Origin of the sequence: Agrococcus sp. BE272 (assembly GCF_031457935.1) — a bacterium.
Lineage (GTDB): Bacteria > Actinomycetota > Actinomycetes > Actinomycetales > Microbacteriaceae > Agrococcus > Agrococcus sediminis.
The window spans coordinates 56,050-113,454 of sequence record NZ_JAVDXL010000003.1; the positions used below are offsets into that span (position 1 = coordinate 56,050).

General features: G+C 74.0%; 49 protein-coding genes (1 of these 49 only partly in view). 17 read left to right on the forward strand and 32 right to left on the reverse strand.

Annotation, left to right across the window (positions count from 1 at the left end):
• Window positions 1-24 precede the first annotated feature (24 nt).
• Window positions 25-249, reverse strand: a complete 225-nt coding sequence (locus J2X49_RS11135; RefSeq protein WP_128189269.1) for a DUF3499 family protein — start codon at window positions 247-249, stop codon at window positions 25-27.
• A gap of 56 nt (window positions 250-305) precedes the next feature.
• Here J2X49_RS11135 and J2X49_RS11140 point away from each other — a divergent pair, with 56 nt between their 5' ends.
• Window positions 306-728 carry a hypothetical protein gene (locus J2X49_RS11140; RefSeq protein WP_310126235.1) on the forward strand — a complete coding sequence of 141 codons (423 nt, stop codon included), beginning with the start codon at window positions 306-308 and terminating at the stop codon, window positions 726-728.
• A gap of 327 nt (window positions 729-1,055) precedes the next feature.
• Here J2X49_RS11140 and J2X49_RS11145 read toward each other — a convergent pair whose 3' ends face one another.
• From J2X49_RS11145 to manA, 5 genes are all read right to left on the reverse strand, one after another.
• Window positions 1,056-2,642 (reverse strand): DUF5719 family protein, encoded by a 1,587-nt coding sequence (locus J2X49_RS11145; protein WP_310126237.1) that lies wholly within the window; start codon window positions 2,640-2,642, stop codon window positions 1,056-1,058.
• The gene (locus J2X49_RS11150) at window positions 2,639-5,413 is read right to left on the reverse strand and encodes a glycosyltransferase (RefSeq protein WP_310126240.1); all 2,775 of its coding nucleotides are present in this window, start codon (window positions 5,411-5,413) and stop codon (window positions 2,639-2,641) included. Before J2X49_RS11150 ends, J2X49_RS11145 begins: the two co-directional genes overlap by 4 nt.
• 77 nt (window positions 5,414-5,490) lie before the next feature.
• Window positions 5,491-6,768 (reverse strand): O-antigen ligase family protein, encoded by a 1,278-nt coding sequence (locus J2X49_RS11155; protein ID WP_310126242.1) that lies wholly within the window; start codon window positions 6,766-6,768, stop codon window positions 5,491-5,493.
• A 59-nt stretch (window positions 6,769-6,827) separates the two neighbouring features.
• On the reverse strand, window positions 6,828-7,085 hold the full coding sequence (locus J2X49_RS11160) for a WhiB family transcriptional regulator (protein WP_310126549.1): 258 nt from the start codon (window positions 7,083-7,085) through the stop codon (window positions 6,828-6,830).
• A gap of 222 nt (window positions 7,086-7,307) precedes the next feature.
• Window positions 7,308-8,426, reverse strand: a complete 1,119-nt coding sequence (gene manA, locus J2X49_RS11165) for a mannose-6-phosphate isomerase, class I (protein WP_310126244.1) — start codon at window positions 8,424-8,426, stop codon at window positions 7,308-7,310.
• A 115-nt stretch (window positions 8,427-8,541) separates the two neighbouring features.
• Between manA and J2X49_RS11170 the strand changes: the two genes are divergently transcribed.
• Complete coding sequence (locus J2X49_RS11170) at window positions 8,542-9,720, forward strand: acyl-CoA dehydrogenase family protein (RefSeq protein WP_146357779.1); 1,179 nt, start codon at window positions 8,542-8,544, stop codon at window positions 9,718-9,720.
• On the opposite strand, the gene J2X49_RS11175 is transcribed toward J2X49_RS11170, so the two are convergent.
• On the reverse strand, window positions 9,695-10,465 hold the full coding sequence (locus tag J2X49_RS11175) for a polyprenol monophosphomannose synthase (protein ID WP_310126249.1): 771 nt from the start codon (window positions 10,463-10,465) through the stop codon (window positions 9,695-9,697). The genes J2X49_RS11170 and J2X49_RS11175 overlap by 26 nt on opposite strands.
• A gap of 121 nt (window positions 10,466-10,586) precedes the next feature.
• On the opposite strand from J2X49_RS11175, the gene J2X49_RS11180 reads away from it, so the two are divergent.
• A complete protein-coding gene (locus tag J2X49_RS11180; protein ID WP_310126252.1) occupies window positions 10,587-11,582 on the forward strand; it encodes an acyltransferase in 996 nt (331 codons plus the stop codon).
• Window positions 11,583-11,646: 64 nt separating this feature from the next.
• On the forward strand, window positions 11,647-12,498 hold the full coding sequence (locus J2X49_RS11185) for an NAD(P)-dependent oxidoreductase (RefSeq protein WP_310126254.1): 852 nt from the start codon (window positions 11,647-11,649) through the stop codon (window positions 12,496-12,498).
• 63 nt (window positions 12,499-12,561) lie between these two features.
• On the opposite strand, the gene J2X49_RS11190 is transcribed toward J2X49_RS11185, so the two are convergent.
• The 9 genes from J2X49_RS11190 to J2X49_RS11230 all read right to left on the reverse strand — a co-directional run bounded on the left by J2X49_RS11190 (window position 12,562) and on the right by J2X49_RS11230 (window position 25,377).
• Window positions 12,562-15,366, reverse strand: coding sequence for a hypothetical protein (locus tag J2X49_RS11190; protein ID WP_310126257.1), 2,805 nt, complete (start codon window positions 15,364-15,366; stop codon window positions 12,562-12,564).
• An 86-nt stretch (window positions 15,367-15,452) separates the two neighbouring features.
• A complete protein-coding gene (locus J2X49_RS11195) occupies window positions 15,453-16,649 on the reverse strand; it encodes an ABC transporter ATP-binding protein (RefSeq protein WP_128189105.1) in 1,197 nt (398 codons plus the stop codon).
• Window positions 16,649-17,503, reverse strand: coding sequence for an ABC transporter permease (locus tag J2X49_RS11200; protein WP_240671293.1), 855 nt, complete (start codon window positions 17,501-17,503; stop codon window positions 16,649-16,651). The genes J2X49_RS11195 and J2X49_RS11200 overlap by 1 nt, the downstream gene beginning before the upstream one ends.
• Window positions 17,504-17,573: 70 nt before the next feature.
• Complete coding sequence (locus tag J2X49_RS11205; protein ID WP_310126263.1) at window positions 17,574-18,776, reverse strand: alginate O-acetyltransferase AlgX-related protein; 1,203 nt, start codon at window positions 18,774-18,776, stop codon at window positions 17,574-17,576.
• The gene (locus tag J2X49_RS11210) at window positions 18,773-20,005 is read right to left on the reverse strand and encodes an acyltransferase (RefSeq protein WP_310126266.1); all 1,233 of its coding nucleotides are present in this window, start codon (window positions 20,003-20,005) and stop codon (window positions 18,773-18,775) included. Before J2X49_RS11210 ends, J2X49_RS11205 begins: the two co-directional genes overlap by 4 nt.
• Entirely contained in the window at window positions 20,006-21,853 is a 1,848-nt protein-coding gene (locus J2X49_RS11215; RefSeq protein ID WP_310126268.1) for a rhamnan synthesis F family protein, read from the reverse strand. It lies immediately after the preceding gene.
• A 62-nt stretch (window positions 21,854-21,915) separates the two neighbouring features.
• Window positions 21,916-22,995, reverse strand: coding sequence for a glycosyltransferase family 2 protein (locus J2X49_RS11220; RefSeq protein WP_128189108.1), 1,080 nt, complete (start codon window positions 22,993-22,995; stop codon window positions 21,916-21,918).
• Window position 22,996: 1 nt separating this feature from the next.
• Complete coding sequence (gene rfbA, locus J2X49_RS11225; RefSeq protein ID WP_128189109.1) at window positions 22,997-23,869, reverse strand: glucose-1-phosphate thymidylyltransferase RfbA; 873 nt, start codon at window positions 23,867-23,869, stop codon at window positions 22,997-22,999.
• 71 nt (window positions 23,870-23,940) lie between these two features.
• Complete coding sequence (locus J2X49_RS11230) at window positions 23,941-25,377, reverse strand: hypothetical protein (protein WP_246992039.1); 1,437 nt, start codon at window positions 25,375-25,377, stop codon at window positions 23,941-23,943.
• A 109-nt stretch (window positions 25,378-25,486) separates the two neighbouring features.
• On the opposite strand from J2X49_RS11230, the gene J2X49_RS11235 reads away from it, so the two are divergent.
• The 3 genes from J2X49_RS11235 to J2X49_RS11245 are packed head-to-tail and all read left to right on the forward strand — an operon-like array spanning window position 25,487 to window position 28,723.
• Entirely contained in the window at window positions 25,487-26,731 is a 1,245-nt protein-coding gene (locus tag J2X49_RS11235; RefSeq protein ID WP_310126276.1) for a CAP domain-containing protein, read from the forward strand.
• 34 nt (window positions 26,732-26,765) lie between these two features.
• Entirely contained in the window at window positions 26,766-27,761 is a 996-nt protein-coding gene (locus tag J2X49_RS11240) for a glycosyltransferase family 2 protein (RefSeq protein ID WP_246992044.1), read from the forward strand.
• Complete coding sequence (locus J2X49_RS11245) at window positions 27,758-28,723, forward strand: hypothetical protein (protein WP_310126280.1); 966 nt, start codon at window positions 27,758-27,760, stop codon at window positions 28,721-28,723. Before J2X49_RS11240 ends, J2X49_RS11245 begins: the two co-directional genes overlap by 4 nt.
• On the opposite strand, the gene J2X49_RS11250 is transcribed toward J2X49_RS11245, so the two are convergent.
• Entirely contained in the window at window positions 28,652-29,728 is a 1,077-nt protein-coding gene (locus J2X49_RS11250; RefSeq protein ID WP_310126283.1) for a glycosyltransferase, read from the reverse strand. The two genes, J2X49_RS11245 and J2X49_RS11250, sit on opposite strands and share 72 nt — an antisense overlap.
• Before the next feature lie 115 nt (window positions 29,729-29,843).
• Between J2X49_RS11250 and J2X49_RS11255 the strand changes: the two genes are divergently transcribed.
• On the forward strand, window positions 29,844-30,806 hold the full coding sequence (locus J2X49_RS11255) for a glycosyltransferase (RefSeq protein WP_164877083.1): 963 nt from the start codon (window positions 29,844-29,846) through the stop codon (window positions 30,804-30,806).
• A gap of 4 nt (window positions 30,807-30,810) precedes the next feature.
• Here J2X49_RS11255 and J2X49_RS11260 read toward each other — a convergent pair whose 3' ends face one another.
• Window positions 30,811-31,770, reverse strand: a complete 960-nt coding sequence (locus J2X49_RS11260; RefSeq protein WP_310126286.1) for a hypothetical protein — start codon at window positions 31,768-31,770, stop codon at window positions 30,811-30,813.
• 83 nt (window positions 31,771-31,853) lie between these two features.
• Here J2X49_RS11260 and J2X49_RS11265 point away from each other — a divergent pair, with 83 nt between their 5' ends.
• Window positions 31,854-32,837 carry a dTDP-glucose 4,6-dehydratase gene (locus J2X49_RS11265; RefSeq protein WP_310126288.1) on the forward strand — a complete coding sequence of 328 codons (984 nt, stop codon included), beginning with the start codon at window positions 31,854-31,856 and terminating at the stop codon, window positions 32,835-32,837.
• Window positions 32,834-33,976: a glycosyltransferase gene (locus J2X49_RS11270; RefSeq protein ID WP_310126291.1), complete on the forward strand. Its 1,143-nt coding sequence runs from the start codon at window positions 32,834-32,836 to the stop codon at window positions 33,974-33,976. Before J2X49_RS11265 ends, J2X49_RS11270 begins: the two co-directional genes overlap by 4 nt.
• A gap of 24 nt (window positions 33,977-34,000) precedes the next feature.
• Here J2X49_RS11270 and J2X49_RS11275 read toward each other — a convergent pair whose 3' ends face one another.
• The 6 genes from J2X49_RS11275 to J2X49_RS11300 are packed head-to-tail and all read right to left on the reverse strand — an operon-like array spanning window position 34,001 to window position 39,606.
• On the reverse strand, window positions 34,001-35,368 hold the full coding sequence (locus J2X49_RS11275) for an LCP family protein (protein WP_310126296.1): 1,368 nt from the start codon (window positions 35,366-35,368) through the stop codon (window positions 34,001-34,003).
• On the reverse strand, window positions 35,365-35,868 hold the full coding sequence (gene purE, locus J2X49_RS11280) for a 5-(carboxyamino)imidazole ribonucleotide mutase (protein WP_310126299.1): 504 nt from the start codon (window positions 35,866-35,868) through the stop codon (window positions 35,365-35,367). The genes J2X49_RS11275 and purE overlap by 4 nt, the downstream gene beginning before the upstream one ends.
• Before the next feature lie 40 nt (window positions 35,869-35,908).
• Window positions 35,909-37,030, reverse strand: a complete 1,122-nt coding sequence (locus J2X49_RS11285; RefSeq protein ID WP_310126302.1) for a 5-(carboxyamino)imidazole ribonucleotide synthase — start codon at window positions 37,028-37,030, stop codon at window positions 35,909-35,911.
• Window positions 37,027-38,340: a UDP-glucose/GDP-mannose dehydrogenase family protein gene (locus tag J2X49_RS11290; protein WP_310126305.1), complete on the reverse strand. Its 1,314-nt coding sequence runs from the start codon at window positions 38,338-38,340 to the stop codon at window positions 37,027-37,029. Before J2X49_RS11290 ends, J2X49_RS11285 begins: the two co-directional genes overlap by 4 nt.
• A 40-nt stretch (window positions 38,341-38,380) precedes the next feature.
• On the reverse strand, window positions 38,381-38,863 hold the full coding sequence (locus J2X49_RS11295; protein WP_164877084.1) for a PH domain-containing protein: 483 nt from the start codon (window positions 38,861-38,863) through the stop codon (window positions 38,381-38,383).
• Window positions 38,864-38,880: 17 nt separating this feature from the next.
• Window positions 38,881-39,606 (reverse strand): biotin--[acetyl-CoA-carboxylase] ligase, encoded by a 726-nt coding sequence (locus tag J2X49_RS11300; RefSeq protein ID WP_310126310.1) that lies wholly within the window; start codon window positions 39,604-39,606, stop codon window positions 38,881-38,883.
• 126 nt (window positions 39,607-39,732) lie between these two features.
• Here J2X49_RS11300 and J2X49_RS11305 point away from each other — a divergent pair, with 126 nt between their 5' ends.
• From J2X49_RS11305 to J2X49_RS11315, 3 genes are read left to right on the forward strand one after another with little or no spacing between them, the layout of a single operon-like run.
• Entirely contained in the window at window positions 39,733-41,349 is a 1,617-nt protein-coding gene (locus tag J2X49_RS11305; RefSeq protein ID WP_310126313.1) for an acyl-CoA carboxylase subunit beta, read from the forward strand.
• Entirely contained in the window at window positions 41,346-41,561 is a 216-nt protein-coding gene (locus J2X49_RS11310; RefSeq protein ID WP_310126315.1) for an acyl-CoA carboxylase epsilon subunit, read from the forward strand. Before J2X49_RS11305 ends, J2X49_RS11310 begins: the two co-directional genes overlap by 4 nt.
• Before the next feature lie 23 nt (window positions 41,562-41,584).
• Entirely contained in the window at window positions 41,585-42,547 is a 963-nt protein-coding gene (locus J2X49_RS11315; RefSeq protein ID WP_310126318.1) for a DNA topoisomerase IB, read from the forward strand.
• Here the strand turns inward: J2X49_RS11315 and J2X49_RS11320 are convergent.
• A complete protein-coding gene (locus J2X49_RS11320) occupies window positions 42,544-44,598 on the reverse strand; it encodes an acyltransferase family protein (RefSeq protein ID WP_310126321.1) in 2,055 nt (684 codons plus the stop codon). The two genes, J2X49_RS11315 and J2X49_RS11320, sit on opposite strands and share 4 nt — an antisense overlap.
• A gap of 89 nt (window positions 44,599-44,687) precedes the next feature.
• Here J2X49_RS11320 and J2X49_RS11325 point away from each other — a divergent pair, with 89 nt between their 5' ends.
• Window positions 44,688-45,827: an FAD-dependent monooxygenase gene (locus J2X49_RS11325; RefSeq protein ID WP_310126324.1), complete on the forward strand. Its 1,140-nt coding sequence runs from the start codon at window positions 44,688-44,690 to the stop codon at window positions 45,825-45,827.
• 190 nt (window positions 45,828-46,017) lie between these two features.
• Here the strand turns inward: J2X49_RS11325 and J2X49_RS11330 are convergent, their stop codons facing one another.
• Complete coding sequence (locus J2X49_RS11330; protein WP_310126327.1) at window positions 46,018-47,268, reverse strand: TRAM domain-containing protein; 1,251 nt, start codon at window positions 47,266-47,268, stop codon at window positions 46,018-46,020.
• A 31-nt stretch (window positions 47,269-47,299) separates the two neighbouring features.
• Window positions 47,300-48,259: an L-lactate dehydrogenase gene (locus J2X49_RS11335; protein WP_310126329.1), complete on the reverse strand. Its 960-nt coding sequence runs from the start codon at window positions 48,257-48,259 to the stop codon at window positions 47,300-47,302.
• A gap of 73 nt (window positions 48,260-48,332) precedes the next feature.
• Here J2X49_RS11335 and J2X49_RS11340 point away from each other — a divergent pair, with 73 nt between their 5' ends.
• Together J2X49_RS11340 and J2X49_RS11345 are read left to right on the forward strand one after the other, a co-directional pair.
• Window positions 48,333-48,992, forward strand: coding sequence for a nucleoside triphosphate pyrophosphatase (locus J2X49_RS11340; RefSeq protein ID WP_310126332.1), 660 nt, complete (start codon window positions 48,333-48,335; stop codon window positions 48,990-48,992).
• Window positions 48,989-49,732: a hypothetical protein gene (locus J2X49_RS11345; RefSeq protein ID WP_310126337.1), complete on the forward strand. Its 744-nt coding sequence runs from the start codon at window positions 48,989-48,991 to the stop codon at window positions 49,730-49,732. The genes J2X49_RS11340 and J2X49_RS11345 overlap by 4 nt, the downstream gene beginning before the upstream one ends.
• A 19-nt stretch (window positions 49,733-49,751) precedes the next feature.
• Here J2X49_RS11345 and J2X49_RS11350 read toward each other — a convergent pair whose 3' ends face one another.
• The 3 genes from J2X49_RS11350 to J2X49_RS11360 are packed head-to-tail and all read right to left on the reverse strand — an operon-like array spanning window position 49,752 to window position 54,098.
• On the reverse strand, window positions 49,752-51,776 hold the full coding sequence (locus tag J2X49_RS11350) for an ABC transporter ATP-binding protein (protein WP_310126341.1): 2,025 nt from the start codon (window positions 51,774-51,776) through the stop codon (window positions 49,752-49,754).
• A gap of 1 nt (window position 51,777) precedes the next feature.
• Complete coding sequence (locus J2X49_RS11355; RefSeq protein ID WP_310126344.1) at window positions 51,778-53,502, reverse strand: ABC transporter ATP-binding protein; 1,725 nt, start codon at window positions 53,500-53,502, stop codon at window positions 51,778-51,780.
• Between the two features lie 2 nt (window positions 53,503-53,504).
• Window positions 53,505-54,098, reverse strand: a complete 594-nt coding sequence (locus J2X49_RS11360; protein WP_225792847.1) for a TetR/AcrR family transcriptional regulator — start codon at window positions 54,096-54,098, stop codon at window positions 53,505-53,507.
• Window positions 54,099-54,250: 152 nt separating this feature from the next.
• Between J2X49_RS11360 and J2X49_RS11365 the strand changes: the two genes are divergently transcribed.
• On the forward strand, window positions 54,251-56,017 hold the full coding sequence (locus J2X49_RS11365; protein ID WP_310126352.1) for a biotin carboxylase N-terminal domain-containing protein: 1,767 nt from the start codon (window positions 54,251-54,253) through the stop codon (window positions 56,015-56,017).
• On the opposite strand, the gene J2X49_RS11370 is transcribed toward J2X49_RS11365, so the two are convergent.
• Together J2X49_RS11370 and J2X49_RS11375 are read right to left on the reverse strand one after the other, a co-directional pair.
• Window positions 55,998-57,212, reverse strand: a complete 1,215-nt coding sequence (locus tag J2X49_RS11370) for a DUF6596 domain-containing protein (RefSeq protein WP_310126355.1) — start codon at window positions 57,210-57,212, stop codon at window positions 55,998-56,000. The two genes, J2X49_RS11365 and J2X49_RS11370, sit on opposite strands and share 20 nt — an antisense overlap.
• 29 nt (window positions 57,213-57,241) lie before the next feature.
• Window positions 57,242-57,405, reverse strand: the end of a protein-coding gene (locus tag J2X49_RS11375) for a YciI family protein (protein WP_128190619.1). The gene runs 217 nt beyond the window's last position; 164 of the gene's 381 nt are visible here — the last part of the coding sequence; its start codon lies off the right edge, out of view; the stop codon is at window positions 57,242-57,244.

Here is a 57,405-nt window from a genome sequence, read left to right on the forward strand (position 1 = left end):
GTTCCCTCTTCGCTCTGGTGGCCCCTACCGGGGCGCTCTGCCGGGCTCGTGCCGCACGACGCGCCACCCGGCGGGGCCGGCGGCGCGCTCCGCGTGCGGGTCGCACAGGTCGTAGCTGCCCTCGATCGCACCCCGCCGGCTGGCGGGCTGCAGCGGTCCGACGACGAGCAGCTGCTCGCCGTAGTCGACCGTGACGGTGCGGTCGGCGTACCTGCGGCACCCGGGCCGAGAGCACGTCCTGACGTCCATCCGGTCAAGGGTAGTGCCGCCGCGGGCCGCGGCCGGCCGACACGTAGGATGAGGCCATGCCCGCGCGCCAGCACTCCCGCGGTTCGCGCCACGGCCGCGACATGCGGTCGTCGATCGCCGGCCCCGTGCTGCCCTTCCTGTCGTCGCGCGAGACCCGGTTCGAGGACATCGCGGCCGACGCCGCCGACTACGTGCAGGCGCTGTGGCCGGCAGAGCTCGGCGACGTGCTCTTCCAGTGGGCCGACATGCCGCCGCGCTCGCTCGCCGATCGCGTCGACGAGGTGCCTGAGTGGGCCGTCGACGCGCGGCGCCGCACGATCACGATCTACCGGCTGCCGCTGCAGCGGCTGCCGCGCGTGCACATCGACGACGCCTGGCACCGGCAGGTCGCCATCGAGGGAGCGGTCTTCCGCGCCGCCGCCGAGCTCATCGGCCGCGACCCGTGGGAGGTCGCCCCCGACCGCTGGCGGCATCATTGAGCCCGGAGCACGCAATGCCGCGCAGCGGCGTTGCGCGCGGAGGGCTCAAGGTCGCGCGCTGGAGCTGAAGGCGGAGGCCCTTTCGGGCCTCCGCGCGACGCCAGCGCCGACGGCCGTCTCGGCCGTCGGTCCAGCGGCCGGATGCCGCGTACCGAGACCCGGAGTCGCAGCACGCAATGCCGCGCAGCGGCGTTGCGCGCGGAGGGCTCAAGGTCGCGCGCTGGAGCTGAAGGCGGAGGCCCTTTCGGGCCTCCGCGCGACGCCAGCGCCGACGGCCGTCTCGGCCGTCGGTCCAGCGGCCGGAGGCCGCGTACCGAGACCCAGTCATCAGTGCAGGACGGTCACGCCCTCCGCCGCCGGCCCCTGCGGGCTCGCCGTGAAGCCCGCGATGGCGCTGTCGCTGCGGTAGCCGACCCCGATCACGAGGTCGTCGCCGACCACCTCGATCGCACCGCCGTCGACGGCCCGCTCGAGCACGCCCATCGCCGGCAGCCGCACGGCCTCGCCGCCGATCGTGATCTCCTGCTCGGCGTCGGAGGTGCTGACGACGTGCAGGCGGGCGCCGGGCCCGGCCGGCACGGCGATCGACGAGGCGCCCGAGCGCGGCTGGCCGCCCGCGACCCAGTCGAAGTCGAGCCCCTCGCCCGCGATCGCGACGCTCCGCGCGCCCGCGACGACCGGCGCATCTGACTCGATCCGCACCGCGAGGGTGCCGACCGGCAGCTCGTCGAGCGGGAAGTCGGTGACCCTGCCCGCCTCGAGCGACCCCTCCGACTCGATCGTCGAGCCGTCGCCCGACTGGAACACGACGCGCACCGCGCCCCCCGTCGGCGAGAGCAGACGCAGCACGGGCGTCGTGTCGTCGTAGTCGGGCTGCGTCTCGAGGCCCGACGGCTCGGCGACGACGACCCCCGGCAGCACCGCGCCCGTGAGGGCCGACACCGGGTCGACGACATCGAAGCCGCCCCGCTCGAGCCCGCGCGTGATGGTCTGCTGCAGGTGCGCCGTCACGGGGGCGCCGGTGGATGCGACGTGCACGACCGCGTCGGGGACGCCCGGGGCGATCGCGGCGAGGTCGAGCACCTCGACCTGGCCGGCGCCGACGGCGACGCCCGTCGACCCCACCGTCTCGACCGGCCCGTCGGGACCGTAGACGGTCACGTCGACGCTCGCGGCGACCTCGGAGCCGTTGGCGATCGTGAGGGTCGTCTGCCTGCCCGTGCGGGTGGAGCCGCCGACGAGCCACTGCTCGAGGCGCGTCTCGGCGCACTCGCTCGCGGCGAGGCCCCGCACCGCGTCGACGTCGACCGAGACGGACTGCGCGGCCGAGAGCGTCGAGCTCTCGCCGCGCTGCACGATGGATGCCGCGCCGGGCAGCTCGGCCTGGCGCATCGTGAGCGGCGTCTGCGCCACGTCGCCGCCGAGGCTGCCGACGGTCACGCTCGGCTCCCCGATCGCGGCGAGCGCGAGCGCGTCCTGGCCGTCGGCGGTGCCGACGCGCAGCACCGGGCCGGCGCAGACGCGCGACTGCATGGGCGACGCGGGCAGCACGTGGGTGGACGGCGCCTGCGCCTGGGCCCGCAGGTCCTCCGGCAGCGCGGTCGCGCCGAGCACCGCGCCGACGCCGAGCGCCGCGGCGGCGAGGCCCGCGAGCCCGCGGGCGCTCCAGCGCACCGCGTCGCGGCGCTCGAAGCGCCGCCGGGACTCGGCCGCGTCGTTCGCGGCCGCCTCCCGGTCGGTGAGCGCGACGTCGCTCGCGATGTCGCCCGACGGCTCGGCGTCGGCCTCGACGGCGAGCTCCGCCTCGGTGGGCTCGTGCTCGCGGGGCGGCTCCTCGTCGTCGCGGATCGGCGAGGGGTCGTCGAACTGCTGGGACTCGTCGAGCGGCTCCGGCGTCTCGTCGCGGTCGGTCACTGCCACTCCCCCGTCGTCTCGAGCCGCCTGGTGCGCACGCGCGCGCCGCGCCGCAGCGACGGCAGCGCCGCGACCACCGCGCCCGCGAGCGCGGCGAGCTGCCCGGCGAGCAGCCAGCCGGCCCAGGCGGGGCGCTCGACGGGCGGGCCGCCCGCCGCCTCCTCGCGCTGGTACAGCAGGCCCGCCTCGGTCTGCCCGATCGCCTGCAGGTCGCCGCGCGCGTCGAGCGAGCGCTGCGCGCGGTCGTGCACGGCGGCGGCGCCCTCCCGCTCCTGCTCGAGCAGCACGAAGCGGACGCCGTGCTCGTCGAGCAGCGCGGCGACGTCGGCGTCGCCGCCGGAGGCCATGTCCACCGCGGCCTGGGCGAGCTCGGCCTCGGCGGGGCCGGCCTCCTCGCGCACGAGCTCCTCGGTCGAGACGGCGTCGAGCGTGAGGCCATGGCCGCGCTCGACGTCGACGCCGATGAGTCCCTCGGCGAGCGGCCGCAGCACCATCGTGCCGACCCGCGGGTCGTCCTCGGCCGCCGCGTCGACGAACGCCGGCATGCGGCGCTCGGGCGCGGCGATCACCGTCGCGGGCAGCAGGAACGACGTCGCGATCACGGGCACCGCTGCGGCGACGGCGGCGAGGGCGACGACGCCGCCGGGCACGGCGCCGCGGCGGTCGTCGAGGTCGACGGCGACGACGGCGAGCGCGATGAGCGCGGCGAGCATGACGGATGCGCCGGTGCCGGCCCAGACGGCGACGGGCTCACCGTCGAGGGAGGTGACGGAGAGCCTCGACGCGGCGACCGCGGTGGCGTACCCGGCGAGCAGCAGCGCGAGCCACGGCCAGGCACGGGTGGGGCGCAGGACGATGCCCGCGAGCGCCGCGAGCGCGAGCGGCGCGAGCAGCGCGAGGGCGATCCACTGCGCGTCGAGCTCGGGCGCGGTCGCGGCGACGGCGCCCTCCAGGCTCGCGAGCGTGCCGTCGGGGCCGAGCAGGGCCGCCTCGACCGGGGTAAGCGGGGTCGAGGGCTTCGGCACCCCCGGGTCGGCGAGCGCGGCGAGCGGGCGGCCGTCGATCCACCGGGTGACGACGATCGGCGCGAGCAGCGCCGCGGCGGGGAGGAGCGCGGCGAGCGGCCGCAGCGGCGCCCGCCACCCGGTGCCCATCGCGATGAGCGCGAGCAGGAGCATCGCCGGCAGCAGCACCGGCGCGCCGGCGACCGCCACCGCGAGCGGGATCGCGGCGGCGCCCGCGGCGCGCCACGAGCGGTGGGCGCGCAGCAGCCCCGCGACGGCGAGCGGCAGCGCGACGTGCGCGAGCACGGCGCCGAGCCGCCCGTCGACGATCGCGACGAGGAGGATCGGCGAGAGCGCCCAGACGGCGGCGGCCACGGCGGGCGCCCACCGGGAGTCGGTCATGGCGCGCACGGCGAAGAACGCCGTGACGGAGGCGATCGCCGGCGCGAGGAACAGCACGAGCACGATCGCGGTGGAGGGCTGCCACGGCGTGAGCGAGCCGAGCAGCGCGAGCAGGATCGTGAACGGATCGGCCGGACCGACCACCTCGCCGAGCGCGTCGCGCGGGCCGGCGAGCGCGTTCGCCCACACCTCGGCGAGCGACCCCGACAGCGGGAGCAGGGCGCCGCCGGTCGCGGCGCTCGCCGCGATGAGCTGCGGCGACAGCACGACGCCCACGACGACCGCGAGCGCGGTGACCCACAGGCCCGCGCCCTCGACGAACCCGACGCGCTCGTCGGCGACGCGCTGCATCTGCTCGGGGTCGCCGAGCGACCGCCGCCGCGAGCGCACCGTGCGCCAGCTGGCGCGCAGGCCCCGCATCGACGACCAGCCGGTCGCCTTGGTGCGGGCGATCCGACGCCGCGCGCGAGCGGTCGCGGGCAGCGCGACGAGCGTCGCGAGCGTCGCCCGCCACTCGGCGAGCACGGCGGCGGGCCGCTTGGCGAGCAGGTGCGCGACGGTGCGCACGACCGCGAGCGGCAGCAGCAGGAGCCAGTGCGCGATGAGCGCGAGCGGGTTCGCGTAGGCGAGCCGGCGGTGCAGCTGCGCCCGGCGGGCGACCGCCACGCGCTGCGCGTCGCTGACGGTGCGGGCGTCGAAGTGCTCGGGCCCCCCGGCGCGGCGCACCCGCGCGCGCGGCTCGACCGCGACGCGATGGCCCGCGAGTCGCGCGCGCACGCCGAGGTCGAGGCCGGCGTCGATCGAGCGCAGCGCCGGATCGAAGCCGCCGAGCGCCTCGAACACGTCGCGCCGCACGAGCATGCCGGTCTCGGCGACGCCGAGCACGTCGGAGTCGTCGTCGTGCTGGCCCTGGTCGAGCTCGCCCTCGTGCAGCAGCATGCTGCGACCGAACGGGGTCATCGTCTGCCCGAGCTCGGCGAAGCGGTCGGGCAGGTCGGCGCGCATCACCTTCGGGCCGACGATCGCGACGCTCGGGTGCGACTCCACGTGGCCCAGCAGCGCCTGCAGCGCGCGCGGGTGCGGCGCCGCGTCGTGCGCGAGCACCCACAGCCAGTCGCCCGGCTCGGCCGATGGCAGCGCGCCCGCGCCCCGGTTCACGAGCTGCCCGTACGGCAGCCGCGCCGCAGCGACGACGCTCGCGGCGCGCGACGCCTCGAGCACGGCGCGCGTGTCGTCCTTCGATCCGCCGTCGACGGCGATCAGGCGATCGGGCGCGACCGACTGCGCCTCGATCGCGGCGAGGGTCGCGGGCAGGTACGCGGCGCCATTGCTGGCCGCGAGCACGGCGAAGACCCTCGGATGCACCCGGCAAGGCTAGGCGCGCGGGCCTCGGCGGGCCGGGGTTGGGCCCGGTGCGCCGCCGAATCGCCGCCCGGGGCGCGTCAGTGCGTGAGGATCGCCTGCGTGCGGGGCGCGCGCGGCGCGATCTGCTTGCGGAGCGGCCCGATGACGAAGATGACGAGCAGGATCATGCCGAACTCGATCCAGGGCCGCGACTCGGCGAGCCCCTGCACGAACAGCGCGACCCACAGCAGCAGCGGGATGGCGTTCAGCGCGCGCTCGCCGATCGGCGCCCGGTAGAGCGCGCCGAGGCAGTTGGCGGCGGCGCGGTACTGCAGGGCGGCCCACAGCAGCACGCCGACGAGCCCCAGCTGCATGAAGACGTCGAGCCACACGTTGTGCGCCTGCAGGTAGACCATGCCGTGCATCTCGCCGAGCCGGTCGAACGGCTCCACCCACGGCAGCCAGTAGCCGAGGTAGCCGACGCCCACGACGGGGCTCTCCATGCCGAGCGCGATCACGCGGCCCCAGATGTCGAAGCGGCCCGTCATGTCGGCGTCGCGTCCCAGGAAGTCGGTGACGGCCGTCCAGTTCGCGATGATGAGGCCGACGCAGACGAGGCCCACCGCGATCGCGAGGCCGAAGATCCGGTAGAAGGCCGCGCCGCGCCATCGCACCCAGCTGACGACGAGCACGGCGAGCACCGCCACCATGGCGGTCGCGAAGAGCACGGTCGCGCTGCGGGTGAGCACGTGGACGAGGACGGGCAGGCCCACCCACACGGGCCACCACCGGTCGACGCCGGCCACGGCACGGCATCCGGCGATCACGAGCGCGATGAGCGCCACCATGCCGAGCAGGTTCGCGTTGCCCATCACGCCCTGCACGCGCCCGCCCTCGAAGAGCAGGCCGCTCGACCAGTGCAGCTCGCCGCTCACGTCGGGCGGGTAGTCGGCCCAGAGCGGGAACAGCGGCCGCCGCAGCACGAGCGCGACGAAGGCCTCGAACAGCAGCGACGCTGCGAGCAGCCCCTGCATCGACCAGTGCGTGACGTCGAGGATGACGCGGTACGGCAGCGACGCGATGAGGACGGCGCTCGCGATGGTGCCGAGCAGGATGAACGACCCGAGCAGCGACCATCCGGGCGAGATCGCCCACACGGCCGACGCGACCGCGGCCACCGCGAACGCGACGACCGGCACGGGCATGCGATGCAGCCGCACGCGCAGGAGGCCGAGCTCGATGAAGACCCAGACGAAGGTCAGGCCGACCAGCGCACCCCAGACGGGGTAGCCGATCACGTTGCGGACGGCGTCGCCCGCGGCAGCGTTGGTGACGATCCAGGCTGCCAGCGCGGTGCGGCGGCGCTGGTTCGGCATGGATCCATGGTTCCACGTCCCGCTGTGGACGCGGGCGCCCGCCTCGCGGGTCAGGGCGCTCAGGCCAGCTTGCGGAGCTTGCGGCGCTCGCGCTCGGAGAGCCCGCCCCAGATCCCGAAGCGCTCGTCGTTCTCGAGCGCGTACTCGAGGCACTGCTGGCGCACCTCGCAGCCGTCGCAGATGCGCTTGGCATCGCGGGTGGAGCCGCCCTTCTCGGGGAAGAACGCCTCCGGATCGGTCTCGGCGCAGAGCGCGTCGGCCTGCCAGGCGAGGGCGTGGTCGGCCGCGTCGTCGCGGACACCGGGAACGCCCAGCATGATCGGGTCGACGAACCAGTCGCCGGGCACCCCGCGTCGCAGGCCACCCTCTTCGACGCCTCGCGCCGTCGTGCTGCGCTGCACTCCCTCTCGCATGGCTTCCCCCGGTTCTGCGGGACCCCGGCCGGGCCCGCGTTGCACCCAATTACACCGGTGTAGTTCGCTCCGCGTCAAGTCGGGAATCCTAGGAGTGTCGCGGCCTCTCGGGGCGCAGCGCCGCACTCACGGCGTGTCGCGCTCGAGCGCGAGCCACGCCTCGTCCGAGCGCACCTCGAACGGCTCGGCCGCATCGATCCAGGCGCCCTCGGCCTGCGCGAGCGCGTGCTCGGCGCCGTCGATCGCCACTCGGGTCGGCCGTGCCGCGAGCAGCAGCCCGCGACCCCCGCCCTCGACGCGGTGGGCGCCGGCGATGCGGCGCAGCTCGAAGGGCGCCGCGGGGCGGTACGCGACCGCGCCCTCGAGCGGCGTCGACGGCAGGCGGGGCTCGACGAGCGGCGTCGTGTCGACGACCCGCAGCAGCTCGGGCACGTCGACGTGCTTCGGGGTGAGGCCGCCGCGCAGCACGTTGTCGCTCGGCCCCATCAGCTCGATCGCGAGGCCCTCGAGGTAGGCGTGGAGGTTGCCGGCGGGCAGGTACAGCGCCTCGCCCGGCGCGAGCGAGACGCGGTTGAGCAGCAGGGCCACGAGGATGCCCGGGTCGCCCGGGTGGGTGCGCGCGAGCCGGTCGACGGTGTCGGCCTCCACCGGGTGCGCCGCCGCGATCGCCGGAGCGACCGCCTCGGCCGCGGCGACGGCGGCGGCGACCTCGTCGCCGCCCGAGAGCAGCCACGCGAGCGCGTCGCCCGCCCGCACGCGCGCGGCGACGGGCGCGAGCCGCGCATCGGCCGCGGCGAGGGCGTCGAGCACGCGCAGCGCCTCGCCCGCGGGGCGGAACCCGCTGAGCGCCTCGAACGGCGTCACCGCGACGATGAGCTCGGGCTTCGGATGCGGGTCGCGGTAGTTGCGCTCGGGCGCGTCGCGGGCGATGCCGAGCCGATCCTCGCGCGCGAAGCCCTCCTGCGCCTCCGAGGCATCCGGGTGCGCCTGCAGCGACAGCGGCTCGGCCGCCGCGAGCGCCTTCAGCAGCAGCGCCGGCTGCGGCCGGCCCCACGCGTCGAGCGCCTCGCCGAGCCCGCGCCCCGCGTGCTCCCCCGCCGCGACGGTCGACGGGCAGCCCGGGTGCGCGCCGAGCCACAGCTCGGCCTCGGGGTCGCCGGAGGCGTCGCGGCCGAGGTAGTCCGCGAGCAGCGTCCTGCTGCCCCACGCGTATGCCCTCGGCTCGTTGGCGATCGGCACAAACACGCGCGCGGTCTCCTTCCGGCAGATTGGCACGAGCGTACCAACGGGCGGGGCGGTCGCCGCCCGCCGCCCTAGCCTTGCCGCGACGGCCGAGCTCGGCCGGGAGAGACGAGGAGCCATGACGTTCACGCCGCTGGAGAGCGACTTCTACGGGTTCGCCGCCGACCTCAGCGAGGCCGAGCAGGCGTCGCTGGCCGAGGTCCGCGCGTTCATGGAGGAGCGCGTGCGACCGGTCATCGACGAGCACTGGCACCGGGACGCGTTCCCGACCGAGCTCGTGCCCGGCATCGCGGCGCTCGGCGTCGTCGGCCCCGGCTGGCCCGAGACCGCGAGGTTCGAGAACTCGGCGGTGTACCGCGGCTGGGTCGCGCTCGAGATGAGCCGCGTCGACGCATCCGTGTCGACCTTCGTCGGCGTGCAGAACGGCCTCGTCGCAGGATCGATCGGCGTCGCCGGCTCCCCGGAGCAGCGCGCCGAGTGGCTGCCGCGCCTCGCCGACTGCTCGGTCATCGGCGCCTTCGGGCTCACGGAGCCCCTCTCGGGCTCCGACTCGGCGCAGGGGCTGCGCACCACCGCCCGCCGCGAGGGCGACGAGTGGGTGCTCGACGGCGCCAAGCGCTGGATCGGCAACGCCACCCACGCCGACATCGTCGTCGTGTGGGCGAAGGACGTCGAGGACGGCCAGGTGAAGGGCTTCATCGTGCCGACCGACGCGGCGGGCTTCCGCGCCACGAAGATCGAGCGCAAGATCGCGCTCCGCATGGTGCAGAACGCCGACATCGAGCTCGAGGGCGTGCGCGTGCCGGAGTCGATGCGGCTGCAGGGCGCGTCGAGCTTCCGCGACACCGCGCGCGTGCTGCGGCTCACGCGCGCCGAGGTCGCGTGGAGCGCCGTCGGCGTCATGATCGGCGCCTACGAGGCGGCAGTGCGCTACACGACCGAGCGCGTGCAGTTCGGCAAGCCGGTCGCCGGCCACCAGCTCGTGCAGGACCTGCTCGCCAAGTCGCTCGGCCACATCACCGCGTCGATCGCGCTGTGCGTGCAGGTCTCGCGGATGCTCGACGAGGGCCGGCAGGAGGATGCCCACTCGGCGCTCGCGAAGGCCTTCGCGACGACGCGGATGCGCGAGGTCGTCTCGTGGTGCCGCGAGGTGTGCGGCGGCAACGGCATCGTGACCGACTACGACGTCGCCCGCTTCTTCGTCGACGCGGAGGCGCTCTACACGTACGAGGGCACGGCGCAGATGAACGCGCTCATCGTCGGGCGGGCCATCACGGGGAGCTCGGCGTTCGCCTGACGCTCCGCAGCGATTCGGCCGCGCGGCGCACCGCGCGGCCGATCGCCCAGCCCGTCACGTGCGTGAGCGCCTCGCGCACGATGCCGGGCGTCATCTTCGACACGCCGAGCTCCCGCTCGCGGAAGAGGATCGGCTCCTCGACGACCACCGCCCCCGCGTCGTGCGCGCGGCGCGTCATGTCGATCTGGAAGCAGTAGCCCTGGCTGCGCACGTCGTCGAGCGGCAGCCGGCGCAGCAGCTCGGCGGTGTAGGCGCGGCATCCGGCCGTCATGTCGTGCACCGGCGAGCCGAGCGCCACCCTGGCGTACAGGTTGCCGGCGCGCGAGATCGCCTCCCGGTGCCACGGCCAGTCGACGATGCCGCCGCCGTCGACCCAGCGCGAGCCGATCACGAGATCGGCGCCCGGCCGCCCGTCGTGCCGCAGCCGCGCGAGCATGCGCGGCACCGCGTCGGCCGGGTGCGAGCCGTCGGCGTCGAACTCGACCACCGCATCCGCGCCGCGCTCGAGCGCGAGCCGCATGCCGTCGAGGTAGGCCGCGCCGAGCCCCTGCTTCGCGGGCCGGTGCAGCACGCTGATGCGCGGGTCGGCCGCGGCCATCGCGTCGGCGAGCTCGCCGGTGCCGTCGGGGCTGCTGTCGTCGATCACGATCACCTCGACGTCGGGCGCGGCCTGCAGCAGCCGGTCCATGGTGACCGGCAGCGCCTCGAGCTCGTCGTAGGTGGGGACGAGGACGATGGCGCGCAATGGGGCTCCGAGCGGTCGTGGACAGGATCGGGTGCATCCTCGCACACGGCTCCCGGGACGTCGGCCCGCGGTCCCGCGCTGCGATACCGTGGACGGTCGCCCGCCCCGAGGAGCCCGCAGCATGACCGAGACCCCGCCCGTGGTCGCGCCCGCCCGGCGCGAGCGGCTGCTGTGGATGGACGGCCTGCGGGGGCTCGCGATCCTGCTCATCGTGCTGCTGCACGCGACCGAGATGCTGCGCTCGATCGGCCTGCAGCCGCACATCGCGGTCGACATCTTCAACACGGTCGCGTCGCCGTTCCGCATCCCGCTGCTCATGACGCTCTCGGGCATGCTGCTGGGCGGCTCGCTGTCGAAGGGCGCGGGCCGCTACGTGAGCGGCAAGCTGCGCGCGATCGCCTGGCCGTACGCCGTGTGGCTCGTCATCCTGCTGCTGGTGTTCCCGAGCCTCGGCCCCGACATCCTGGTGCGCGGCCTCTGGGCGCCGAACACCTACCTCTGGTACCTGCACACGCTGCTGATCGCCTACCTCGTGGCGCTCGCACTGCGCCGCGTGCCCGACTGGATCAGCATGGTCGGGGCGCTGCTGCTCGCTGCCGCCGTCACGCTGCTGCCGATGCCCGAGGTCGTCGCGACGATGAAGCTCGAGCGGACGTTCCTCATGCTCGCGTTCTTCTTCGCCGGCCACCTGCTGATGCAGCACCTGCCGACCGCGCTGCCGCTGCTGCGCCACCCCGTCTCGATCGTCGTCGGCCTCGTCTGCACCGGCAGCGTCGTGGTGGCCTCGCTGCAGCCGGGCTGGAACGTCTCGAACGACGTGACCTTCGCCGTGCCGCTGCTCGCATCGCTCGCGGTCGGGCTCGCGCTGCTGTCGCTCCTGCCCTGGCGCGACCCGGTGTCGCGCTGGCTGCGCTGGGTGGGCCGGCACTCGATCGTCTACTACGTGACCCACTGGATCGCGCTCTACTGGACGCTGCAGCTCGTGGCGGGTCCGCTCATCCGCTTCGGCTTCAGCGAGGTCGCGGTCGCGATGGTCGTCGGCGCGATGGTGGCGGGCGCGGCGCTCGCGTGGCTCGTGCAGCTGCGCACGCCCGTGCGCTGGCTGTTCCGCGTCTGAGGGACGACCTGGATAGCATCGGAGCGGGGCCGAGCGGCCTCCGACGCTCGGCAGAGGAGAGATCGTGACGCAGCAGCACGTGGTCGTCACCGGCGCGGCCGGCTACATCGGCAGGCACGTCGTGACGGCGCTCCTCGACGAGGGCGCCCGCGTCACCGCCGTGGTGCGCCAGCACCGCGCCTACCGCGTCGACGAGCGCGCCGACATCGTCGAGCTCGACCTGCTCGCGCCCGGCGCCGACCTCGCGCGCCTCACCGCCGAGGGCCCGGATGCGCTCGTCCACCTGGCGTGGGAGGCGGGCTTCGCGCACGACGCGCCCGCGCACATGCTGCGGCTCTCGGACCACTACCGGGTGCTGTCGCACTTCGCGGAGGCCGGCGTCGGCCGGATCGCGGCGCTCGGCACCATGCACGAGGTCGGCAGGCACGAGGGCGCGATCACCGCCGAGACCCCGACCAACCCGATGTCGCTCTACGGCATCGCGAAGGACGCGCTGCGCCGCGCGGTGCTGCACTCCTTCGGCGAGACCCATGCGGTGCAGTGGCTGCGGGCGTACTACATCTACGGCGACGACCGGAACAACCAGTCGATCTTCACGAAGCTGCTGCAGGCGGCAGAGCAGGGCAAGCAGGTCTTCCCGTTCACGACCGGCACGAACCGCTTCGACTTCATCCACGTGCGCGAGCTCGGGCAGCAGATCGCCGCGGTCGCGCTGCAGGACGAGGTGCGCGGCGTGATCAACGTGTGCTCGGGCGAGCCGGTGTCGCTGCGCGACCAGGTCGAGCGCTTCATCGCCGACCACGAGCTCGACATCCGCCTCGACGTGGGCGCCTTCCCCGACCGCCCCTACGACTCCAAGGAGACGTACGGCGACGCGACGGTCATCCGCGAGCTGATGGCGAAGCGCGCCCGCTGACTGCGGAGGGACAGCAGCGGGGGCCGGCATGCGCCGGCCCCCGCTCTCGTCGCTCGCGAGCCCCTAGAAGGTCGGGCCCGCGGGCAGGCGCGCGATGGCCGCCGCCGACATCGCCGTGCGGCTGCTCAGCGTGCCGCCGAGCTCGGCCAGCACCGTGCGGCTCGGCACGTACCGCGCCGCGCCTGCTTCGAGCATGTACGTGCGGCCCGTCGGGTCGACGACGAACTGGTGCACCACCGCGGTCGAGCGGTCGAGCTGGTCGCAGACCGCGGCGCTGAGCGCGACGTGGTCGAGCCGCCACGCGGCGGCGACGGTCGCCGATGCGAAGGGCCGCAGCTCCCCGCCGATCGACACCAGGTCGGTCGAGCCGCACCGGTAGCCGAAGTCGTCGATCGCCGGCCCCTTGGGCAGCGCCGCGATCGCCGCGGAGGAGAGGTTGCGCCACTCGAGCGGCATGCCGAGCGCCGTCGCGTAGTCGCGGTGCGCGAGGTACATCGCGCGCGTGCCGTCCCACAGGTAGATGCGCGCATCCGGACCCCGCACCCACTCGCCCGCCGCGAGCGGCGACGTCGCGTCGGCGCCCTTGGGCAGCAGCGCGATGGAGGACGCCGGCACCGGCGTGCGGCCGCTCAGCGTGCCGCCGAGGTCGGTCAGCACCGCGCGGCTCGGCACGTAGCGCGCCTGGCCGCCCTCCATCAGGTAGGTGCGGCCCGACTCGTCGACGATGAACTCCAGCGCGCCCGTGCTCGAGCGGGTCAGCTCGGCGCACAGCTCGGCGTCGAGCGACGCGTGCGTGAGGCGCCACGCGGCCGCGGCCGTCGTCGAGGCGTACGGGCGCAGCACGCCGTCGGTCGCGACGAGGTCGGTCGAGGCGCACCGGAAGCCGAAGCCGCCGATCGCGGGACCCGCGGGCAGGGCCCGCACGACGTCGTCGGTGACGTTCCGCACCTGCCAGGGCAGGCCGAGCGCGTTCGTGAACTCGGAGTGCTGCACGTGCAGCGCGCGCGAGCCGTCCCAGAGCAGCACGCGGCCGTCGCTGCCGCGCACGAGCTCGCCGAGCTCGACGTCGAGGATGCGCGGCACGCCGTCGAGGCCGCGCGGCGCGACCTCCCAGATGCGCGCCGGCACGCCGAAGCGCGAGCGGATGAACTCGTAGGAGGCCTCGTCGGCCACCGGCTGGAGCCGCGCGCCGGAGGCGAGGTAGAGCGCGCCGCCGCGCTCGCGCACGAAGTGCGGCCCGAGCGCGCTGCCCGCCGAGGGCAGCGCCTGCAGCACGGTGCCGAGCTCGGTGCGCGCCGTGAAGAGCGCCGAGCCGCCGTACTTCGCGGGGTCGACGCGCAGCATGCCGCCGTCGGTCAGCAGGTAGGCGCCGGCGGCGCCGCGGAGGCGCGACGGCAGCTCGGCCGCGGTCGCCGGCAGCTGCTGCAGCGACGCGTCGGTGAAGACGGTGCCCGCGCTCGACGGGAGCAGCTGGATCTGCGCCTGCGAGAGCGCGACGACGCCGCTGCCGCTCTTGATGCGCAGGATGGTGCCCGCGGCGTTCCGCACCGCCGTGCCAGAGTCGAGCACGGGCGGCCCGACGCGCAGGTGCGCGATCGCGGCGTCGTCGAGGCGCACGCGGTCGGCGGAGTAGCCGTAGCGCGTGGGGATCGTGACGTCGGCGAGCTCGCGCCGCGTGCCCGACTGGATGAGCCAGTCGTGGCCGTCGCTGCCGACGACGGTCGCGGCGATCGCCTCGCCCGCGGGCAGGCGGGCCTGCAGGGCCGAGCTGAGCCTCGGGTGGCCGGTGCACGCGAGCTGCCACTGCTGCAGCTGCGAGCACGAGGCGAAGCGGTGCGACACCCCGTCGTCGACGAGGCGCACGGCGCCGTCGGTGCCGGTGACCAGGCGTCCGAGCGCCGCGCCCTCGGTGTAGGCCGAGAGGGTCGCGCCGTCGACGTCGCGCGGCTCGCCGAAGGCGGGGCTGTACTCGGCGAGGATCTCGCGGGAGGTCACGTGGTGCCGCGCCGTGCCACTGATCAGGTAGACCTTGCCGTTGCCGCGGTCGCGCAGCAGCGACGTCGAGGCGACGCCTTCGCGCGGGTCGCCGAACCAGTCGGTCCACATGCGCCAGAAGTTGCGGTTGCCGTAGGCGGAGCAGGCGTCGCCCGAGCCGTAGAGGTTGCCGAGCGCCGCGGCGTTCGGCTGGTACGGCGTGTAGACGTAGAGGCCCGCGGTCGCCTGGTTGCGGATGTACACGGGGCTCGTGCCGCAGGCGATGTTGGGGTGGTACTGGATCTGGTTGGTCTGGCCCGCGCGGTAGCGCCAGTTCTCGGGGTGGGCGGCGTAGCGCTGGAACTGCCGTCCCGCGTTGTAGAGCTGGTAGAAGAACCCGCCGAAGGCCGGGTCGCACGGCGCCGTGTCGGGGCAGGCGAAGCCCGTGGCGCGCTCGTAGCGGATCGCGGTGGGCGCCGTGAGCGTCACGAGGCTCTGCTCCTTCTGGAGGAGCACGAGCAGCGCGCGAGGGCTGATGTCGCAGGCGCGCGAGACGTCGGTGATGATCTGCGCCGAGGTGCGGTTCGCGTAGGCCGGGATGGCGTCGCAGTACTGGCTGCCTGCCATCGCGGGCGTCGGCTGCCGGTAGTCCTTGAGGCACGTGTAGCCGCTCTGGCACGTGCGCACCTGCGCGTCGAGGAAGGCCTGCACCTGCGCCGCGGTCATCGCGTCGCCGTCGAAGAACTGCTCGTCGCTGACGATGTAGCCGGGGTCGAAGTTCGAGGCCACGGCCGCCTCTGCGGCGGGGGGCTCGCTGGGCGGCGCGACGGTCAGCAGGCCGGCGACGAGCGCCACCACCGCCGCCGCAGACACCTTGGTGCGCCATCGCCGCATGCTTCAACCAATCCTTGAGAGTTCGGGCGCGTCGATGCTACCCCACGGCGTGTGCCGCACAAGGGCGATGGGTGGTGCGGGCCGGCTCAGCCCTGCCGCAGGTCGAGCAGGCTGCCGTCGAGCGCGAGCATGCCGCCCGAGGTGCGGAAGCCGCCGCCGAGCACCGTGAAGTGGCCGGCGTGCTGGAGCGAGTCGTACATGTGGGTGCGGTGCTCGTCCTGCGCGGTGGCCGAGATCGTGTACGCGCCGGGGGCGAAGGGCAGGTGCTCGACGCGCACGTCGACCGAGCCCGATCCGCGCTCGACCGCCTCCGGCACGAACCCGCTGTCGCGGCCGTGCAGGCTCCACAGGTGCATGCCGTCGACGGTGTGCAGCTGCACGCCGAAGACGGGCCGCTCGATGCGCTCGGAGGCCTCGAACGACAGCCGGAAGGTCGCGGGCGCGCCCGCGCGCGCCTCCGACACCTCGTCGCCGTGCTCGTCGACGAGGCTCAGCCGCGTGAACTGCACCTCGCCCGAGCCGTGGCGCACGCCGCCGCCGGGGCCGGCGGTCACCGCGTGGCCCGAGTCGGCGTACTCGTCGACGATGTCGGATGCGACGCCGACGTCCTGCAGGACGCCGTTGTCGAGCCATGCGGCGTGGTCGCAGAACGTGCGCATCTGCTCGATGCCGTGGCTCACGACGATCACCGTGCGGCCCTCGCGCCGGAACTGCGCGAACTTGTCCATGCACTTCTCCTGGAACTCCATGTCGCCGACGGCGAGCACCTCGTCGACGAGGAGCACGTCGGGCTCGACGTGGATGGCGACGGAGAAGCCCAGGCGCACATACATGCCCGAGGAGTAGTTCTTGACCGGCTGGTCGATGAAGCGCTCGACGCCCGAGAAGGCGACGATCTGGTCGAACTTGCGGTCGAGCTCCTGGCGCGTCATGCCGAGGATCGAGCCGTTGAGGTAGACGTTCTCGCGACCGGAGAGCTCGGGGTGGAAGCCGGAGCCGACCTCGAGCATCGCCGCGACGCGGCCGCGGGTCGTGATCGAGCCGGAGTCGGGGTTCAGGATGCGCGCCATGCACTTCAGGAGCGTCGACTTGCCGGAGCCGTTGCGCCCGAGCAGCCCGAACGTCGAGCCCTCCGGCACCTCGAACGAGACGTCCTTGAGCGCCTCGAAGCGGTCGTAGACCGCGCGGCGCCCGCTCAGCAGGGTCTGCTTGATCGACTGGTTGCGGTCGCGGTAGACGCGGAAGGACTTCGAGACGTGGTCGACGTCGACGGCGGCGGTCATCAGATCTCCTCGACGATGTCGCGGGCGAGGCGGTCGAAGACGAGCTTGCCCACGATGAGCGACGCCGCCGACCAGATGAGGAGGGTCACCCAGATGTCCCACGTGGGCACCGCGAAGTCGTAGAGGATGTTGCGGTACGCCTCGATGAAGCGCTCGGCCGGGTTGGCCTGGAAGATCGCGACGAGCGGCAGGTCGACGCCGTCTGCGGCGAACGCCTCCTGGCGCTCGCGCACGAGCTCGACCGAGAAGAGCACGCCCGAGGCGTACATCCACACCTGGCTGAAGATGCTCCAGAGGTGCCGCAGGTCGCGGAAGTAGATGCTCGCGACGCTCAGCACCATCGAGATGCCCAGCACGAAGGCGAAGGTGAGCACGAGCAGCGGCACGAGGAGCGGCGCGTACAGCAGCACGAGCGGGCCGCCCACGAGCGCCATCACCGCGAGCAGCACGAGCAGCTCGATGCCGAAGTTGAAGCTCGACGAGAGCACCGACGAGACCGGCAGCACCGAGCGCGGGAAGTAGACCTTCGTCAGCAGCCCGGCGTTGTCGAGCATGCTGTTCATGCCGGCCGCGACGGAGCCCGAGATGAAGCCCCAGACGATGACGCCGACGCCGATCCAGAGCGGGAAGACCTCGAGGCCCGAGTTCGTGCCGGGCGCGACCGGCAGCTGGAAGAGCAGGCCGAAGACGATCGAGTAGACCGCGATCTGCGCGAGCGGGTTGATGAGCGACCAGACGCGGCCGAGGAAGGTGCGCTTGTACTGCGCGCGGATCTCGCGCAGCGTGAGGTTGCGCATCAGGTTCAGGGTGACCCTGCGCTCCTCGCGCCTGCTCTCGCGCTCGACCTGGCTCATCGTCCTCCGTCCCCCGGCGGACGGGAACGTCGCTCGGGCAGAGGCGAGACTACCACCGCAGGCGCCTGCATCACGGGCCCTCGACGCCCGGCACGATCTGCAGGTAGCGCTGCGTGAGCACGAGCACGACGACATCCGCTCCCGCCGCCTCGGCCTCCGCCGCGACGTCCGGCATGCCCGACGGCGCCTCGAGCGACGAGCGGATCTGCGTCGTCTCCTGGAACATCGTCTGGAACATCGGGCCGATCTGGCTGCCGGTCGAGTCGCGCACGAGCAGCACGTGCTGCTCCATGGGCGCCGCCGACGTGCTGGTGGTGATGGGCAGACCCTCCATGTCGGTCGACGTGGCCGCGTCGGCCTCGCGCTCGACGCCGTCGGGGCCGACGATCGTCATGGGCGCGGGCTCCTCCGTCCACACCGGCACGGTCCAGTCGGGGCCGGGCTCGCGCGGCAGGCCCACGCCGGCGAACTCGTTGCGGTCGAGCACGACGTCGGCACCCTCGATCGGGAGCTCCGGCATCGCCGCGAGCGACGCATCCGCCTCCCGCATGCACGCGGCCAGCTGCTCGAAGGCGACGGATGCGCCGTAGTCGGTCCAGTGGCTGTTGAGGGGCGAGTAGAGCGGCGTCGTGGCCGCCTCCTCGGCCATCGCCGCGCGCACGTCGACCCACGGCACCTCCGGCAGCTCCTCCTGCAGCTGCGCGAAGTGGCCCGGTCCCCGCAGCGCCTCCATCCAGTCGGGCAGCGCCTCGGGCACGATCTGCCACTTCGCCGGCGCGACGACCACGTACAGGTCGCGCCCCTGCTCGGCGAGGTCGGCGCGCATGTTCGACAGGTAGCCGTCCCACGCCTCGACGTGCTCGGGCGACAGCTCGGTGCGGCCCACCGCCTGCGAGAGGTTCGACCAGTGAGGCTCGCCCAGCAGCACGTGGCCGTCGTCGCCCTCGACCCAGTAGCCGCCGAGCCCGTCGACGTGCTCCTGCCAGACCGCCTCCGACGCGGCCGCGGCCTCGCCAGCCCACGGATCCACGGCGGGCTCGGCGAAGTCGGGGGCGCACGCGGCGGGCAGCGGCGCGCCCGGCTCGGCGGTGGGCTGGATCACGCCCTCGCCGAGCGGGCTCTGCTGCCCGCGCCAGACCATGCCGGCGATCGTCGCGACGACCACGAGCGCGATCAGCAGCACGAAGGGCACGAGCCGCCACCGGTGGTCGTGGCGCCACGACGCCTTCGCCTCCGGCAGGTCGCGCAGGCCCTGCCCGCCCTCGGCCGTCATGCCCCGCTCCCGGTCTCGGCGCGCATCCGCACCGCTCGGGGCGTGGACGAGAAGCGCGGGTCGACGATCCGTCCCATGAGGCGCTCCCACGCGGGCGTGATCGCGCGGGCGTAGAGGCGCTCGAGCCAGCCCGGCGTCCAGTTCTTGAGGCTCATCGCCGGCTGCTCGATGAGGTGCCACGAGAGGTACGCCGCGATGTGGACGGCGACGATGACCACCACGTGGTAGACGAGCCAGCCGGCGTCCTGCAGCCCGAAGTAGGCAGCGAACTGCATGATCGGCCACGCGAAGATGTAGACGCCGTACGAGAAGTCGCCCGGCTTCTCCCAGCTCCGCAGCCGCGTCGCCCGCACCGCGAACCACATGAGCACGTAGCTGAAGAGGTAGGTGCCCCAGATGTTCCAGCCGCCGAACGCGTACGTCGCGCCAGCGCCGAGCGCGGCGGCGATCGCGAGGCGGTCGTCGATCGGGATGCGGTCCTTCCAGACGGCGAAGAGCATGCCGAAGGCGAAGGGCGCGAGGAACATGAGCATGAACGGGTCGCTCAGCCAGCGCCACGCGTTCCCGACCGTGCCCGCGCCCATCCACTGCATCGCGTTCAGGACGATGATCGCCGAGGCGACGGCCGTGGTGAGCCACCGGTAGGCGAGCAGGCCGAGGAGCCCCATGAACCCGACGAGGATGTAGGCGCGGAACTCGTAGAGCAGGGTCCAGGCGGAGCCGTTCCAGTCGTGTCCGCCGTGCGAGGCGAACGGCAGCGAGTCGCCCATCTCGGCGATGTTGCGCTGCCCGAGCTCGAGCCACATGTTGCTCAGGAAGTACGTCCAGGGCGACTCGCGGGGCGCCGTGAAGTAGCCGTCGATGCTGCCCGTCTCGCGCCACCAGGCGATGGGCGCGAGCACGAATGCCGTCGTGAGCAGCGCGAGCCAGAACGCCGGGAAGATGCGCAGCGCGCGGCGCCAGAAGTAGCGGAAGATCGACGACCGGCCCATGCGCGACTGCGTGATGAGGAACCCGGAGAAGAAGAAGAAGCCCGCGACGGCGACGCCGCCGAGCGACTGCTCGGTGGAGATCTGCACGCCGAGGTCGTTGCCGCCGTAGAAGCCGCCGAGCGGCCCCGCGTGGCTGAAGATCACCAGGAACGCCATGAGCCACCGGAGGAAGCCGATGCTGTTCGACCGCGGGTCGAAGGCCTCCTCGAGCGTGAGCGCGGTGCGCCGCTCGCCCACTCAGCGCCTCTTCAGGACGCGCCGCGCGTTGCGGTAGCCCCCGCGCATGGCGGCGTAGGCGGGCACGAGCGCCTTCGCGAGGCGCGGCGAGCGGCCCAGCACCGACAGCTTGAGCGCGGCGACGAGGTCGATGCCGCTGTTGGCGCGCACGCGGGCGATCTGCTCCTCCGGGGCGCCCGGGATGCCGGCCGAGATCGCGTCGAGCTTGTACTCGAGCATCGTGTGCGACTCGGCCGCCTGCCGTGTGCCCATGACGGTGCGCACCTGGTAGCCGCGGCTGAAGGCGGCGTAGCCGAACAGGCGCTCGACGACGTGCGTGAGGCCGCCGTCGGAGTAGCCGCCCTCGGTCGGGAAGTCGTCCCACGCGAAGTCGGCGTCGAGGAGCGGCCGCAGCGCAGCGGGCCGGGCGATGAACATCGAGCCGTAGGGCGCGAGCGGGCTCAGGTCGTCGAACTCGACGTCGATGCCGAGCCGCTTCGCGAGCCGCTGCGCGGGCGCGCGGTTCGTGAACCAGGCGTTGCCCATCGTCGGGTAGCCCATGTGGATCATCGGCGGGAACACCATGCCGAGCGTGTCGTCGGCGGCGAAGCCGCGCAGCACGTTGGCGGTGTAGCCGGGCGAGCCGAGCAGGTTGAGCAGCAGGTGGTCCTTGAAGAAGGTGCCCTTCGTGTAGCCGTCCTGCGGGCTGCGCTTGGAGTGCAGCTTCACGATCACGTCGAACTCGTCGCCGAGCAGCACGTCGCGGCAGCCGAGCAGGAACGCCGAGATGTCGCGCCCGCGGTTGGAGGGCAGCACGCGCACGTCGTCGCCCGTGCGGCCGCGCGCGGCGAGCCGCTCGAGGATGCGCTCGCGCTTCGCGTCGTCGCTCGTCGTGGCGATGAGCCGGTAGCCGCCCGGGATCGTGTCGGCGCGGTCGAGCAGCTCGTCGATGAGGTCGTCGTAGTAGACGTGGGCGAGCACGCCGACGCGCAGCGCCGACGGGTCGGCGCCGCCGAGGTCGACGTCGGGGTGGATGTCGAGCATCGCCAGGTTGGCGTGGAGCGCGCGCGGCTGCGCCGTGCGGGCCTGGTCCTCCCACAGCAGCCGCATCGGGAAGCCCTTGTCGCGCATCCGCTCGATGACGCGGCCCGCCCGGATCGCGCGCTCGTCGTGGTAGAGCGGGTCGTGGAAGAACAGCCGGCGCTTGATGATCGGCAGCCCGTCGTCGACCATCTCGGTGATCATGTCGAAGATCGGGTGCGCGACCGGGTAGTCGGCCTCGGGGAACGCCGTCGCCGAGCGGAAGCCCTTCGACTCGAAGTGGTCGGTGAAGCGGCCCTCGTGCTGGCCGATGGAGTCCTCGTACGACTCGATCGGCGGCATGCCGTCCCAGTACTCGCGCCACGCGGGGCTCTGGTGCATGCTGCGGCGCACGGTGATCCAGTGCGTCTGCAGGTGGCGCTTGAGCGTGCCGGTCGCGGCGAGGCTGCTCACCGCGGGCCCGTGGTCGGTGACGCCCCAGAAGTCGCACTCGGTCGCGGCCATGCGCTCGAGCATCGGCTGGTAGGAGCCGATCGGGCCGTAGAACGTGTAGTTCATGAGCGTCAGCTCGTCGTAGCCGGCGAGCCGGTCCCAGCCGAACTCGCGCATCGCGTCGCGGTAGGCCATGACGTCGAAGCCGACGTTCTCGCGCTCCCAGACCGTGTCGGCGACCGCCTCGAGGGTGCTGCGCCCCTCGGCGCTCAGCGGCGAGTTCGAGACGACGAAGATGTGCTCGTAGTGGTCGCGCACCGCCTGCAGGTGGTGCGGGATGAAGTCGCCGACATGCCCGGCCTTGTCGTAGACGAGGTAGAAGAGCACGTTGGGCATGCGGTGGGCCTCACAGGTCGGCGAGCAGAACGGCAGCCCCCAGGGTACCGTCCATCGCGGACTCAGTCGCCGGAGCGGGGCGGGCGCAGGCGCCCGGCGCCGGTCTGCAGGCCGCGCGCGACGCGGCCGCCGACCGACCGGATCGTGCCGCCCACGCCGCGCGCGACCTGGGCGCGCAGGGCCGCGAGCTCGCGCTCCATGCGCTCCACGGCCTCGCGCGTGCGGCCGAGCTCGGCCGCGAGGCTCGCGTGCACCGCCTCGAGGTGGTCGCGCTGCGCCTCGGTGCGCTCGTGCGCTACCCGCGACGCCTCGGCGCGCGCGGCGTCGGCCTTCTCGTCGATGCGGCGGAAGCCGTCGGCGACGAACAGGGCTGCGCCCAGGTCGTCGACCGAGGCCATGCTGCGCCGCAGGTAGTCGTCGCGGATGCCGAGGTTGAAGGCGGCGTGCGCGTCGGCGTCGGCGTAGGCGCTGTTGCCGGTGGCGGAGGTGTCGTCGCGGCGGTGGTGCCAGAAGGCGAGCGGCTCGCCGTCGATGAAGCCCACCTCCGACGTGCGCAGCACCCGCAGCAGCAGGTCCCAGTCGGCGAGCGCCGTCAGGCGGTCGTCGTAGCCGTCGACCGCGTCGTAGGCGCTGCGGCGGTAGACGAGGCAGATGGGCGGCGTCGCGTTGCGGTAGAGCGTCTCGGTGAGCGTGACCGCGGTGGTGCGCGCCTGGTAGACCTCGCGCTCGAGCTCGACGACCTCGTCGCCCTCGACCCGCTCCCACACGACCGCGGTGCGGGTGGCGACGGCGGCCTCGTGGGCGTGCTCGGCGAGGTGCGCGGCGGTGCGCTCGAGGAACCGAGGGTCCCAGCTGTCGTCGTCGTCGTGGAAGACGAAGGTGGCGGCACTCGAGGCGCGCACGCCGATGTTCATGCCGCGGGGGCGTCCGACGGGCTGCTCGTGGTGCACGACCACGACCTCGTCGGCGACGGTGCCGCGCACCGCGTCGAGCAGGCGCTCGACCCCCGCCGCATCGCCGCCGTCGTTCACGACCACGAGCTGCCGCGGGCGCTCCGTCTGCGCGTCGATGCTGCCGAGCGCGCGCTCGAGCAGCAGCGGGCGGTCCTTCGTGCGGACGACGACGGCGACGTCGACGGCCATGTCAGCGACGCCCCTGCTCGAGGAGCCGCTCGAGGTAGGCGCCGTAGCCGCTCTTCACGAGCGGCTTCGCGAGCTCGGCGAGCTGCGCGTCGTCGATCCACCCGGCGCGCCAGGCGATCTCCTCGATGCAGCCGATCTTGAACCCCTGCCGGTCCTCGATGACCCGCACGTACTCGCTCGCCTGCATCATCGACTCGAACGTCCCGGTGTCGAGCCACGCGACCCCGCGGTCGAGCACCTGCACCTGCAGCCTGCCCTCGTCGAGGTAGCGCTCGTTGATGCTCGAGATCTCGAGCTCGCCGCGAGCGCTCGGCTCGATCGACTTCGCGATCTCGACGACGCCGTTGTCGTAGAAGTAGAGGCCGGGCACCGCGTAGCTGCTCTTCGGGTGGGCCGGCTTCTCCTCGATGGAGACGGCCTTCATCTGGTCGTCGAACTCCACCACGCCGTAGGCGCTCGGGTCGGCGACCTGGTAGGCGAACACGACGCCGCCGTCGACGTCGGTGTGCGAGCGCAGGTTCGAGCCGAGCCCCGTGCCGTGGAAGATGTTGTCGCCGAGCACGAGCGCCGCCGAGTCGCCGTCGAGGAACTCCTCGCCGATGATGAACGCCTGCGCGAGGCCGTCGGGGCTCGGCTGCACCGCGTACTCGATGCGCATGCCGAGCGACGAGCCGTCGCCGAGGAGCGCCTTGAACTGCTCGTTGTACTCGGGCGTCGTGATGACGAGCACCTCGCGGATGCCGGCCATCATGAGCGTCGACAGCGGGTAGTAGACCATCGGCTTGTCGTAGATGGGCATGAGCTGCTTCGAGATGCCCTTGGTGATCGGCCACAGCCGCGTGCCGCTGCCGCCTGCAAGGATGATGCCGCGCATGGGTCGATGCCCGTCCTTCCGGTCGCTGTCGGGTGCGATGCAGTCTATGTGGCCGGAGGTCGCGTGCGGCCTCAGGAGCCGGCGACGGGACCCATGACCACGGTGACGAGCGTCGTGACGACGACCGCGAGGCATCCGGCGATCACGAGCGCCTGCCAGCGCAGCCGCTGCGCGATGAGCGCGAGCGACGCGAAGGCCACGAAGCCCATCGTCGCGCCGTAGCGCGCGCTCGGCCGGGGGAAGTAGTGCGTGCCGCCGCTCGAGAGGAACGACTGCAGCTGCACGATGAGCGGCCAGCCCAGCGAGCCGATGAGCGCCGCGATCGCGATCACCGCGAGCGCGCTGCCGCGGCGCGCGACGGCGAGGCCGACGAAGATCGCCGCGAGGCCGACGATCGAGCCGATCCCGCCGACGAAGGCGACGAGCTCGCCCGAGGCGACGCCCTCCTGCGCGTACGTGTGGCCCATGGTGGACAGGCCGCGCGGGATCGTCGGCAGCCACTCGAGGAACGGCGTGCCGGTGAAGGGCTGGGTGTTGACGCCCTCGACCGGGTTCTCCCAGTCGGGGTCGCCGCGGCCGGCCTGGAAGCGGGTCCAGAGCACGTAGACCGCCCCCACCGCGGCGACCATGGCGGCGCCCGTCGCGAGCAGCCAGCCGCGCCCGGCCCACGGGCGGTAGCGCTCGGGCAGCAGCGCGAGCACGACGAACGCGCCGGCGATCGCGAGGAACGGCAGCGCGTTCATGACCTTGACGCCGGCAGCGAGCGCCGCGAGGGCGACGAGCAGCACCGCCGGCAGCCAGCGGCGCCGGCCGCGCGGGTCGACCGCGCCGCCGAGCGCGAGGAGGCCGAGCGCGGTCGTGAGGAGGAAGGGCGCGTCGTTCGTGACGATCGTGGCGGCGGTGAGCCCGGCCCACCACATGCCCGCGAGCGCGGCGACCGACCCCGCGAGCGCCGGGCCGACGCCGAGGCGGCGGAGCGCCAGGTGCATGACGACCATGCCCGCCGCGAGCCACACCGCGCCGAGCGCTCGGGCCGAGAGCACGAAGTTCCAGCCGGTGACCGACTCGACGGCGCGCGCAGCCATGCCCGTCGCGAGGTAGTAGAGCGGCGGATGCGAGAAGTTGTACTGCGCGGCCGACACCGGGTACGCCTCGGCGGGGCCGGTGGTGCCGCAGGCCGGCAGCCGCAGCAGCTCGTTGCCGTAGCAGTTCCAGAGCTCGATGACCTCGGGATCGATCGAGTCGCCCGCGGCCGGGATCTCGAGCTGCGAGGCGTTCCACGCGTAGTCGATGTGCGACGGCTCGTCGAGCGCCGACAGGGGCGCGCCGCGCGCCACGACCGTGAGCACCGCCACCATCGCGAGCGCCGCGAGGGCGACAATGACGAGCGCGTCGACCCATCGCGGGGTGCGCCGGCGGGCGGGGAGGCCCGCCTCCGCACGGCGCTCGACGGCCTCCGGCGCGTCGGCGGCGGGTCGCGCGGGGGTGCCCTCCGCCGCGTCCGTCATGATGCACAGCCTATCCAGACCCTCAATGTTCCCTTGACCCGCATGGGGTACGACTGGGAGGATCGCACCCGTTTGCTGGTCACGACAGAGACGGTGCACGATGCGCAGGATGACGGCGGCCGCGGCCGCGCTCGCACTGATGGCGACGCTCGGCGTCGCGCAGGGCGGCGCAGAGCGCGCCGAGGCGCAGGGGCTCGAGGTCGGCGGCTCCGGCAACGCCTACTACCTCAACGACCAGTTCACGACGACCGCGAACATCCAGTTCTCGTTCGGGCTCGCGACCGACCAGGTGTACTTCGGCGACTGGGACGGCGACGGCGTCGACACGCCCATGCATCGCCGGGGCGCGACCTTCTCGCTCTCGAACGCCAACGCATCCGTCGCCCCGCAGCAGACCTTCACCTACGGCCGCTCCGACGACCAGGTGCTCGTCGGCGACTGGGACGGCGACGGCGTCGACACGCTCGCCGTGCGCCGGGACACCATCTTCCACATCCGCAACTCGCTCTCCGACGGCAGCGCCGACGCCGTCGTCGCCTACGGCCGCTCGGGCGACACGGTGCTCGTCGGCGACTGGGACGGCACCCGCACCGACACCTTCGCGGTCCGCCGCGGGGCGCAGTACCACGTGCGCAACACGATGACGAGCGGCCCGGCCGACGTCATCGTGCAGTACGGCCGCGAGGACGACGACGTGCTCGTCGGCGACTGGGACGGCAACCGCACCGACTCCTTCGCCGTGCGCCGCGACGCGACGTACTTCATCGCCAACCACATCCGGCCCGGCGAGGCCGACGTCACGGTCGTCTACGGCCGCGTCGACGACGTCGCCTTCTCGGGCGACTGGAACGGCGACGGCGCCGACACCCTCGGCGTGCGCCGCGTGGCCGCTCCCCCGCCCGTGCCCGCCGACCCGGTGAACTGCACCGGGACCGGCGCGAACCAGGTCGACCCCGCGGTGTGCCAGACGATGGAGACGGCCCGCGCCGACATGCTCGTGCTCGTCAACGCCGAGCGCGCCGAGCGCGACCTGCCGGCGCTGCGGCTCGACCCGTGCCTCGACGAGGTCGCCCAGCACTGGGCGGAGTCGATGGCGTGGCTCAGGACGACCGGCTCGGCGCACAACCCCGACCTCACCGCCGACATGCGCGCGTGCAGCATGCGCAGCTGGGGCGAGAACGTCGCCCGCGACCGCGTCCCGACTCCCGACGAGGAGCGGATCATGGAGCGCTGGCTCGCCTCCACCGGCCACTACAACAACCTCATGACGAGCAGCCGCACGCTCATCGGCGTCGGTGTCGCCCCGAGCAGCGACGGGCACTGGTACTACGTGCTCGACTTCGGCCAGAAGTAGTCGCGCGGCTAGGCTCTCCCTGCGAAGGGGGCCCATGAAGCTGTTCATCCAGATCCCGTGCCTGAACGAGGAGCAGACGCTCCCGATGGTGCTCGAGACGATCCCGAAGGAGATCCCGGGGATCGACGAGATCCACATCCTGGTGATCGACGACGGCTCCACCGACCGCACGGTCGAGGTCGCCCGTGAGCACGGCGTGCGCCACTTCGTGCGCCACCGCCGCAACATGGGCCTCGCCCGCTCGTTCCACGACGGCATCGAGTACGCGCTCTCGCACGGCGCCGACATCGTCGTCAACACCGACGGCGACAACCAGTACCCGCAGGAGATGATCGGCGAGCTCGTGCAGCCCGTCATCCGCGGCGAGGCCGAGATCGTGGTCGCCGACCGGCAGACGCACACGATCGAGCACTTCTCCCCCTTCAAGAAGGCGATGCAGCGCTTCGGCAGCTGGGTCGTGAACCAGGCGGCGGGCACCGACCTGCCCGACGCGGCGAGCGGCTTCCGCGCGTACTCGAAGTACTCGCTCATCCGCCTCAACATCGTCACGCGCTTCAGCTACTGCATGGAGACGATCATCCAGGCCGGCAACAAGCGGCTCGCGATCACCTCCATCCCGGTGCGCACCAACCCCAAGACGCGCGAGTCGCGGCTGTTCAAGAACATCTGGCAGCACATGCGCGAGTCGGGCCTCGCGATCCTGCGGGCCTACTTCATGTACAAGCCGTACGTGTTCTTCGCGACGCTCGGCGTGCTCTTCACCGTGGCGGGCGCGGTGCCGTTCATCCGCTACCTCGTGCTCGTCTGGATGCAGGCGCCCGGCAGCTACGTGCAGTCGCTGCTGCTCGGCGTGCTGCTGTTCGTCGGAGCGCTGCTGTCGTTCGCGATGGGGGCGATCGCCGACCTCACGCGCATCACGAGATCGCTGCAGGAGGACTCCCTCGAGCTCGACAAGCTCGACCGCTACGGCCACACGCGCAACTGGGTCACGCTCCCCGCGAAGCCCGAGCACGACACGACCGCAGCGTGAACGAGGGCCTCGCCCGGGCGAGGGAGCGGCTCGCGGCGATCGGATCGAGCGCGCCGCTACGGTGGGTGCGGCGCCACAAGCGGGCGCTCGCGATCGCCGTGCTCGTGCTCGTCGCGGTCTTCATCGCCGTCTACGTCGCGGTGCGGCCCGAGATCGTCGGCCAGGTGCTCGCGGTCGGTCCGGCCGCGCTCGGCTGGCTCACGGGGCTCTACGTGCTCATCGTGGCGACGCACTGGGCGATCCTGCTGCTGACCGTGCGCTGGTGCCAGGCGCGCATCGGCATCCGCGAGGGACTGCTGCTGACGGTCTACTCGACCGTCGCCAACTTCTTCGGGCCGCTGCAGAGCGGGCCAGGGGTGCGCGCCGCCTACCTGAAGGCGAAGGTGGGCGTGCGCCTGCGCGACTTCACGCTCGCGACGCTCGTGTACTACCTCGCGTTCGGCGCCGTGAACGTGTCGCTGCTGTTCGCCCGCACGCTCCCCTGGCTCGCCGCGCTCGGCCTCGCCACGACCGTCGTGCTCGTCGCAGTGGTCGCGTGGCGGTCGGGCGCGGGGCGCCGCATCGTGACCGCCGCGATCGCCGCCGTCACGGCCGTGCAGGCGCTGCTCATGGCCGCGGTGTACTTCGTCGAGCTCAACGCGGTCTCCGGCCCCGGCGCGGACGTGCTGCAGTCGCTCGTGTACAGCGCATCCGCCAACCTGTCGCTCTTCGTCTCGATCACGCCCGGCGCGATCGGCTTCCGCGAGGCGTTCCTCGGCTTCGCGCAGTCGCTGCACGGCGTGGGCCTCGACGCGATCATCGCGGCGGGCATCGTCGACCGCGCGTTCTACGTGCTGTTCCTCGGCGCGCTGTTCGTGCTGTCGAGCCTGCTGAACCTGCGGGCGATGTTCTCAGCGCCGGCCGGCGGCGACGCGGATGCCCGCGAGGGCGGCGCCGAGGGCCTCGGCGATGCGAGGGCGTGAGAACGCTCGCTCGTAGAGCTCGCGCCCGCGGCGGCCGACCTCGGCCAGCTCGTGCGGGTGGTCGGCGGCCCAGCGCGCCGCCTCGGCCACGGCGATCGGGTCGCCCTGCGGCACCACGAGCGCGTCGGAGCGGTCGGTGAACGCACTGCTCTCGAGGTTCGCGCCCACGAGGGTCGGCACGCCGGAGGCGAGGAACTGGTAGGTCTTGCCGGTGATGACGTACCGGCTCTGCACGGTGTCGCCGAGCGGCCCGCCGATCGCGAGCCCCGTCTCGGCGAAGAGGGCGGGCAGCTCCTCGTACGGCACCCAGCTGCGGTAGCGCACCCGCGCGCCGCGCGAGACGGCGGCGTCGACGCGGGCGCGGTCGTCGTCGGTGCCGCCGACCACGTCGACCGCGATGTCGTCGCGGCCGGCGAGCAGCACCGCCGCCTCGAGCAGCACGTCGAGTCCGTGCAGGGGCAGCATCGAGCCGTAGTAGAGCACCCGGAACGGCGTGCCGGGCTGCCGCGGCGCCGGGCGGAAGGTGGCCTCGTCGGTGCCGACGGGCACCACCTTCCACAGCTCGCGCGGCAGGTCCATGAGCTCTGCGGCGTGGTCGGCGTGCGACGCGGTGTCGGCGAGCACCACCGCGCAGCGCCGCATCATGGCGCGGAACGCGCCGCGCAGGGCGCGCGCGGGCAGGGAGCCCGGGCGCAGGCGCCGGTGCTCCTCGACGAACCACTCGACGGGGTTGATGAACTCGTCGTACACGACCGGGCGGCCGCCGGCGAGCGCGAGCACGAGCGGCACGACCTCGAACGCGCGGAACGTGACGAGGTAGGCGTCCGGCCGGTCCCGGCGCATCCGCCACAGCTCGCCCGCGACCTCGGCGTAGCGACGCACGCCGCGGGAGCGGTTCTTGACGACGATCGCCTCGTCGCCGAGGTCGGCGACCGCGGTGCGGAGCGTGATCGCGCGCACGTAGTCGGGCTGGCGGTAGCAGGTCACCACGGCGATCCGGCGCACGCGCCCCCCTCCCGATGCGTCGCCCGGGCGCTGCCGGATGCAGGCGGGCTCGGGTCAGGCTAGCCGAGGATCGGCGCTAGGCTCAGAGGCTGGCGCGGAGAGAGGCGGGCGATTCGTGACCACACCACCGGACGCGACGGCCGCACCGCTCGTCGCGGTGCTCATGGCCACCCATGACGGCGCCGCCTTCGTCGAGGAGCAGGCCCGCTCGATCCTCGGGCAGCGCGACGTGCGCGTGCGGCTGGTCGTCTCGGACGACGCCTCGACCGACGGCACCCCGTTGCTGCTCGAGCGGCTCGCCGCGGACGAGCGCGTCACGGTGCTGGCGCCTGGGAGCTTCGGCACCCCGCAGGCCAACTTCCTGCGCCTCATGCGCGAGGCCGACGTCGACGGCGCGGTCGCGGTCGCGCTCGCCGACCAGGACGACGTCTGGCACGACGACAAGCTCTCGCGGCAGCTGGCCCTGCTCGAGCGGCTCGACGTCGACGCGGTCTCGTCGAACGTGGTCGCCTTCTGGGAGAAGGAGGACGGCAGCCGTCGCACCGAGCTCATCGACAAGGCGCAGCCGCAGACCCCGCTCGACTTCCTGCTCGAGTCGGCGGGCCCCGGCTGCACGTTCCTCATCGACGCCGAGGCGTTCGCCGCGATCCGCGACGCCATCCGGCAGCCGCCGCACGGCAGCGCGCGCATCGACGACAGCGCCGTGCCGCACGACTGGCTCGCCTACGCGATCGTGCGCGCGAGCGGCGGGCGCTGGCACATCGACGCCGAGCCGACGCTCGACTACCGCCAGCATGACGCCAACGCGACCGGCGCGAACACCGGGCTCGCGCAGGCCGCGGTGCGGTTCCGCCGGCTCGCCTCGGGCGAGTACCGGCAGCAGTGCGGCGCGGTCGCGCGGCTGAGCGCCTCGGTCGCCGACGACGCGCAGCGCCCGCGGCTCGAGCGGATCGCGCCGCTGTTCGACGGCACCGACCTCGGCTCGCGCATGGCGCTGCACCGCCTCGCCCCCGAGCTGCGGCGCGAGGCGACGGAGCGGCGCCTGCTGCGCATCGCCCTCGTGCTGGGCTTCTGGTAGCGGGTCAGCCCCTGAGGTCGCTGGCGATGCGCTCGAGCTCGGCGGGGCCGAGCGAGGCCGCGAGCTGCCGGTCGTTGCCCGCGTGCAGCACGTTCTGCAGGTAGAGGCCGCTCACCTGCGAGCCGGGCACGAACGGGTAGTTCGCCGGCTCCGCGCTCGTCTGCACGATCCGGCGGCCGGCCCGCACCGCCTGCGCGTACAGCCACACGTCGTCGGCCTCCGGCGCCGCCTCGAGGAATCGGGTGCCCGCCGCGCGCAGCTCCTCGAGCAGCGGGGCCGGGAACAGCTGGCCCGACACCGAGGTGCCGAAGCTGCCGAAGCTCGGCGCCGTGCTGTGCGCGGGCGTCCACGACGTGTAGGGCGCGAGGCCCTCGACGCCGAGCGCCACGCGGTGGGCGCGGTGCGCGACGACCGCGCCCGGGTGGGCGCGCGCCACCTCGAGCAGCCGGCACAGCCAGTCGCGCGGGTAGAGCTGGTCGTCGTCGCTCGTCACCATCGGCAGCTCGTGCGCCGGGGTGCCGCTCACGTACGGCCACCACTTCGTGTGCACGCGCAGCCCCGGGTCGACCCGGCGCACCTCGAGGCCCCGCCGCTCCAGACGGCCGAGCGACGTGGGCAGCTCGGCGAGCGAGGGGTCGTCGAGCCACAGGATGAGCCGCCTCGGCCGCTCGGCGCCCTCGCCGATCGACTCGATCGCCACCCAGACGGAGCGGATGCGCGCCGCGGTCGTCGTCATCACCACGACCGCGGGCGCGTCGCCCACGACCGGCGCCCGCGAGGCGAGGTTGCGGATGCGCAGGCGCCCCAGGCGGGCGAGCGTGGCCGCCGAGGGTCGGTCGTCGTAGAACCCGCGGCCCGACTGCAGGCCGAGCGCGCGCCGCGCGGCATCCCCTCCCCGCTCGCGACCCGAGCGGACGACGTGGCGGAGGCGCTCGCGCGGCGCGCTGCTGCGAGGGTTGGTCATGCGCCCAGGCTACGCGGGCGGGCGCCCGGCGCCGCCGCGGCTAGACTCGACCCACCGACCCCGACCGGAAGGCCAGCCACGTCGTGAAGATCCTCGTGACCGGCGGCGCCGGGTTCATCGGCTCGAACCTCGTGCGGATGGCCCTGACCGACCGCCTCCCAGGCCTCGAGGGCGCTGCCGTCACCGTCCTCGACGCGCTGACGTACTCGGGCACCCTCTCGAACCTCGCCGCCGTCGCCGAGCACCCGCGCTTCGCCTTCGTGCAGGGCGACATCCGGGACACGGGCCTGCTCGACCGCCTGCTGCCGGGCGTCGACGCGATCGTGCACGTCGCCGGCGAGAGCCACCTCGACCGGGCGGCGCGCGACTCGTCGGTCTTCGTCGAGACGAACGTCGTCGGCACGCAGCGGCTGCTCGACGCCGCGCTCCGGCACGGCGTGCGCCGCATCGTGCACGTCTCGACCGACGAGGTGCTGGGCTCGATCGAGGAGGGCTCCTGGAGCGAGGACGCCCCGATCGACCCGAGCACGCCCTACGCCGCGTCGAAGGCGGGCGGCGAGCTGCTCGCGCGCAGCTACCACCGCACCCACGGGCTCGACGCGCGCATCGCGCGGCTCTCGAGCAGCTTCGGCCCGCACCACTTCCCCGAGAAGCTCGTCCCGATGCTCATCACGAACCTCCTCGACGGCATCCCCGCACCGCTCGCCGGCGACGGCGGGCACGTGCGCGACTGGCTGCACGTCGACGACCACTGCCGCGGCATCGCGCTCGTGCTCACCGCCGGCAGGCCCGGCGAGACCTACCACCTGGGCGGCGGCGCCGAGGTGTCGAACCGCAGGCTCGCCGAGCTCGTCGTCGAGGCGACCGGCAGCGACTGGTCGATGGTCGAGCCGACCGCCGACGAGCGGGGCCACGACCGCCGCGCGTCGCTCGCGAGCGCGAAGGCGCGCGACGAGCTCGGCTTCGCCCCGCAGGTGCCGTTCGAGCAGGGGCTCGCCGACGTCGTGCAGTGGTACCGCGAGCACCGCTCGTGGTGGGAGCCCCTCAAGGAGCGGGTGGCCCTGTGAGCGACGTGCGGGAGCCCGAGGCGCACGAGCGCGACCGCCTGACGGTCGTGCTCGACGAGGTCGGCGAGCGCTCGACCACGTCGGTCGGCCGCTACTCGACCGAGATGGCCCGCGCGCTCGTCGCGACCGCCCCCGAGGGGCTCGAGGTCGGCGCGCTGTCGGCGCGCGTGAGCGACGCCCGCGAGGCCCGCATCCGCGAGGCGCTGCCGGGGCTCGCCGAGCTGCGCCAGACGGCCGTGCCCGCCCGCGAGCTGCGCGAGGCGTGGCTGCACACGATCACGACGATCCCCGTGCACGGACTCGTGCACGCGACGAGCCTCATGGCGCCGCTCACGCGCGAGCCCGACCCGGGCGACCAGGTGACGGTGACGGTGCACGGCCTGCAGTCGATGTCGGACCGCTCGGAGCGCAAGCAGCGCTGGTTCGACCGCGCCCTCAAGCGCGCGCTGCACCGCGCCGACGGCATCGTGGTGCCCTCGACCGCCGTGGCCGAGGACCTCTCCCTCCTGGCCGACGTGGGCGACCGCGTGCGCGTCGTGCATCCCGCGCCCGCGGCCTCGCTCCTGCGCGCGGCGGACGCCGGCGCCGCGGCGGCGTCGCGGCTCGCCCTGCCCTCCGAGTACGTGCTCGCGATCACGGCGCCGGGCGCGCGCGGACAGGCCGAGCGGCTCATCGAGACCGTCGCGAGCGACGCGATGCCGGATGCGCGGGTCGTCGTGGCGGGGCCGGTGCAGTGGGGCGAGACCACGCTCGCGGCGCTCGCGGTCGAGGCGGGCATCGCGCCGGGCCGGCTCGTCATGCTGGGCGAGCTGACCGACGCAGAGCTCGCGACCGCCTACCAGCGCGCGCTCGCGCACCTGCACGTCGCGGAGCAGGACGCCCTCGGCCTCACGCTGCTCGAGGCGGCGGCGCTCGGCACCCCGACCGTGCATCCGGCGACGCGCACGCTCACCGAGATCGCGGGCGACGCGAGCGTGCCGGTCGAGGGCGGCCCGCACGAGCTCGCGGCCGCGCTTGCGGGCCTGCTCGCCGACGAGGAGGAGCGCACGCGCCTGCGGCTGCACGCGCAGGACCGCGCCCGCGCGTTCACGTGGGAGGCCGCCGCGCTGCAGGTGTGGCGGCTGCACGCCGAGCTGTAGCGGCGCTCGCGGGCCGCCGCCGCGCTACGGCGCGGGCGACTCGGTCGGCGGCGCGATCGCGTCGGCCTCGGCGAGCGCCGCGGCCACCATCGCGTGGATCTGCTCGAAGTCGGGGTCGCCGGTGTTGACGCCCGAGTCGGGCACGAGCTCGAGGTTCGTGATCGGCAGCTGCCGGGTCTCGAGCGCGAGCTCCGACAGCGAGCCGATCATCGACTGCGGGATGTCGGACTGCACCATGTCCTGGCCGGCGTTCGCGAGCTCGGTGTACTTCGTGAGCAGCGTCTGCGGCGTGAACTGCCGGATGAGCGCCTCCTGCACCTGGCGCTGCCGCTCCATGCGCGCGTAGTCGCTCGTGCCGGCGCGGCTGCGCGCGTACCAGAGCGCGTCGTGGCCGTCGAGCGTCTGCAGGCCGGGCTCGATCCAGTCGCGCACGACCTCGCCCTCGATCGCGATCGGCACGCGCTCCGTGACCTCGATCTCGAGGCCGCCGAGGGCGTTGACGAGGTCCTCGAAGCCGCGCATGTCGACGAGCACGAAGAACTGCAGCTCGAGGCCCGTCACGCCCTCGACCGCGTCGCGGGTCGCCTCGATGCCCGGGCTCGAGCCGTTGACGGCGGCGTCGGGGTAGAGCTCGGGGTTGGCCTCGCCGTACGTGTAGGTGCCGTTCAGCAGGCAGTCGCTCGTCTCGCAGTCGAAGCCGTCCGGCCACGGCCCCCACATCGGTGACCCTGGCGAGAACGGCGCGTTCCGCAGGTTGCGCGGCACGCCGATCATCGTCGCCGCGCCCGTCTCGGCGTTGACGGTGACGACGGTCATCGAGTCGGCGCGCAGGCCCTGGCGGTCCTCGCCCGCGTCGCCGCCGAGCAGCAGGAACGTGTAGCGGCCGTCGATCGGCTCGACCGCGGGGCGCGCGAAGTCGAAGACGTCGCCGACGAGGCCGCGCGTGGCATCGACGATCGTCGCCCCGTAGCCTGCGAGCGCCGCGGGCGCGACGGTCGCGAGGATCGAGACGATCGCGATGCCGGCGCGGGCGCGCCCGGCCACCTTGGGCAGCCGTGCCAGCCGCAGCGTGTCGAGCCCGAGCACGAGCCACAGCACGGCGTAGGCGATGAGCAGCACCTCGACCACGAGCAGGCCGATCGAGTTGCCGACGACCGTCAGCAGCGCGCTGCGCCACGCGAACCACAGCAGGAGCGCGAGGGCCGCGAGCGCGAGCAGCGCGAGGGTCGCGACGATGCCGACGCGGCCGAGCCTGCGGTCGCCCGCGAGCACCTGGGCGCTGCCGGGCAGCAGGAGCCCGAGCAGCACGAGCCACCAGCCGCGTCGCTGCATCACGTCGGGGCGGCGGCTGTCGGGGTGGCGGAGCGGGGTGCCGGTCTCCAGCAGCGTCATGCGCCCGCGTCCACGCGGTCGCGCAGCGCCCGGGCCTTCGCGTCGACCTGCGACTCGAGGTCGGCGGCGAAGGCGTCGAGGCGCGCCGCGAGCTCGGCGTCGGTCGTGCCGAGGATGCGCGCGGCGAGGATGCCCGCGTTGCGGGCCCCGCCGATCGAGACGGTCGCGACCGGGATGCCCGCGGGCATCTGCACGATCGAGAGCAGGCTGTCGAGCCCGTCGAGGCGCTCGAGGGGCACCGGCACGCCGATCACCGGCAGCCGCGTCATCGACGCGACCATGCCCGGCAGGTGGGCCGCGCCGCCGGCGCCCGCGATGATCACGCGCACGCCGCGATCGGCGGCTCCGCGCGCGAAGTCGACCATCTTCTGCGGGGTGCGGTGCGCCGAGACGACGTCGACCTCGGCGGCGACGCCGAGCTCGTCGAGCACGGCCTTCGCCGCCTCCATGACCCGCCAGTCGGAGTCGGAGCCCATGATGATGCTGACCTGCGCAGGCATGCCGTCCAGGGTACGCGGGGTCGCGGCCGCGCCGTGACCCTCAGGCATCGAAGTGCGCGGCCGCGGCGCGCGCCCGGTAGGCGACCTCGTCGATCTCGTCGCCGATCGCGGTCACGTGCCCGACCTTGCGGCCCGGGCGCGCCGACTTCGCGTAGGAGTGCACCTTCACGTCGGGGTGCGACCGGAGGGCGGCCGCGTAGCGGTCGGCCATCGAGCCCGACGCGGGCCCGCCGATGACGTTCACCATCACGCTCGCGGGCGCGAGGATCGCGGTCGAGCCGAGCGGCAGGTCGAGCACGGCGCGCAGGTGCTGCTCGAACTGGCTCGTGATCGAGCCGTCGATCGTCCAGTGGCCGGAGTTGTGGGGGCGCATCGCGAGCTCGTTGACGAGCACGCGGGCGTCGGCGGTCTCGAACAGCTCGACCGCGAGCACGCCCGTCACGTCGAGCTGCTCGGCGATGGTGCGGGCCACGTCGTCGACGAGGGGCTGGATGTTCGCGGCGTGCGGGGCGGGCGCGAGCACCTCGGCGCAGATCGAGTCGCGCTGCACGGTCTGCACGAGCGGCCAGACGACGGTCTCGCCCGAGGGCCGGCGCGCGACGAGCTGCGCGAGCTCGCGCGTGAACGGCACGAGCTCCTCGACGAGCAGGCGCGGCCCCCCGGCCGCGGCGCCCTCGAGCCAGTCGGCGGCCTCGGCCGCGTCGCGCACGACCCGCACGCCCTTGCCGTCGTAGCCGCCGGTGGCGGTCTTCACGACGCCGACGCCGCCGTGGTCGGCCAGGAACCGCTCGAGGTCCTCCGGCGCATCCACGGGCGCCCAGTCGGGCTGCGGCGCCCCGATCTCGGCCATGCGCGCGCGCATCTCGCGCTTGTCCTGCGCGAAGCGCAGCGCGTGCGGCCCGGGGTGCACGGCGTGGCCGGCGTCGACGAGCCGCTGGAGCACCGCCTGCGGCACGTGCTCGTGGTCGAAGGTGACGACGTCGACGCCCTCGGCGAAGGCGAGCACGGTGCCGGCGTCGCGGTAGTCGCCCACGGCGGTCGCCGCGAGCGCCGCCGACATGCCCTCGCCCTCGGCGAGCACGCGCAGCTCGATGCCGAGCTCGACCGCCGCGGGGATCATCATCCGGGCCAGCTGGCCGCCGCCCACCACGCCGACGATCATGCTGCCGCCACCTCAGGCCGGCCGAGGCCGATCACCCGGAAGCCCGCGGCCGACCAGGCCGCCGCGTCGAGCGCGTTGCGGCCGTCGACGACGACGCGCGCGTCGGTCATGCCGGCGAGCGCGGCCGGGTCGAGGTCGCGGAACTCCTGCCACTCGGTGCCGAGCGCCAGCACGTCGGCACCGCGCACCGCATCCGCCACCGACGCGACGATCTCGAGCCCGGGCACGACCCGCAGCGCCGTCTCGCGCGCCTCGGGATCGTAGGCCTTCACCACGCGGCCGCCCTCCTGCAGGCGGCGCGACACGTCGAGCGCGGGCGAGTCGCGCACGTCGTCGCTGTTGGGCTTGAACGCGAGGCCCAGCATCGCGACGCGGTCGCCGCCGACCCGCTCGAGCTCGCGCTCGATGAGCGCGACCATGCGGTCGCGGCGGCGCAGGTTGATCCGGTCGACCTCGCGCAGGAAGCCGAGGGTCTCGCCGTGGCCGAGCTCGTCGGCGCGCGCCTGGAAGGCGCGGATGTCCTTCGGCAGGCAGCCGCCGCCGAAGCCCAGGCCGGCGTTGAGGAAGCGTCGGCCGATGCGCGCGTCGAGGCCGATCGCGTCGGCGAGCTGCGTGACGTCGGCGCCCACCGACTCCGAGAGCTCGGCCATGGCGTTGATGAACGAGATCTTCGTGGCGAGGAACGCGTTCGCGCTCACCTTCACGAGCTCTGCGGTGGCGTAGTTGACGACGAGCCGGTCGGTGCCGCGCTCGAGGATGCGGGCGTAGACGGCGTCGAGCGCGGCGACCGCGGCGTCGTCGCCGTCGGCGACGCCGTAGACGAGCCGATCGGGGGCGAGGGTGTCCTCGACCGCGAAGCCCTCGCGCAGGAACTCCGGGTTCCAGGCGAGCGTCGCGCCCGTCGGGGCGATCAGGTCCGCGAGCCGCTGCGCGGTGCCCACGGGCACGGTCGACTTGCCCGCCACGAGCGTGCCCGCCGCGAGGTGCGGCAGCAGCGACTCGACCGCCGCGTCGACGTAGGTGAGGTCGGCGGCGTCGGAGCCCGCGCGCTGCGGTGTGCCGACCGCGACGAAGACGACGTCGCTCCCGGCCGCCTCGGCGACATCCGTCGTGAAGCGCAGCGTGCCCGCGTCGACGCCCGCGCGCAGCAGCTCGGGCAGCCCCGGCTCGAAGAAGGGCGGCTCGCCCCGGCGCAGGCGCTCGACCTTCGCCTCGTCGACGTCGACGCCGATCGTCTCGTAGCCGAGCGAGGCCATGGCCGCGGCGTGCACCGCGCCCAGGTAGCCGCAGCCGATGACGGCGATCTTCATGGGAGCTCCTCGAGGGGTGGGCGCCGGGGGCGCGGATGGGTCAGGCGACGTCGACGACGTCGGGGGCGACGACGCCGCGGGCGCCGAGCAGCTCGGACAGCATGCGCTGCACGAGGGAGGCGCTCGGCACGTCGGAGAGGATCACGGCGCGGTCGCCGCCGGTCGACAGCAGCACATCGCCGGCACCGAACAGGGCCTGCAGGCCGCGGCGCCGCACGGTCACGTCGTGGACGCGCGAGAGCATCGTCTCGCGACGCGTGCCGCCGAAGCCGGTGCGGATGATCACCCGCTCGGTCGTGAAGGTGAACCCGCGCGAGAGCCAGGCGAGCGTGGGCACGACGGTGAGCACCGCGACGACGATGCCGGCGACCGTGAGCACCGCGACGTTCCAGAGCGGCCAGTCGACCCGGTCGAGCAGCAGCGCCACGAGGCCCGCGCACGCCCAGAGCACGAGCACGGGCACGACGAGCACCCGCCCATGCGGTCGCATGCGCGCGATGACTCGCTCCTCGCCGGCTGGCACCCGACGATTCTCTCGCATCAGCGCACGTGCACGACGTCACCGGCCCGCACGTCGACGATTCCGTCCTCGGTCTCGACCTGCAGCTCGCCGCCCGGCCCGAGGCCGACGGCGGTGCCGGTGAGCTCCCCGTCGGGCAGCGACACCCGCACGTGCCGGCCGATCGTCGACAGGTCGGCGGCGACGGCCGCGCGCAGCCCCTCGGTGCCGAGGGCGGGCAGCAGCGCGTCGAGCGACCGCATCACGTGCCAGAGGATGGCGTCGGCGAGCACCGGGGCGGTGCCCTCGGCGCCCTCGAGCGTGAGCGACGTCGCCTGGTCGGTCGGCAGCTCGTCGGCGGTGAGGGTGAGGTTCACGCCGAAGCCCACCGCGACGCCGGTCGCGCGGCGCTCGCAGAGGATGCCGGCGACCTTCCGGTCGTCGACGAGCACGTCGTTCGGCCACTTGATCGAGGCGCGGTCGGCCACGAGCGGGTCGAGCGCGTCGGCGAGCGCGAGCCCGGCCGCGAGCGGCAGCCAGGCCACCGCATCCTCGCGGAGGCCCTTCGTGCGCACGAGCACCGTCGCGGCGAGGCACTTGCCGGCGGGCGCGACCCACTCGCGGCCCAGCCGGCCGCGGCCGGCGCGCTGGTCGAGCGTCGCCCAGGCCGTGAGGTGCGCCGCGCGGTCGTCGACGGCGTCGAAGGTGGAGCCGACCGTGCCGAGCTCGACGACGGTGCCGGCGCGGGACGCGCCTGGGAAGAGCATGCCCCCAGCCTAGGCGCGCTGCGCGGGCCGCGGGCGGGCGGATGGAGGGGATCGCCACCGGATCCGGCCGAGACGCTGTGGGACCCCACAAAGGCGCCGCATGGGGTGCCCTCTAGAGTGGCATCCGTGATCGACGAGACCGTGCCCGACGTGGCTGGGGCAGCCGCACCCCGTTCCACGACCGCCGCGCGCATCGACGACCTGCGCGACCGCCACCGCGAGGCGGTGACCGACAAGGAGTCGCGGGCTCGCGAGCGCCAGGGCGCGAAGGGCAAGAAGACCGCGCGCGAGCGCGTCGAGCAGTTCGTCGACAAGGGCTCGTTCGTCGAGTTCGACGCGTACGTGCGCCACCGCACGACCGCGTTCGGCATGGACGGCAACCGCCCCTACGGCGACGCCGTGGTGACGGGCATCGGCACCGTGCACGGGCGTCGCGTGGCCGTCTACGCACAGGACTTCACGACCTTCGGCGGCTCGCTCGGCGAGGTGGCCGGCGAGAAGATCATCAAGATCCAGGACTACGCGATGAAGGTGGGCGTCCCCATCGTCGGCATGCTCGACTCGGGCGGCGCGCGCATCCAGGAGGGCGTGGTCGCGCTCGGCAAGTACGGCGAGATCTTCAAGCGCAACACCGCCGCCTCCGGCGTCATCCCGCAGATCTCGATCGTGATGGGCCCGGCTGCCGGCGGCGCCGTGTACTCCCCTGCGCTCACCGACTTCGTCGTCATGGTCGACAAAACGAGCCACATGTTCGTCACCGGCCCCGACGTCATCAAGACCGTCACGGGCGAGGAGGTCGGCTTCGAGGACCTCGGCGGCGGCCGCACCCACAACACCGTCTCGGGCGTGAGCCACTACCTCGCCGCCGACGAGGACGACGCGCTCGACTACGTGCGCGCGCTCCTCGCCTACCTGCCCGACAACAACCAGTCGGAGGTGCCGGTCTACGACCACACCGCCGAGCGCGTCGTGAACGACGCCGACCGCCGGCTCAACACGGTCATCCCCGACTCGCCGAACCAGCCGTACGACGTGCTGACCATCATCGAGACGCTCATGGACGACCGCGAGTTCCTCGAGGTGCAGCCGCTCTACGCGCCCAACATCGTCATCGGCTTCGGCCGGCTCGAGGGCCGCACGATCGGCGTGATCGCGAACCAGCCGAAGCAGATGGCCGGCACGCTCAACATCGAGGCGGGCGAGAAGGCCGCGCGGTTCGTGCGCTTCTGCGACGCGTTCTCGATCCCGATCCTCACCGTCGTCGACGTGCCCGGCTACCTGCCCGGCACCGACCAGGAGTGGTCGGGCGTCATCCGCCGCGGCGCGAAGCTGCTCTACGCCTACGCCGAGGCGACCGTGCCGATGGTGACCGTCATCACCCGCAAGGCCTACGGCGGCGCGTACATCGTCATGGGCTCGAAGCAGCTCGGCGCCGACATCAACATCGCCTGGCCGTCGGCCGAGATCGCGGTCATGGGCGGGCAGGGCGCCGTCAACATCCTCTACCGCAACGAGATCAAGCAGGCGGAGGCCGACGGGCACGACGTGCACGAGGTGCGCACCCGGCTCGCCAACGAGTACACCTACAACGTCGCATCCCCCTTCCTCGCCGCCGAGCGCGGCGAGCTCGACGGCATCATCGAGCCGGCCGAGACGCGCGTGATGATCACGCGCGCCTTCCGCGCGCTGCGCACGAAGCGCGTGCAGCGGCCCGAGAAGAAGCACGGGAACATCCCGCTGTGAGCGGCCGGCACGGCGACGCCGACGCCGGCGAGCCGATCATGGCCGTCGAGGGCGGCTCCCCCTCCCCCGAGGAGCGGGCCGCCGTCGAGGCGGTGCTCACGGGCATGGCCGAGGAGTGGGCCGAGACGAAGCATCGCCGCGTGCTCGACACCGAGAGCGAGTGGCAGGCGAAGCAGCGATCGGAGTCTGGACGCCGCTGGCGCCGCGACTGAGACCGGCGGCATAGCATCGGCCCATGGTGAGGCTTCGACGGGCGAGACCCGGGGCGGATGCGGGGATCCGGCGGCGCCGGTCGGGTCGCGGCTGGGCGTACCGGCACGACAGCGGCCGCGCCGTCTCGGCCGCCGACCGGGAGCGGGCCGAGTCGCTCGCCGTGCCGCCGGCCTGGAAGGACGTCTGGATCGCGGCCGACCCGCTCGCGCACATCCAGGCGATCGGCGTCGACGACGCGGGCCGCACGCAGTACCGCTACCACCCGGAGTGGCGGGCACGGCGCGACCGGGTGAAGCACGAGCGGGCGCTCGACCTCGCCGAGACGCTGCCGGCGATGCGCCGCCGCGTCACGCGCGACCTGTCGCTCGAGGGGCTCCCGCGCGAGCGCGTGCTCGCCGCGGCGCTGCGCATGCTCGACATGGTCGCGATCCGCGCAGGCGGCGACGCCTACGCCGAGGAGCGGGGCACGCGCGGGCTCATGACGCTGCTCGTGCGGCACGCGAGCGTCGACGGCGACGCGGTGCGGCTGCGCTTCCCGGCGAAGTCGGGCCAGCGCTTCGACACGACGGTCGAGGACGCACCGCTCGCGCGCTGCGTCGAGGACCTGCGGGCGGGACGCTCGCGCACGTCGCGGCTGCTCGCGTGGCGCGACGACGAGGGCGCCCACGCCCTGCGCGACGCCGACCTCAACGCCGCGGTGCGCGAGGCGACCGGCGGCGAGTTCACCGCGAAGGACTTCCGCACGCTGCACGGCACGATCGTCGCGGCCGTCGCGCTCGCGCGCGCCCGCGACACCGGCACGAAGGCCGCGCGGGCGCGTGCGGTGCGGGCCGCGATCGTCGAGGTCTCCGAGGCGCTCGGCAACACCCCGGCCGTGGCGAAGTCGAGCTACATCGACCCGGAGGTCTTCGCCCGCTTCGAGGCGGGCGCGACGATCGGCCTCACGGGCTCGCGCGAGCGCGCCCTGCTCGACCTGCTGCGCTAGCGGCCGAGCAGCGGCAGCAGTGCCTCGGCGACCGCGTCCTGCCGCAGCGACGACGCCGCGGCGCCCATGTGCGTGGCGTCGGTCCAGGTGGGCACGCCGTCGACGACGAGCGGGCACGTCGCCGCCTCGACCGCGCAGAACCACTCGAGGGTGCCCGCCACCGACACCCCGCCCGCGGCGAGCGCCGCCTCGAGCGCCTCGTGCCGCTGCCGCTGCTCCGGCTGCAGCGGCGACGCGCACGCGTCGAGGGCGCCGCCGTCGGCGTGCGCCTCGAGGCAGGCCGCCGGCTCCGGCACGGGCGGCGGACCGTCGAGGTAGAGCGTGGGGATGCCGAGCGCGTGCAGCTGCTCGGCGTAGGCGAGCGTGCCGGCGGCGAGCTGCTCGCCGGTGTCGGCGACGCGGCGCTCGTAGCCCTCCCCGACCCACCACGCGCCGTACGAGATCACGACCGCGGCCGGACGGCGCTCGGTGGCGAGCGCGAGCACGCCCTGCGCGTGCGCGTCGCACTGGGCGAGGAGCCCGCGCACCTGCGCCTCGACGACCGGCCCGGTCGAGAACGGGCACATCGAGCGGCCGAGCAGCTGCACGTCGGCGCGGCCGTCGAGCGCGCCGCGGACCGCCGTCGCCCATGTCACCGCCTGCGAGTCGCCGACGATCCACACCTCGTCGTCGCCGGGTGCGTCGTCGAAGCGGCAGCGCTCCGGCGCGGCGAGGTCGACCGTCAGGCAGTCGTCGACCAGCCACTCGGCCACGCGGCCGTCCGCGCCCACGACGGCCTCCGCATCCGGCACCGACGGCGAGGCGGCGGCGGCCGCGACCCGTGCCGCGAGCGCGGCGCCGTCGAGCTCGGCGGGCGCCGTGGGGGCCGCGCGCTCGATGGCGTCGCGCTGCACCGCGGGTGCCGCCGCGAGCGCGACGGCGGTGACGGCTGCGACGACGGGCATCGCGAGCGCCAGGACCGGCAGCCGGCGGCGTGCACCGCGGGGCGCGTGCAGCCACGCGATCGCGCGCTCGGAGCCCCACGCGAGCAGCACCGACACGACGAGGACGAGCATCCCGCCGAGCGGCCCGACCCCGCCGCCCTCCGGTGCGACGAGCGCGATGAGGCCCAGCAGCACCGGCCAGTGCCAGAGGTAGAGGCCGTAGGAGAGCCCGCCGAGCCAGACGAGCGGGCGCGCCTGCAGCACGCGCGTGACCGGGCCGGGCGCCGCCTGCGCGTCGGCGCCGGCGTCGGCGCCCGCGATGAGGACGAGCAGCGCGCCGGCCACCGGCCACAGCGTCACCCAGCCCGGCTGCAGCCACTCCACCGGCAGCCGGCCCGCCGTGAGCACGAGCGCGATGCCGACCGCCGCGAGCGCGGCGCGCAGCCGGCCAGGCAGCGGGATGCGGGTGAGCAGCAGGGCCGCGGCGCCCCCGAGCGCGAGCTCCCAGCTGCGGGCGAACGTGTCGTAGTACGCGCCCACCGGGTCGATCGAGAGCCGCAGCAGCGCGTAGCCGAACGAGGCGGCGGCGACGGCCGCGAGCAGCAGGCCGAACTCGAGTCGCGCGTCGCGCATCCGCCGCCCGCCGACGAGCGCGAAGCCCGCCGCGGCGAGCACCGCGAGCGCCGTGAACTGCCCCTGCACGCCCATCGCCCAGAAGTGCTGGAAGGGCGACTTGTCGTGCCCCGCCGCGACGTAGTCGGTGCCGTCGGCCGCGAGCCGCCAGTTCTCCCAGTACGTCGCCGACGCGAACACATCGCTCAGCACCCGGCCGAACGCGAGCGGGCCGGAGGCGACGAGCGCGACCGCGCCCGCGACGACGAGCACGAGCGCCGCCATGGGGAACAGGCGCTGGGCGATGCGCCACAGCGTTCGCGGCACGTCGACGGCGCCGGTGCGCTCGATCTCGCCGATGAGGCTCAGCGCCAGGAGGTAGCCGCCGACCGCGAACAGCACGTCGACGCCGCCGGAGACGGTGCCGAACCAGATGTGGTGGCTCGCGACGAGGAGCGAGGCCATCGCCCGCAGCCCTTGGATGTCGAGCCTGCGGGGCGTCTGCGTGGCTGCCATGCTCCCTGCGGTCGTGCCGACGGCCGCGCGCCGCGACCCGCACCATGCTACGAGCCCGTCGTCGCGGCCGCCTGGGGTAGCGTCGCGACATGCACGCGATCGTCTCGGGAGCCGGCGTCGCCGGGCTGGCGCTCGCCGGCCGGCTCGCGCTCGACGGCTGGAGCGTCGACGTGGTCGAGCGTGCGCCTGCCCCGCGCGCATCCGGCTACCTGATCGACTTCTTCGGGCCCGGCTACGACGCCGCCGAGCGGCTGGGACTGCTGCCGGCGCTGCGCGAGCGCGCCGAGTCGTACGGCGAGCTGCGCTCGGTCGACGCGGCAGGGCGCGTGCGCGCCCGCCTGCCGATCGCGCTCGTCGAGCGCGCGGTCGCGGGCCGGTACCTCACGATCCTGCGGCCGCAGATCGTCGACGCCCTGCTCGCGGCGCTGCCCGAGGGCGTGCGGATGCGCTGGGGCGTCCAGGTCGAGACCGTGCACGACGACGGCGCCTGCGTCACAGCGCTGCTGTCGGACGGCGAGCGGCTCGAGGCCGACCTGCTCGTCGGCGCCGACGGGGTGCGCTCGCGCGTGCGGCAGCTCGCGTGGGGACCGCACGACGACTTCCTGCGGCCCGTCGCCGACCTGCTCGCGGTGGCGTGGATCGGCGATGACGCGGAGCTGTCGGCCGACCTCGGCGGGCGCGTCGCGATGCAGGTCGAGCTCGACCGGCAGCTCGTGGTGGCGCCGCTCGGCGAGACGGGAGTGACCGGGTTCGCGGTGCTGCGCGGCGTGGGGCGCGCGGGCGGGCGCGGCGCGATCGCGCGGATGGGCGTGCTCGGCCGCCGCGCGGTGCGCAGCATCCGCGAGCCCTACGTCGACGACGTGGCGCAGACCGTCGTGCCGCAGTGGGTGCGCGCGCGCATCGCGCTGCTCGGCGACGCGTGCGGGGCGGTGTCGCTGCTGGCGGGGCAGGGCGCCTCGCTCGCGATGGCGGGCGCCGAGCGGCTCGCGGAGGAGCTCGCGTTCGCGGCGCACCCGAGCGACGTCGTGGCGGGGCTCGCCGCCTACGAGCGCGACTGGCGCCCGGTCGTCGAGCGCGAGCAGGCGCGCGGCCGCCGCACCGCGAGCGCCTTCGCCCCGCACACCCGCCTCGAGCTCGAGGCGCAGCGCGCGATGTGGCTCGCGACCGCCATCCCCGGCGTCGCGCACCTCGTGGCGCGCGCCGCCGGCGGCGTGACGAAGTCGGCCTGAGCGAGCCCGGCCGCGCCGGCGGCCGTCCCCTCTGCCGCGCCGCACCCGCGCACAACGCAAGCCCGCGCGGCAGATCCCGCGGACGGATCGGCGCGACGCCGGGATCCGGGGCTGCTTCGCGCTCGGGAGCTTGCGTTGTGCAGCGTGCCCGCGGGTGGAGCGCCCCGGGCGGGCCGGGCCGCAGGGCGGGTCAGCGGCGGAAGGACGCCACTGCCTCGACGTGGTGCGTCATCGGGAAGAGGTCGAACGCCTCGAGCGCGTCGACCTGCCAGCCGGCCTCGGCCAGCAGCTTCGCGTCGCGGGCGAGGGCGACCGGGTCGCACGCGACGTAGACGATCTGGGCGGGCTCGAGGCCCGCGAGCAGCTCGATCACGTCGCGGCCGGCTCCGGCGCGCGGCGGGTCGAGCACCACGAGCCCGCGCGAGAGCCGCTCGCGCTCCTGGCCGCTCGCGCGCGACGCGAGCTCGCGCAGCCAGCGGTCGACGCGGCCGGTCTCGGCGCTCGCGCCGATCCACTCGGCGAGGTTCTCGCTCGCGTGGTCGGTCGCGACCTCGTCGGCCTCGACGCTCGTCAGGCGGGTGCGCTCGCCGAGCGCCTCCGCGATCGTGGCGGCGAACAGGCCGACGCCGCCGTACAGGTCGAGGCTCCAGCCGGCCGGGTCGATCGCGTCGACGTCGATGGCGCGGCGCACCGCATCCGTCAGCACCGCCGGCGCCTGCCGGTGCACCTGCCAGAAGCCGGCGCGGTCGAGCTGGAACTCGCGCCCGCCGACGGTCTCGACGATCGTGTCGGTGCGGCCGCGCCCGGGCTCGCCCTCCATCGCGATCACGTCGACCTCGCCGTCGCTCGTCTCGACGTAGTCGACGGCGGTGGCGCCCGGCACGCGCTGGTCGAGCTGGGCCGAGAGGCGGATGCCCTCGGTCGCGAGCGGCAGGCTGGTGACGGGCACGACCTCGTGGCTGCGGGGCGCGAACGGGCCCTGGCGGCCGCGGTCGTCGACGTGCAGGCGCACGCGGGTGCGCCAGCCGAGCCCGCCGCGCTCGTCGTCGCCGGGCGCCGCCTGCACGGGCACGGTGCGCTGCATGCCGCCGGTGCGCTGGAGCGCGTCCTCGATGACGCGCTGCTTGAGCTCGCGCTGGCGGGGCAGCGCGATGTGGCCGAACTCGGCGCCGCCGGCGCGCTCGAGCGGCGGCCGCTCGATGGCGGCCTCGGGCCAGACGTGCGGCACGCGGTCGGCGCCGGCGCTGACGACCTCGAGCGCCACGGCGGTCGCGAACGACTTCTTCACGTCGACGACCTGCGCGCGCACGGTCTCGCCCGGCATGGTGTCGGGCACGAACACCACGCGCCCCTCGTGCCGGCCGACGAAGCGGCCGCCGTGGGCGACGTTGTCGATCGTCAGCTCGACGATCTGGCCAGGACGGATCTCGGATGCGGGCATGCGCCCATCCTCCCATCCGCGCCGGGGAGGCTCAGGCGATCCCGGCGAGCGACGCCGCGATCGCGTCGGCGCTGCGGTGCAGCGCCGCGAGCTCGTCATCCTCCATCGGCACCTCGAGCACCCGCTCGATGCCCGCGCGGCCGACGACGGTCGGCAGCGACAGCGCGAGCCCGGCGATGCCGTGCTGGCCGTCGAGCACGCTCGAGACCGGCAGCACCGCGTGCTCGTCGCCGAGGATCGCCTCGACGATGCGCGCGGTCGAGACGCCGATCGCGCTCGAGGTCGCTCCCTTGCCCTCGATGATGCGGTACGCGGCGTGCACGACGTCGTCGGCGATGCGGTCGAGGGCCGCGTCGTCGAAGCGCAGCGCGCCGTCCTCTCGCCACTCGCGCACGAGCACGGGACCGATCTTCGCGCGCGACCACAGCGGGCACTCGCTGTCGCCGTGCTCGCCGATCATGAGCGCGTGCACGCTGCGCGGGTGCACCCGCACGAGCTCCGACAGCCGCCAGCGCAGCCGGGACGAGTCGAGCACGGTGCCGGATGAGAGCACGCGGGCCGGGTCGAGCCCTCCCTCGCGCTGCGCGACCACCGTGAGCACGTCGCACGGGTTCGTGACGAGCACCACGATCGCCTCCGGCGCGTGCTCGCGGATGCCGGGCATCAGCCGGCGCAGGATGTCGGCGTTGCGGCCCGCGAGGGCGAGCCGCGGCTCGCCGGGCCGCTGCTTCGCGCCCGCGGTCACCACGACGACGTCGCTGCCGGCGATCGTGCGCAGGTCGTCGCCGCCCTCGACGCGCTTGCCCGCGAGGAACGGCAGGCCGTGGGCGAGGTCGAGCACCTCGGCCTCGGCCTTCGCGCGGTCGAGGTCGTAGAGCGCCACCGCATCGGCCGAGCCGCGGATGAGGGCTGCGTAGGCGATGGCGACGCCGACCGAGCCGGCGCCGATCACGGCGAGCTTCGTGGGGCGGGCGGCGGTCGGGGCGTCCATGCTGCTCACGCTAGGCGTCCCTCCCGGGGCGCGCCAGTGCATCCGGCCCCGCCCGTGGTGCGAGGATCGAGCCGTGCAGCTCATCCTCGCCTCTGCCTCGCCCGCCCGGCTCGCGCTGCTGCGCCAGGCCGGCATCGAGCCGCTCGTCCGGCCGACCGACCTCGACGAGGAGCTGCTCATCGCGGCCCACGAGGCCGAGCACGGGCCGCTCTCCCCCGCCGCGTACGTGCTGCTGCTGGCGCGCGCGAAGGCCGAGGCGCTGCTCGACCAGGATCCGCTCACGGGCTTCGACGGCCTCGTGCTCGGCGGCGACTCGTCGCTCGAGCTCGACGGCGCGATGCTCGGCAAGCCGCACACGCCCGAGCGTGCGCGGGAGCGCTGGGTCGCGCAGCGCGGCCGCTCGGCGACGCTGCACTCGGGGCACTGGATGCTGCGGGTGCGCGACGGCCGGATCCAGGACTCCGCGGGCACCACGACCGCGACGCACCTCGACTTCTCGCCCGATGTCGACGACGCCGAGATCGACGCCTACGTCGCGACCGGCGAGCCGCTCCAGGTGGCGGGCGCGTTCACGATCGACGGGCGCGGCGCCGCCTTCATCGACCGCATCGACGGCGACCCGTCGACGGTGATCGGGATGAGCATCCCCGCGGTGCGCAGGCTCGCGCGCGAGCTCGGCGTCGCGTGGCCGGCGCTCACGGCGGCCGTCGCGACGCCGGCCGACGGGGCGTGACCGTGGCCCGCGGCATGTGGGTGTGGGTGCGCGAGGACGCGCCGCCCGACCCGGCGGAGGTCGCCGCGATCGCCGAGCGCGAGCGCGTGGCCGAGGCGTTCGTGAGCGTGCCGTGGTCGGGCCCGAGCGCCGACACCCATCGGATCGTCGCGGCGCTGCGCGGCCGGGGCGTCAGGGTCAGCGCCCTCGGCGGCGACCCCGCGTGGACGACCGGCGGCGACGCGGTCGCGTGGATGCAGCGCGCGACCGCCGCGTTCCTCTTCGAGGGCGTGCACCTCGACATCGAGCCGTGGGGCCGACGCGACTGGACCGGCCGCGAGGCCGCGCTGCTGCGCGGCCTCGAGCGCACCGTGCGCGACGTCGCCGCACGCACGAGCCTGCCCGTCGACGTCGACCTCGTGCCGTGGCTCGCCGAGACGCACCCGCGGCAGTTCGCCGACATCGCCCAGCGCGCCGACGCGGTGACGCTGATGGCCTACCGCGACCGGGCCGCCGACATCCTCGCAACGAGCGCCGCGGCCCGCCGCGCGCTCGGCCCTCTCGGCCGCTCGTACCGGATCGGCGTCGAGACCGGGCCGATCGCCGAGCCCGAGCCGACCGCCCGGCAGACCTTCGCCGACGACGGGCGCGCGGCGCTCGAGCGCGAGCTCGCCGAGGTCGCGACGGCGCTCGCGGCGGATGCGCGGTGCACGGGGGTCGCGCTCCACGACCTCGCGGGCTGCCGCGTGCTCGGCCCCTGACCGCCGTCCCGCAGCCGGGCTAGGTCGACTGCTGGGTCGGCACCGCGTCGGCCTCGTCGGGGTCGACCGCCTGCTCGAACTGCGCGTGCAGCAGCCGCCAGTAGGCCCCCTGCCGCTCGACGAGCTCGTCGTGGTCGCCGTGCTCGACGATCGCGCCCTGCTCCATCACGAGGATGAGGTCGGCGTCGCGGATGGTCGAGAGCCGGTGGGCGATGACGAACGACGTGCGGTCGGTGCGGAGCGCCGCCATCGCGTGCTGCAGCAGCAGCTCGGTGCGGGTGTCGACCGACGAGGTGGCCTCGTCGAGGATGAGCACGCTCGGGCGGGCGAGGAAGGCGCGGGCGATCGTCACCAGCTGCTTCTCGCCGGCCGAGAGGTTGGTCGCGTCCTCGTCGATGACCGTGTCGTAGCCGTCCGGGAGCGCGTGCACGAAGCGATCGACGTAGGTGGCACGGGCGGCCTCGAGGATCTCGTCCTCCGTCGCCTCCGGCCGGCCGTACGCGATGTTCTCGCGGATCGTGCCGCCGAAGAGCCACGCGTCCTGCAGCACCATGCCCGTCTGCGCGCGCAGCGCATCCCTCGTCATGGTCCGCGTGTCGACGCCGTCGAGCGAGATGCGGCCGCCGTCGATCTCGTAGAAGCGCATGAGCAGGTTGACGAGCGTGGTCTTGCCCGCCCCGGTCGGGCCGACGATCGCGACCGTCTGCCCCGGCTCGACGACGAGCGAGAGGTCGTCGATGAGCGGCCGGTCGGGCGAGTACGCGAAGCGCACGTGGTCGAACACCACGCGGCCCGGGCCGTCGGCGGCCGCCGCGCCGCCGGCATCCGACTCCTCCTCGTCGGCGTCGAGCAGCTCGAAGACGCGCTCGGCGCTCGCGACGCCCGACTGCACCATCGTGACGGTCTGCCCGATCTGGCCGAGGTTCTGCGAGAACTGCTGCGAGTACTGGATGAACGCCTGCACGTCGCCGACGAGGATCTGACCGGCCGCGACGAAGAGGCCGCCGGCGACGGCGACGAGCACGTAGCCGATGTTGCCGACGAAGGTCATGAGCGGGAACACGAGGCCCGAGAGGAACTGCGCCTTGAAGGCCGCCTGGAAGACGCCCTCGTTCTCGACCGCGAACCGGCCGCGCACCGCCTCCTCGCGCCCGAAGACCTTCACGAGCGCGTGGCCCGTGTAAGCCTCTTCGACGATCGCGTTCACCCGGCCGGTGCGGCGCCACTGCTCCTTGAACAGCCCCTGCGCCGGGCCCAGCACCGCCCCGAGGATGATGCCCGTGAGCGGCACCGCGATGAGCGCGATGAGCGCGAGCCAGCCGTTGATCGTCAGCATCATCACCAGCACGCCGACGACCGTGAGGAGGCCCGTGACGATCTGCGACATGGTCTGCGACACCGTCTGCGAGACGTTGTCGAGGTCGTTCGTGACGCGCGAGAGCAGCTCGCCGCGCTGCGTGCGGTCGTAGTACGACAGCGGCAGGCGGTGGATCTTCTCCTCCACGTCGCGCCGCAGCCCCTGCACGGTGCGCTGCACGACGCGGTTCACGACGTAGCCCTGCAGCCACTGGAAGAGGGCGCCGACCGCGTAGACGGCGAGCACGAGCAGCAGGATGCCGCCGAGTGCCTCGAAGTCGATGCCCTGCCCGGGCTGCAGCCCCTCCATGCGCTCGAGGATGTTGGCCAGCTCGTCCTCGCCCGCCTGGCGCAGCCCGCCGACGACCTGCTCCTGCGTCGTGCCGGGCGGCAGGTCGCGCTGCACGAGGCCGCGCACGATGACGTTCGTCGCCTCGCCCAGGATGCGGGGCCCGAGCACGACGAGCACCACGCCCACCGCGCCGAGCGCGAACACGAGCGCGAGCAGCCAGCGGTAGGGCTGCATGAGGCCCAGGAGGCGCCTCGCGGAGGCGCCGAACGACTTCGCCTTCCCGGGCGGCGGCTCCCAGCCGCCGGCGCCGATGCGGGCGGCCTCGGCCTGCTCGGCCTCGATCCGCTCGTCCTCCGTGAGCTCGGGCTCCTGGGCCGCGCCCTGCTTGCGTGCCATCTCAGGCCTCCACTGCCATCTGCGACTCGACGATCTCGCGGTACGTGTCGCTGCCCGCGAGCAGCTCGTCGTGGGTGCCGGTGGCGACGACCCGGCCGGCGTCGAGCACGACGATGCGATCGGCGTCGACGATCGTCGACACCCGCTGCGCGACGACGATCTGCGTCGTCGCGCCCACCGCCTCCCGCAGCGCCGCCCGCAGGCGCGCATCCGTCGTGAGGTCGAGCGCCGAGAACGAGTCGTCGAAGACGAGCACGTCGGGCTCGGCGACGAGCGCCCTCGCGATCGAGAGCCGCTGGCGCTGCCCGCCCGAGACGTTGGTGCCGCCCTGCGAGATCCGCGCGCCGAGCTGCCCGTCCATCTGCTGCACGAAGCCGGCCGCCTGCGCGATCTCGAGCGCGCGCCAGAGCTGCTCGTCGGTGGCCTCCTCGTTGCCGTAGCGGAGGTTCGACGCGACGGTGCCGGCGAAGAGGTAGGGCCGCTGCGGCACGATGGCGATGCCCCGCCAGAGCGTCTCGGCGTCGAGGTCGCGCACGTCGGCGCCGCCCACGAGCACGCTGCCGCCGGTGGCGTCGAACAGGCGCGGGATGAGGTTCACGAGCGTCGTCTTGCCGGCGCCGGTCGAGCCGATGATCGCGACCGTCTCGCCGGGCTCGGCGCGCAGCGAGACGCCCTCGAGCACCGGCGTCTCGGCGCCCGGGTACTGGAAGCGCACGTCGCGCAGCTCGACGGTGCCGGGCGTCGGCATGCGGTCGCCGACCGCGACGCGCTCGATCGAGGGCACCGTCTCGAGCACCTCGCCGATGCGCTTCGCCGAGACCGCGGCCCTCGGGATCATGATCGTCATGAAGGTCGCCATGAGCACGCCCATGAGGATCTGCATGAGGTACTGCAGGAAGGCCATCATCGTGCCGATCTCGAGCTCGCCGGCGTCGACGAGCTGCGCGCCGAACCACAGCACCGAGACGCTCGAGACCTCGACGATGAGCATGATGATCGGGAACATCAGCACGAAGATGTTGCCGGTGCGGATCATCGCGTCGGTCACGCCGTCGTTCGCCACCGCGAAGCGGGCGCGCTCGCGCCGCTCCTGCACGAAGGCGCGGATGACGCGGATGCCGGTGAGCTGCTCGCGCAGCACCTTGTTGATGCCGTCGATGCGCTCCTGCAGCAGGCGGAAGATCGGCACGAGCCTCCAGACGAGGAAGCCGAGCACGAGCAGCATGAGCGGCACGGCGACGGCGATGAGCCACGAGAGCGTGCCGTCGGCCCGCACGGCCATGATCATGCCGCCGACGGCGAGCATCGGCGCCGACAGCAGCATCGTGCACGACATGAGGATGAGCATCTGCACCTGCTGCACGTCGTTCGTCGTGCGGGTGATGAGGCTCGCGGCGCCGAAGCGCTGCACGTCCTGCTCGCTGAAGTCGCCGACCGTGGCGAAGACGTCGGCGCGCAGGTCGCGGCCCGCGCGCATCGCGAGCCGCGCGCCGAAGAGGATCGCGAGGATGTTCGCGGCGACCTGACCGAGGCTCAGCCCGAGCATGAGCGCCCCGAGGCGCCAGATCGTGTCGGTGTCGCCCTGCAGCACGCCCTCGTCGATGATGTCGGCGTTGATCGTCGGCAGCATGAGCGACAGCACCGACTGCGCGAACTGGAACAGCACGACGAGCAGGAGCGGGAGCCACGAGGGGCGCACGTAGCGGACGATGAGCTTCCAGAGCACGGTCAGGCCTCCTGGTCGACGAGGGCGGGTGCGGCGGCGCTGCCGATGCCGTGCAGCAGCACCTGCACCACGTCGGCGGCGGTGACCGACGGGGCGGTGTCGCCCCAGCCGGAGGCGGCCGCCCAGGCGAGCGTGCGGGTCATGTCGGCCGCGGCGAGCGGCGCGACGCGCAGTCGGTCGCGGTAGGGCTCGAAGCGCTCGGCGAGCCGCGCCTTCGACGACTCGAGCTCGCCCTGCCTGGCCTGCGCGCAGCGCTGCCCGATCGGGCCGAGCGCCATCACGAGCCGGAAGATGAAGCGCATCCGCTCGACCATCGCGTCGACCGTCGTCGTCAGCATCTCCTCGAGCGAGCCGTGCTCGAGGCGCGCCTGCTCGGCCGCCCAGTCGGCGGCGTCGAGGTGGTGGTCGGCGAGCGCGACGAGCAGCGACTCCTTGTCGCCGAACGCCTTGAAGAGCGTACCCTCGGCGACGCCAGCGGCCTCGGCGAGCTGGCGGCTCGTGATCGCGGCGCCGTGCTCGAGCACCGCGGGCGTGACGGCCTCGATGATCTGCGCGCGCCGGTCGTCGGCGCTGAGGCGCGGGATGGGTGGGGGCACGTCCCCGAGCATAGGTGAGTGAGCGCTCACTCACCAAGGGTCGATCGTCGGCGCGCCGCCGGGCGCGACTGTGGGAATCGGCAACGGAACGCCGTCAGCCTGTGTGGCGAGTGCACGCATCCGTCATGCGTCGCCGCCTAGGCTGAGGAACCATGCCACGCATCACGAAGGTCCTGATCGCCAACCGCGGCGAGATCGCCGTCCGCATCATCCGCGCGGCGCGCGATGCCGGCATCGCCTCGGTCGCCGTGTACGCCGAGCCCGATCGCGACGCGCAGCACGCGCAGCTCGCCGACGAGGCCTACTCGCTGCACGGCGCGACGAGCGCCGAGAGCTACCTCGTGATCGACAAGATCATCTCTGTCGCGCGCCGCTCCGGTGCAGACGCGGTGCACCCGGGCTACGGCTTCCTCGCCGAGAACGCCGACTTCGCGCGCGCCGTGATCGACGCGGGCCTCATCTGGATCGGGCCGGGCCCCGACGCCATCGAGCAGCTCGGCGACAAGGTCTCGGCGCGGCACATCGCCGAGTCGGTCGGCGCGCCCCTCGCCCCCGGCACCATCAACCCCGTCGCGGGCGCCGACGAGGTGCTCGCGTTCGTCGACGAGCACGGGCTGCCCGTCGCGATCAAGGCTGCGTTCGGCGGCGGCGGACGCGGCCTCAAGATCGCCCGCACGCGCGAGGAGGTCGAGGAGCAGTTCGACTCCGCCACGCGCGAGGCCGTCGCCGCCTTCGGCCGCGGCGAGTGCTTCGTCGAGAAGTACCTCGACAAGCCGCGCCACGTCGAGACGCAGTGCCTCGCCGACGCGCACGGCAACGTCGTCGTCGTCTCGACGCGCGACTGCTCGCTGCAGCGCCGGCACCAGAAGCTCGTCGAGGAGGCCCCGGCGCCCTTCATCACCGCCGCGCAGGACGCCGAGCTGCGCCGCGCCTCGAAGGAGATCCTGCGCGCCGCCGCCTACGTCGGCGCGGGCACGTGCGAGTTCCTCATCGGCGCCGACGGCACGATCTCGTTCCTCGAGGTCAACACCCGGCTGCAGGTCGAGCACCCGGTCTCGGAGGAGGTCACGGGCATCGACCTCGTGCGCGAGCAGTTCCGCATCGCCGAGGGCGAGGCGCTCGGCTACGACGACCCCGAGGTGCGCGGCCACTCCATCGAGTTCCGCATCAACGGCGAGGACGCCGGCTCCGGCTTCATGCCCCAGCCCGGTCCCGTGCGCATCTTCCGCGCCCCGTCGGGCCCGGGCATCCGCGTCGACTCCGGCGTCGTCGCCGGCGACGTGATCGGCGGCAACTTCGACTCGATGCTCGCGAAGCTCATCGTCACCGGCCGCGACCGCGAGGAGGCGCTCGCGCGCGCCAGGCGTGCGCTCGCGGAGTTCGAGGTCGAGGGACTGCCGACCGTGCTGCCGTTCCACCGCCGCATCGTCGACCACCCGGCGTTCGCCCCGGCCGGCGACGCGCCCTTCTCGATCTACACCTCGTGGATCGAGACCGAGTTCGAGAACGACATCCCCGCGTGGGGCGGCGAGCCGGGCGAGCTGGGCGGCCCCGAGCCGCGCCGCACCGTGGTCGTCGAGGCCGACGGCAAGCGCATCGCCGTCTCGATGCCGAAGCGGCTCTTCGCCGAGACGAAGGACGCCAAGGGCCCGGCACCGCGCCGCACCCGCGCTGCGCTCGCGGGCGGTGCCGCGAGCGGCGCGATCATCTCGCCGATGCAGGCGACCGTCGTCAAGGCGGCCGTCGCCGAGGGCGACCGGGTCGTCGCCGGCGACCTGCTGGTCGTGCTCGAGGCGATGAAGATGGAGCAGCCGCTCTCCTCCCCCATCGACGGCACCGTGACCGCGATCGACGCGCCCGTCGGCGGCACCGTGCCCTCCGGCCACCACCTGGTGACGATCACGCCCGACGCGGCGTAGCCGCCGCCCGCCGCAGCGCGGACGCCGCGAGCGGCGGGGGCAGCTGGGGCGCGAGCGCTCGATACCGCTCGGCGGCGCGGTCGTCGCCCAGCCGCCAGGCGAGGTCGGCGAGCGCGAGGGACGCGTCCCGGCGCGCAGCACCCGGGCCGTCGCGCTCGAGCAGCGCGAGCGCCGCGAGCGGCTCGTCGACCGCCTCGCCGGCCGCGAGCGCCGCGCGCGCTCGCGCCACCTCGCGCGCCACGCGCGCCGCGTGCGTCGGCCGCACCGCCACCAGCCGCTCGTGCAGCGAGGCGATCGTCGCCCAATCGGTCGCCTCGGCGCTGGGCGCCGCGACGTGGAGCGCTGCGATCGACGCCTCGAGCGCGAAGCGGCCGCCCGTGCCAGCGGTCGCGGCCGCATGCTCGAGGCCGACGAGCAGCAGCCCGCGGTCCCAGCGGGTGCGGTCGACCTCGTCGAGCGGCAGCGCGGCACCCTCTGCGTCGAACCGGCCGGGCCGGCGGGCGAGCGCGAGCAGCACCACCGCCAGCAGCGCCTCCGCCTCGGCGTCGGCGGGATGCGCGGCGTGCACCGCGCGCGCGAGCGTCCACGCGCTGCGCCCCAGGTCATCCGCGGCGCTGTCGGGCCGGATCGCGTCGCGCTGCGCGACCGCGTGCACCGCCGCGACGCACTCGAGCACCGCCGGCAGCCGCGACGCCCGCTCGGCCGGCTCCGGCACCCGGAAGCGGCCAGCCCCTGCAGCGAGCGAGCGCTTGGCGCGCGTCAGGCGAGCGGAGGCGGCGCGCGCGTCGATGCCGAGGTGCCAGGCGATGCGGGAGGTCGGCAGGCCGCACACCACCCGCAGCGCGAGCACGAGCCGGTTCGCGAAGCCGAGCACCGGGTCGCACGCCACGAGCAGCAGCGCGTACCGGTCGTCGTCGGGCCCGCCCCAGCCGGCGGCCTCGCGATCTGCGCGCAGCGCCAGCTCGCCGAGCGCGCGCTCGCGCACGGCGCGGCCCCGGACCGCGTCGAGGTGGAGCCGACGCCCGACGGTCGTGCACCACGCCACGAGGTCGTCGATCGGCCGGGTCTCGGCGACCGCGCGCGCGATCGCCTCGGCCGCGAGCTCCTCGCCCGCGTCGAGCGAGCCCGCGAAGGCCGCGAGCTGCCGCACGACGCTCGGCCACGCCCGCCGGAACTGCTCGTCGCTCGGCCCCACGCGGCCATCGTGGCACGCGCGCGGCGCGCTCACCCCATGGGGAAGACGCGTCGCCACTCGATGTGGCCCCCGGTCGGCACGAGCGGCGCGAGCTGCCGCGCGATCTCCTCCGATTCCGCCTCGATCACGTAGTAGCCGCTGATCACCTCGTCGCTCTCCAGGCTCGCGCCGTCGGTCCACACCGCGTCCTCCA

Coding starts and splice junctions, on each gene's coding strand:
- J2X49_RS11140 (WP_310126235.1), top strand. CDS start 306: ATGCCCGCGCGCCAGCACTCCCGCGGTTCGCGCCACGGCCGCGACATG.
- J2X49_RS11300 (WP_310126310.1), bottom strand. CDS start 39,606: ATGCTCTTCCCAGGCGCGTCCCGCGCCGGCACCGTCGTCGAGCTCGGC.
- J2X49_RS11335 (WP_310126329.1), bottom strand. CDS start 48,259: ATGGACGCCCCGACCGCCGCCCGCCCCACGAAGCTCGCCGTGATCGGC.
- J2X49_RS11275 (WP_310126296.1), bottom strand. CDS start 35,368: ATGACGCTGCTGGAGACCGGCACCCCGCTCCGCCACCCCGACAGCCGC.
- J2X49_RS11240 (WP_246992044.1), top strand. CDS start 26,766: ATGAAGCTGTTCATCCAGATCCCGTGCCTGAACGAGGAGCAGACGCTC.
- J2X49_RS11135 (WP_128189269.1), bottom strand. CDS start 249: ATGGACGTCAGGACGTGCTCTCGGCCCGGGTGCCGCAGGTACGCCGAC.
- J2X49_RS11205 (WP_310126263.1), bottom strand. CDS start 18,776: ATGACGGCCGAGGGCGGGCAGGGCCTGCGCGACCTGCCGGAGGCGAAG.
- J2X49_RS11160 (WP_310126549.1), bottom strand. CDS start 7,085: ATGCTGGGCGTTCCCGGTGTCCGCGACGACGCGGCCGACCACGCCCTC.
- J2X49_RS11260 (WP_310126286.1), bottom strand. CDS start 31,770: ATGACCAACCCTCGCAGCAGCGCGCCGCGCGAGCGCCTCCGCCACGTC.
- J2X49_RS11170 (WP_146357779.1), top strand. CDS start 8,542: ATGACGTTCACGCCGCTGGAGAGCGACTTCTACGGGTTCGCCGCCGAC.
- J2X49_RS11180 (WP_310126252.1), top strand. CDS start 10,587: ATGACCGAGACCCCGCCCGTGGTCGCGCCCGCCCGGCGCGAGCGGCTG.
- J2X49_RS11365 (WP_310126352.1), top strand. CDS start 54,251: ATGCCACGCATCACGAAGGTCCTGATCGCCAACCGCGGCGAGATCGCC.
- J2X49_RS11320 (WP_310126321.1), bottom strand. CDS start 44,598: ATGGCAGCCACGCAGACGCCCCGCAGGCTCGACATCCAAGGGCTGCGG.
- J2X49_RS11325 (WP_310126324.1), top strand. CDS start 44,688: ATGCACGCGATCGTCTCGGGAGCCGGCGTCGCCGGGCTGGCGCTCGCC.
- J2X49_RS11155 (WP_310126242.1), bottom strand. CDS start 6,768: ATGCCGAACCAGCGCCGCCGCACCGCGCTGGCAGCCTGGATCGTCACC.
- J2X49_RS11230 (WP_246992039.1), bottom strand. CDS start 25,377: ATGACGGACGCGGCGGAGGGCACCCCCGCGCGACCCGCCGCCGACGCG.
- J2X49_RS11195 (WP_128189105.1), bottom strand. CDS start 16,649: ATGACCGCCGCCGTCGACGTCGACCACGTCTCGAAGTCCTTCCGCGTC.
- J2X49_RS11330 (WP_310126327.1), bottom strand. CDS start 47,268: ATGCCCGCATCCGAGATCCGTCCTGGCCAGATCGTCGAGCTGACGATC.
- rfbA (WP_128189109.1), bottom strand. CDS start 23,869: ATGCGCGGCATCATCCTTGCAGGCGGCAGCGGCACGCGGCTGTGGCCG.
- J2X49_RS11200 (WP_240671293.1), bottom strand. CDS start 17,503: ATGAGCCAGGTCGAGCGCGAGAGCAGGCGCGAGGAGCGCAGGGTCACC.
- J2X49_RS11285 (WP_310126302.1), bottom strand. CDS start 37,030: ATGATCGTCGGCGTGGTGGGCGGCGGCCAGCTGGCCCGGATGATGATC.
- J2X49_RS11350 (WP_310126341.1), bottom strand. CDS start 51,776: ATGGCACGCAAGCAGGGCGCGGCCCAGGAGCCCGAGCTCACGGAGGAC.
- J2X49_RS11315 (WP_310126318.1), top strand. CDS start 41,585: ATGGTGAGGCTTCGACGGGCGAGACCCGGGGCGGATGCGGGGATCCGG.
- J2X49_RS11220 (WP_128189108.1), bottom strand. CDS start 22,995: ATGGCCGTCGACGTCGCCGTCGTCGTCCGCACGAAGGACCGCCCGCTG.
- J2X49_RS11190 (WP_310126257.1), bottom strand. CDS start 15,366: ATGCGGCGATGGCGCACCAAGGTGTCTGCGGCGGCGGTGGTGGCGCTC.
- J2X49_RS11290 (WP_310126305.1), bottom strand. CDS start 38,340: ATGAAGATCGCCGTCATCGGCTGCGGCTACCTGGGCGCGGTGCACGCC.
- J2X49_RS11235 (WP_310126276.1), top strand. CDS start 25,487: ATGACGGCGGCCGCGGCCGCGCTCGCACTGATGGCGACGCTCGGCGTC.
- purE (WP_310126299.1), bottom strand. CDS start 35,868: ATGCCTGCGCAGGTCAGCATCATCATGGGCTCCGACTCCGACTGGCGG.
- J2X49_RS11215 (WP_310126268.1), bottom strand. CDS start 21,853: ATGCCCAACGTGCTCTTCTACCTCGTCTACGACAAGGCCGGGCATGTC.